This is a genomic window from Streptomyces sp. NPDC045701, assembly GCF_056432045.1.
This window is the reverse complement of sequence record NZ_JBWKJV010000005.1, coordinates 254819-312489: the sequence shown is the minus strand read 5'-3', so window position 1 is coordinate 312489 and position 57671 is coordinate 254819. Positions and strand designations below refer to the sequence as shown.

Annotated in this window: 52 protein-coding genes and 1 pseudogene (1 of these 53 cut by a window edge); 32 read left to right on the top strand and 21 right to left on the bottom strand. The window is 72.9% G+C overall.

Features of this window, described 5'->3' with window-relative positions; translation table 11 throughout:
- From lspA to AC07DW_RS09175, 4 genes are all read left to right on the top strand, one after another.
- Positions 1–25: the 3' portion of a signal peptidase II gene (gene lspA / locus AC07DW_RS09190; protein ID WP_478856985.1), read on the top strand. It extends 536 nt beyond the left edge of the window; 25 of the gene's 561 nt are visible here — the last part of the coding sequence; its start codon lies off the left edge, out of view; its stop codon occupies positions 23–25.
- Between the two features lie 17 nt (positions 26–42).
- Positions 43–984: an RluA family pseudouridine synthase gene (locus tag AC07DW_RS09185; RefSeq protein WP_478856984.1), complete on the top strand. Its 942-nt coding sequence runs from the start codon at positions 43–45 to the stop codon at positions 982–984.
- Positions 981–1448: a GNAT family N-acetyltransferase gene (locus tag AC07DW_RS09180; protein WP_478856983.1), complete on the top strand. Its 468-nt coding sequence runs from the start codon at positions 981–983 to the stop codon at positions 1446–1448. Before AC07DW_RS09185 ends, AC07DW_RS09180 begins: the two co-directional genes overlap by 4 nt.
- Before the next feature lie 61 nt (positions 1449–1509).
- Entirely contained in the window at positions 1510–3096 is a 1587-nt protein-coding gene (locus AC07DW_RS09175; protein ID WP_478856982.1) for a Na+/H+ antiporter, read from the top strand.
- Positions 3097–3111: 15 nt separating this feature from the next.
- Here the strand turns inward: AC07DW_RS09175 and AC07DW_RS09170 are convergent, their stop codons facing one another.
- Positions 3112–4287: a mechanosensitive ion channel family protein gene (locus AC07DW_RS09170; RefSeq protein WP_478856981.1), complete on the bottom strand. Its 1176-nt coding sequence runs from the start codon at positions 4285–4287 to the stop codon at positions 3112–3114.
- Between the two features lie 31 nt (positions 4288–4318).
- Here AC07DW_RS09170 and AC07DW_RS09165 point away from each other — a divergent pair, with 31 nt between their 5' ends.
- Positions 4319–4888, top strand: a complete 570-nt coding sequence (locus tag AC07DW_RS09165) for a dienelactone hydrolase family protein (protein ID WP_478856980.1) — start codon at positions 4319–4321, stop codon at positions 4886–4888.
- 86 nt (positions 4889–4974) lie between these two features.
- Here AC07DW_RS09165 and AC07DW_RS09160 read toward each other — a convergent pair whose 3' ends face one another.
- The 5 genes from AC07DW_RS09160 to AC07DW_RS09140 form a co-directional block, all read right to left on the bottom strand.
- Positions 4975–5910: a zinc metalloprotease gene (locus AC07DW_RS09160; protein ID WP_478856979.1), complete on the bottom strand. Its 936-nt coding sequence runs from the start codon at positions 5908–5910 to the stop codon at positions 4975–4977.
- Between the two features lie 355 nt (positions 5911–6265).
- Positions 6266–7921, bottom strand: a complete 1656-nt coding sequence (locus AC07DW_RS09155) for an alkaline phosphatase D family protein (protein WP_478856978.1) — start codon at positions 7919–7921, stop codon at positions 6266–6268.
- A gap of 96 nt (positions 7922–8017) precedes the next feature.
- Positions 8018–8830, bottom strand: coding sequence for a DsbA family protein (locus tag AC07DW_RS09150; protein ID WP_478856977.1), 813 nt, complete (start codon positions 8828–8830; stop codon positions 8018–8020).
- A gap of 46 nt (positions 8831–8876) precedes the next feature.
- Positions 8877–9563, bottom strand: coding sequence for a hypothetical protein (locus AC07DW_RS09145; RefSeq protein ID WP_478856976.1), 687 nt, complete (start codon positions 9561–9563; stop codon positions 8877–8879).
- Between the two features lie 119 nt (positions 9564–9682).
- Complete coding sequence (locus tag AC07DW_RS09140; RefSeq protein WP_478856975.1) at positions 9683–11008, bottom strand: DUF2252 domain-containing protein; 1326 nt, start codon at positions 11006–11008, stop codon at positions 9683–9685.
- Between the two features lie 182 nt (positions 11009–11190).
- On the opposite strand from AC07DW_RS09140, the gene dnaE reads away from it, so the two are divergent.
- Positions 11191–14730 carry a DNA polymerase III subunit alpha gene (gene dnaE / locus AC07DW_RS09135; protein ID WP_478856974.1) on the top strand — a complete coding sequence of 1180 codons (3540 nt, stop codon included), beginning with the start codon at positions 11191–11193 and terminating at the stop codon, positions 14728–14730.
- Between the two features lie 207 nt (positions 14731–14937).
- Here dnaE and AC07DW_RS09130 read toward each other — a convergent pair whose 3' ends face one another.
- Positions 14938–15156 carry a hypothetical protein gene (locus AC07DW_RS09130; RefSeq protein WP_478857026.1) on the bottom strand — a complete coding sequence of 73 codons (219 nt, stop codon included), beginning with the start codon at positions 15154–15156 and terminating at the stop codon, positions 14938–14940.
- Positions 15157–15331: 175 nt separating this feature from the next.
- Here AC07DW_RS09130 and AC07DW_RS09125 point away from each other — a divergent pair, with 175 nt between their 5' ends.
- Genes AC07DW_RS09125 through AC07DW_RS09110 form a run of 4 tightly spaced genes read left to right on the top strand, consistent with a single transcriptional unit; the run spans position 15332 to position 19261 of the window.
- A complete protein-coding gene (locus tag AC07DW_RS09125) occupies positions 15332–16690 on the top strand; it encodes an NYN domain-containing protein (RefSeq protein ID WP_478856973.1) in 1359 nt (452 codons plus the stop codon).
- A 38-nt stretch (positions 16691–16728) separates the two neighbouring features.
- On the top strand, positions 16729–17700 hold the full coding sequence (locus AC07DW_RS09120; protein ID WP_478857024.1) for an ABC transporter ATP-binding protein: 972 nt from the start codon (positions 16729–16731) through the stop codon (positions 17698–17700).
- Between the two features lie 13 nt (positions 17701–17713).
- Positions 17714–18547 carry an ABC transporter permease gene (locus tag AC07DW_RS09115; RefSeq protein WP_478856972.1) on the top strand — a complete coding sequence of 278 codons (834 nt, stop codon included), beginning with the start codon at positions 17714–17716 and terminating at the stop codon, positions 18545–18547.
- Between the two features lie 42 nt (positions 18548–18589).
- Positions 18590–19261, top strand: a complete 672-nt coding sequence (locus AC07DW_RS09110; RefSeq protein ID WP_478856971.1) for a DUF2567 domain-containing protein — start codon at positions 18590–18592, stop codon at positions 19259–19261.
- Between the two features lie 138 nt (positions 19262–19399).
- On the opposite strand, the gene ybaK is transcribed toward AC07DW_RS09110, so the two are convergent.
- The 4 genes from ybaK to AC07DW_RS09090 all read right to left on the bottom strand — a co-directional run bounded on the left by ybaK (position 19400) and on the right by AC07DW_RS09090 (position 23411).
- Complete coding sequence (gene ybaK, locus AC07DW_RS09105; RefSeq protein WP_478856970.1) at positions 19400–19897, bottom strand: Cys-tRNA(Pro) deacylase; 498 nt, start codon at positions 19895–19897, stop codon at positions 19400–19402.
- 14 nt (positions 19898–19911) lie between these two features.
- Positions 19912–20652, bottom strand: a complete 741-nt coding sequence (locus tag AC07DW_RS09100; protein ID WP_478856969.1) for an LON peptidase substrate-binding domain-containing protein — start codon at positions 20650–20652, stop codon at positions 19912–19914.
- Between the two features lie 5 nt (positions 20653–20657).
- Positions 20658–21686, bottom strand: coding sequence for a hypothetical protein (locus AC07DW_RS09095; protein ID WP_478856968.1), 1029 nt, complete (start codon positions 21684–21686; stop codon positions 20658–20660).
- A gap of 114 nt (positions 21687–21800) precedes the next feature.
- Positions 21801–23411, bottom strand: a complete 1611-nt coding sequence (locus tag AC07DW_RS09090) for an oxidoreductase (RefSeq protein WP_478856967.1) — start codon at positions 23409–23411, stop codon at positions 21801–21803.
- A gap of 160 nt (positions 23412–23571) precedes the next feature.
- On the opposite strand from AC07DW_RS09090, the gene hisD reads away from it, so the two are divergent.
- The 8 genes from hisD to hisF all read left to right on the top strand — a co-directional run bounded on the left by hisD (position 23572) and on the right by hisF (position 29468).
- Positions 23572–24894, top strand: a complete 1323-nt coding sequence (hisD, locus tag AC07DW_RS09085; protein WP_478856966.1) for a histidinol dehydrogenase — start codon at positions 23572–23574, stop codon at positions 24892–24894.
- A complete protein-coding gene (locus AC07DW_RS09080; RefSeq protein WP_478856965.1) occupies positions 24891–26009 on the top strand; it encodes a histidinol-phosphate transaminase in 1119 nt (372 codons plus the stop codon). The genes hisD and AC07DW_RS09080 overlap by 4 nt, the downstream gene beginning before the upstream one ends.
- Positions 26006–26599: an imidazoleglycerol-phosphate dehydratase HisB gene (gene hisB / locus AC07DW_RS09075; protein WP_030492957.1), complete on the top strand. Its 594-nt coding sequence runs from the start codon at positions 26006–26008 to the stop codon at positions 26597–26599. The genes AC07DW_RS09080 and hisB overlap by 4 nt, the downstream gene beginning before the upstream one ends.
- A 118-nt stretch (positions 26600–26717) precedes the next feature.
- Complete coding sequence (locus tag AC07DW_RS09070; RefSeq protein WP_478856964.1) at positions 26718–26885, top strand: hypothetical protein; 168 nt, start codon at positions 26718–26720, stop codon at positions 26883–26885.
- A 5-nt stretch (positions 26886–26890) separates the two neighbouring features.
- A complete protein-coding gene (gene hisH, locus AC07DW_RS09065; protein ID WP_478857023.1) occupies positions 26891–27529 on the top strand; it encodes an imidazole glycerol phosphate synthase subunit HisH in 639 nt (212 codons plus the stop codon).
- Between the two features lie 48 nt (positions 27530–27577).
- The gene (priA, locus tag AC07DW_RS09060; RefSeq protein ID WP_478856963.1) at positions 27578–28303 is read left to right on the top strand and encodes a bifunctional 1-(5-phosphoribosyl)-5-((5-phosphoribosylamino)methylideneamino)imidazole-4-carboxamide isomerase/phosphoribosylanthranilate isomerase PriA; all 726 of its coding nucleotides are present in this window, start codon (positions 27578–27580) and stop codon (positions 28301–28303) included.
- A complete protein-coding gene (locus AC07DW_RS09055; protein WP_478856962.1) occupies positions 28300–28716 on the top strand; it encodes a RidA family protein in 417 nt (138 codons plus the stop codon). Before priA ends, AC07DW_RS09055 begins: the two co-directional genes overlap by 4 nt.
- Entirely contained in the window at positions 28713–29468 is a 756-nt protein-coding gene (gene hisF, locus AC07DW_RS09050) for an imidazole glycerol phosphate synthase subunit HisF (protein ID WP_478856961.1), read from the top strand. Before AC07DW_RS09055 ends, hisF begins: the two co-directional genes overlap by 4 nt.
- A gap of 24 nt (positions 29469–29492) precedes the next feature.
- Here the strand turns inward: hisF and AC07DW_RS09045 are convergent, their stop codons facing one another.
- Both AC07DW_RS09045 and AC07DW_RS09040 read right to left on the bottom strand, forming a co-directional pair.
- Positions 29493–29879 carry a VOC family protein gene (locus AC07DW_RS09045; protein ID WP_478856960.1) on the bottom strand — a complete coding sequence of 129 codons (387 nt, stop codon included), beginning with the start codon at positions 29877–29879 and terminating at the stop codon, positions 29493–29495.
- Positions 29880–30016: 137 nt separating this feature from the next.
- Complete coding sequence (locus AC07DW_RS09040; protein ID WP_478856959.1) at positions 30017–30652, bottom strand: TIGR03085 family metal-binding protein; 636 nt, start codon at positions 30650–30652, stop codon at positions 30017–30019.
- An 84-nt stretch (positions 30653–30736) separates the two neighbouring features.
- On the opposite strand from AC07DW_RS09040, the gene hisI reads away from it, so the two are divergent.
- From hisI to lgt, 11 genes and pseudogenes are all read left to right on the top strand, one after another.
- Complete coding sequence (hisI, locus tag AC07DW_RS09035) at positions 30737–31096, top strand: phosphoribosyl-AMP cyclohydrolase (protein WP_478856958.1); 360 nt, start codon at positions 30737–30739, stop codon at positions 31094–31096.
- Between the two features lie 11 nt (positions 31097–31107).
- Positions 31108–32595: an anthranilate synthase component I gene (locus AC07DW_RS09030; protein ID WP_478856957.1), complete on the top strand. Its 1488-nt coding sequence runs from the start codon at positions 31108–31110 to the stop codon at positions 32593–32595.
- 22 nt (positions 32596–32617) lie between these two features.
- The gene (locus tag AC07DW_RS09025; RefSeq protein ID WP_478856956.1) at positions 32618–33280 is read left to right on the top strand and encodes a TIGR02234 family membrane protein; all 663 of its coding nucleotides are present in this window, start codon (positions 32618–32620) and stop codon (positions 33278–33280) included.
- Between the two features lie 97 nt (positions 33281–33377).
- Entirely contained in the window at positions 33378–33650 is a 273-nt protein-coding gene (locus AC07DW_RS09020; RefSeq protein ID WP_478856955.1) for an HGxxPAAW family protein, read from the top strand.
- An 83-nt stretch (positions 33651–33733) separates the two neighbouring features.
- On the top strand, positions 33734–34396 hold the full coding sequence (locus tag AC07DW_RS09015) for a DUF2752 domain-containing protein (RefSeq protein ID WP_478856954.1): 663 nt from the start codon (positions 33734–33736) through the stop codon (positions 34394–34396).
- Between the two features lie 115 nt (positions 34397–34511).
- Entirely contained in the window at positions 34512–35321 is an 810-nt protein-coding gene (gene trpC / locus AC07DW_RS09010; protein WP_478856953.1) for an indole-3-glycerol phosphate synthase TrpC, read from the top strand.
- Positions 35322–35603: 282 nt separating this feature from the next.
- Complete coding sequence (trpM, locus tag AC07DW_RS09005) at positions 35604–35750, top strand: tryptophan biosynthesis modulator TrpM (RefSeq protein ID WP_478857022.1); 147 nt, start codon at positions 35604–35606, stop codon at positions 35748–35750.
- 146 nt (positions 35751–35896) lie between these two features.
- Positions 35897–37189, top strand: a pseudogene (gene trpB / locus AC07DW_RS09000) (tryptophan synthase subunit beta); the annotation flags it as partial.
- Between the two features lie 71 nt (positions 37190–37260).
- Positions 37261–38076 (top strand): tryptophan synthase subunit alpha, encoded by an 816-nt coding sequence (gene trpA / locus AC07DW_RS08995; RefSeq protein WP_478856952.1) that lies wholly within the window; start codon positions 37261–37263, stop codon positions 38074–38076.
- A gap of 63 nt (positions 38077–38139) precedes the next feature.
- On the top strand, positions 38140–39000 hold the full coding sequence (locus AC07DW_RS08990) for a DsbA family protein (RefSeq protein ID WP_478856951.1): 861 nt from the start codon (positions 38140–38142) through the stop codon (positions 38998–39000).
- A gap of 105 nt (positions 39001–39105) precedes the next feature.
- Positions 39106–40098 (top strand): prolipoprotein diacylglyceryl transferase, encoded by a 993-nt coding sequence (gene lgt / locus AC07DW_RS08985; protein ID WP_478856950.1) that lies wholly within the window; start codon positions 39106–39108, stop codon positions 40096–40098.
- 57 nt (positions 40099–40155) lie between these two features.
- On the opposite strand, the gene AC07DW_RS08980 is transcribed toward lgt, so the two are convergent.
- Genes AC07DW_RS08980 through AC07DW_RS08950 form a run of 7 tightly spaced genes read right to left on the bottom strand, consistent with a single transcriptional unit; the run spans position 40156 to position 48317 of the window.
- Positions 40156–40992: an HpcH/HpaI aldolase/citrate lyase family protein gene (locus AC07DW_RS08980; protein WP_478856949.1), complete on the bottom strand. Its 837-nt coding sequence runs from the start codon at positions 40990–40992 to the stop codon at positions 40156–40158.
- Positions 40989–42194, bottom strand: coding sequence for a CaiB/BaiF CoA transferase family protein (locus AC07DW_RS08975; protein ID WP_478856948.1), 1206 nt, complete (start codon positions 42192–42194; stop codon positions 40989–40991). Before AC07DW_RS08975 ends, AC07DW_RS08980 begins: the two co-directional genes overlap by 4 nt.
- The gene (gene rbsK, locus AC07DW_RS08970; protein WP_478856947.1) at positions 42191–43075 is read right to left on the bottom strand and encodes a ribokinase; all 885 of its coding nucleotides are present in this window, start codon (positions 43073–43075) and stop codon (positions 42191–42193) included. Before rbsK ends, AC07DW_RS08975 begins: the two co-directional genes overlap by 4 nt.
- Positions 43072–44487 carry an ADP-ribosylglycohydrolase family protein gene (locus tag AC07DW_RS08965; RefSeq protein WP_478856946.1) on the bottom strand — a complete coding sequence of 472 codons (1416 nt, stop codon included), beginning with the start codon at positions 44485–44487 and terminating at the stop codon, positions 43072–43074. Before AC07DW_RS08965 ends, rbsK begins: the two co-directional genes overlap by 4 nt.
- On the bottom strand, positions 44484–45650 hold the full coding sequence (locus AC07DW_RS08960) for an ADP-ribosylglycohydrolase family protein (RefSeq protein ID WP_478856945.1): 1167 nt from the start codon (positions 45648–45650) through the stop codon (positions 44484–44486). The genes AC07DW_RS08965 and AC07DW_RS08960 overlap by 4 nt, the downstream gene beginning before the upstream one ends.
- Positions 45628–47289 (bottom strand): ADP-ribosylglycohydrolase family protein, encoded by a 1662-nt coding sequence (locus AC07DW_RS08955; RefSeq protein WP_478856944.1) that lies wholly within the window; start codon positions 47287–47289, stop codon positions 45628–45630. Before AC07DW_RS08955 ends, AC07DW_RS08960 begins: the two co-directional genes overlap by 23 nt.
- Positions 47289–48317, bottom strand: a complete 1029-nt coding sequence (locus tag AC07DW_RS08950) for an ADP-ribosylglycohydrolase family protein (RefSeq protein ID WP_478856943.1) — start codon at positions 48315–48317, stop codon at positions 47289–47291. Before AC07DW_RS08950 ends, AC07DW_RS08955 begins: the two co-directional genes overlap by 1 nt.
- Before the next feature lie 244 nt (positions 48318–48561).
- Here AC07DW_RS08950 and AC07DW_RS08945 point away from each other — a divergent pair, with 244 nt between their 5' ends.
- The 3 genes from AC07DW_RS08945 to AC07DW_RS08935 all read left to right on the top strand — a co-directional run bounded on the left by AC07DW_RS08945 (position 48562) and on the right by AC07DW_RS08935 (position 55791).
- Positions 48562–49290 carry a VIT1/CCC1 transporter family protein gene (locus tag AC07DW_RS08945; protein WP_478856942.1) on the top strand — a complete coding sequence of 243 codons (729 nt, stop codon included), beginning with the start codon at positions 48562–48564 and terminating at the stop codon, positions 49288–49290.
- Positions 49291–49775: 485 nt separating this feature from the next.
- On the top strand, positions 49776–54338 hold the full coding sequence (gene gltB, locus AC07DW_RS08940; protein ID WP_478856941.1) for a glutamate synthase large subunit: 4563 nt from the start codon (positions 49776–49778) through the stop codon (positions 54336–54338).
- Positions 54331–55791: a glutamate synthase subunit beta gene (locus AC07DW_RS08935; RefSeq protein WP_478856940.1), complete on the top strand. Its 1461-nt coding sequence runs from the start codon at positions 54331–54333 to the stop codon at positions 55789–55791. The genes gltB and AC07DW_RS08935 overlap by 8 nt, the downstream gene beginning before the upstream one ends.
- Positions 55792–56304: 513 nt before the next feature.
- On the opposite strand, the gene AC07DW_RS08930 is transcribed toward AC07DW_RS08935, so the two are convergent.
- On the bottom strand, positions 56305–57495 hold the full coding sequence (locus AC07DW_RS08930; protein ID WP_478856939.1) for an SLC13 family permease: 1191 nt from the start codon (positions 57493–57495) through the stop codon (positions 56305–56307).
- Positions 57496–57671: the final 176 nt, after the last annotated feature.

The window sequence follows — 57671 nt, the reverse complement described above, 5'->3', positions numbered from 1 at the left end:
GGACGGGACCGTCCACAAGGACTGACAAGGCATACTCGACGGGTGAGCACGATTCCCGAGATCCGCACCCTGCCCGTTCCCGATGGCCTCGAAGGCGAGCGTGTCGACGCCGCGATCGCCCGTATGTTCGGGTTTTCCCGGACCAAGGCGGCAGAGCTGGCCGCCGCCGGGAAGGTGCTCGTCGACGGCGCCGCCGTCGGCAAGTCCGAGCGGGTGAGCGGGGGCGCGTGGCTCGAGGTCGAGATGCCCGGCGCCCCGGCCCCCGTGCAGATCGTCGCCGAGCCCGTCGAGGGCATGGAGATCGTGCACGACGACGACGACATCGTCGTGATCGTGAAGCCGGTCGGCGTGGCCGCGCACCCCAGCCCCGGCTGGACCGGGACGACCGTGATCGGCGGCCTCGCGGCGGCCGGGTACCGGATCTCGACGTCCGGCGCCGCCGAGCGACAGGGCATCGTGCACCGCCTCGACGTCGGTACGTCCGGGCTCATGGCCGTGGCCAAGTCGGAGCGGGCGTACACGCTGCTCAAGGCGCAGTTCCGGGACCGTACCGTCGACAAGCGCTACCACGCGCTCGTGCAGGGGCACCCGGACCCGCTGAGCGGCACCATCGACGCCCCGATCGGCCGCCACCCGAACCACGACTACAAGTGGGCCGTGACGGCGGACGGCAAGGCGTCGGTGACCCACTACGACCTGATCGAGGCGTACCGGGCGGCCTCCCTGCTCGACATCAAGCTGGAGACCGGCCGCACCCACCAGATCCGCGTGCACATGTCGGCCCACCGCCACCCGTGCGTCGGCGACCTCACCTACGGCGCCGACCCGACGATGGCGAAGCGGCTCGGCCTCACCCGGCAGTGGCTGCACGCCGTGCGCCTCGGCTTCGAGCACCCGGCCGACGGCCGCTGGGTCGAGTTCGAGAGCACCTACCCGGCGGACCTCCAGTCCGCCCTGGACAGGATCGCCGCGGAGAGCGCATGAGCGAGTTCGTCGTCCGGGAGTCCATCAGCGACGCCGACCGGGAGGCGGGCTTCGCCGTCCGCCGTGAGGTATTCGTCGTGGAGCAGGGCGTGCCGGAGGACCTGGAGTACGACGCGTACGACGCCACCGCCGTCCACGTGCTGGCCGTCCGCCGTGCCGACGGGGCCGCCCTGGGGACCGGCCGGCTGCTGTACGGGGCCGACGCGGCCGGGAGGACCGGTGGTGCCGAGGGCGTCGGATCGCTGGGCCGACTCGCGGTGACCAGGCCCGCGCGGGGCCTCGGGGTCGGCGTCGCCCTGGTGCGGGCCATCGAGGAGGCGGCACGCGCGCGTGGCCTGACGGCGGTCGACCTGCACGCCCAGACCCGGGCGACCGGGTTCTACGCGCGGCTCGGGTACGAGGCGTACGGCGAGGAGTTCCTGGACGCGGGGATACCGCACCTGGCGATGCGCCGCCGACTGTGACTCCCGTGGCAGGGTTGAACCCCTGATCATCATCGTGGAGTGAACGGCCGGAGGGCGCACCATGGACCAGCTGGCTCTGCTGCTCGTGCTGCTGCTGGGGGCGGTGCTGACCGTGCCCCTCGGGGAGCGGCTGGGCCTGCCCGCCCCGGTGCTGATGACGCTCGCCGGTATCGTCCTGGCGCTGCTGCCCTTCGTGCCGAACGTGGAGATCCCGCCGGAGTTCATCCTCCCGCTGGTGCTCCCGCCGCTGCTCTACGCGACCGCGCAGCGGACGTCATGGCGGCAGTTCGCGGCCAACAGGCGCCCCATCTTCCTGCTGGCGGTGGCGCTCGTCTTCGTCACCACGGCCGCCGTCGCGGCCGTGGCGAGCGCCGTCGTCCCGGGCCTGCCGATCGCCGCGGCCGTCGCGCTCGGCGCCCTCGTCGCACCCCCCGACCCGGTCGCCGCGACGGCCGTCGCGGGCTCCCTGGGGTTGCCGCGCCGGCTCGTGTCGATCCTCGAGGGCGAGGGGCTGTTCAACGACGTCACGGCGATCGTGCTCTATCACGTGGCGATCGGCGCGGCCGTCGGCGGAACGTTCTCCTGGGGGGAGGCGGCGGGTGAACTGGTGCTGTCCGCCGTCGTCGCCGTCGTGGTCGGGCTCGCGCTCGGATGGCTGTCCGACAAGCTGATGGGGCTGCTGGGCGACGCCACGCTCCAGACCGGCCTCACCCTCCTGGTGCCGTTCGTCGCGTACGTGCTCGCCGAGGAGCTGCACGGATCCGGTGTCCTCGCCGTCCTCGTCACCGCCCTGTTCCTCGCCGAGCACGCCACGGACGCCGACGACGTGATGGGCCGGATCGCCGGGCGCACCTTCTGGGAGATCGTCGACACCCTCGTCACGGGCGTGGCCTTCGGGCTCATCGGCCTGGAGCTGCACAACGTCTTCGGCACGTCCGACGGGCGGGAGCCGCGGATGCTGGGCTGGGGCGCCGCCATCGTCGCGTGCGTCGTCGGCGTACGACTGCTGTGGCTGCTGCCGGCCACGTGGCTCGCCAAACGGCTCCATACGCGGCGGGACTACGACGAGGAGATCCCCATGAGCTGGCGGGAGACCGTCGTCATGTGGTGGGCGGGCATGCGCGGCGTGGCGTCGGTCGCGCTGGCGCTCGCCATCCCGCTGCGTACGGACGACGGGGCGCCGTTCCCGGGGCGGGACGAGATCGTCTTCATCGCGTTCTGCGTCATCCTGGCGACCCTCGTGCTGCAGGGGCTCACACTGCCGTGGCTGGTGCGGAGGCTCGGCGTACGGGCCGACACGGACGCGGAGCGCGACCTGGAGCGGAAGCTCGCCATCCGGGCCGCCGCGGCCGCGAAACGGCGGCTGAAGGAGATCCAGGAGGTCGAGGACCTGCCGGACGAGCTCCAGGAGCGGCTCCACCGGGTCGCGTTCGACGTGGGGGTGCGGATCAGCCCCGACCTGGTCGACGAGGAGCGGCGGTCGGCCTCCGCCAAGCGGGCGGAGCGGTTCAAGGCGATGCAGCGCATTCAGCGGGAGCTGATGTCGGCCGCCCGCCACGAAGTCCTGGCGGCCCGCAGCGAGCCCGGCGCCGACCCGGAGGTCGTCGACCGCGTGCTGCGCCACCTGGACGTGCGCAGCCTGCGGTGACGCCGGCCGGGCGGGTCAGCCGCGGCCCGTGCGGGGGGCGTCCTCGGCCGCGGCGTCGCCGTCGAGGTAGGGGTCCGCGTTGTTGCTGTGGACCTCCGCGGGGCGGGGCTGCCGGGGGACGGTCCTGACGCGCTCCGGCCACTGGCCGTCCGGGGGCGGCGACGCCGCGGATGTGGTGACCCGGGGCAGCGCGTAGGGGTGCTCCTCGTACAGCCAGGCGATCATCTGCTCCCGCACGACGCACCGCACCGTCCAGACGTCGTCCGCGTCCTTCGCCGTGACGACCGCCCGCACCTGGATCGTGCTCGCAGTGGTGTCCGTGACCGCCAGCGACCAGTCGCGCCCGTCCCAGGCGGGGCAGTCGGCGAGAACGCCCTTGAGCTTCTCGCGCATCAGGCCCACCGGCGCGGAGTGGTCCAGGTGGAAGAAGACCGTGCCGGTCATCTGGGCGCCGCCCCGGGACCAGTTCTCGAACGGCTTGCTGGTGAAGTACGACACCGGCATGGTGATCCGCCGCTCGTCCCACGTCCGGACGGCCAGGAACGTCAGCGTGACCTCCTCCACCACGCCCCACTCGCCGTCCACCACCACCGTGTCCCCGATCCGCACCATGTCGCCGAACGCGATCTGGAAGCCGGCGAAGAGGTTGCCGAGCGTGGACTGGGCGGCGACACCGGCCACGATGCCGATGATGCCCGCGGACGCCAGCATCGACGTACCGATGGTCCGGAAGTCCGGGAACGTCAGCAGCATCGCCGCGACCGCCACCACGCCGACCACCGCCGTGACGATCCGCATGATCAGCGTCACCTGGGTGCGGACCCGGCGCACGCGCGCGGTGTCGCGGCTGGACGAGGCGTACCGGGCGTAACTGGACTCCACTATGGCCGCGGCGATCCGCACCACCAGCCACGCGCTCGCCCCGATCAGCACCAGGGACAGGCCCTGGCCGATCCCGGTCTCGTGGTCCTCGATGACCGGCCACTGCGTCTGCCGGTAGGAGCCACGCAGCAGCGCTGTGAGCAACACCACCTGCAAGGGCAGCCGGCAGCGGCGCAACAGTCCCCACAGGGGGGTCTCGTGGTGCCGGGCGTCGACGCGGCGCAGCATGACGTCGGCGAGATAGCCGACGGCCAGCGTGAACACGACCGACCCACCGACGACGGTCAACGGGCGCAGTACGTTCTCCATGGCTCCTGAATCCAGCTGGCAGGATGGCCGGATGAACATCATGCTCTTCCACTCGGCCTACGGTCCGCGCCCGGCCGTGCACGCCGCAGCCGACCGGCTGCGCGCCGCCGGGCACCACGTGCACGTGCCCGACCTGTACGGCGGTCAAACGGCCGGCACGATCGAAGAAGGCATGGCGATCAAGGAGCGGATCGGCAAGGAAGAGCTGCTCAAGAGGGCTGTGCTGGCCGCGGCCCCTTACTCGGAGCAGGGGCTCGTCTACGCCGGGTTCTCCCTGGGGGCGTCCATCGCGCAGACCATGGCGCTGGGTGACGAGAGGGCGCGGGGGCTGCTGCTGATGCACGGCACGTCCGACATCGCGCCGAACGCCTCCGCGGACGGGCTGCCCGTGCAGCTGCACGTCGCCGACCCGGACCCGTTCGAGCCGCACGACTGGCTGAACGCCTGGTACCTGCGGATGGGGCGGGCGGGCGCGGACACCGAGGTGTACCGCTATCCCGGTGCCGGGCACATCTTCACCGACCCGGACCTGCCGGACTACGACGAGGACGCCGCCGAGCGGGCCTGGGCGATCGCGACGGCCTTCCTGGAGAGCGTTTAGCCCCTTGGAGGACCGCCCACGCGGCGGGGCACGGCGTCGCTCGACCGCGACACCGTGCCCGTGGCCGTTCAGGGGGCACAGGGGCGTCAGCCGGCCCGGTACGCCGTCCAGTGGTCCCTCATGCGCTGCACCTGACCGCCGGTGAACTGGTACATGCAGGCGTCGTAGGTGTAGTCCATGAAGTTGTGGATCGGGTCGGCGCCGGTCTTGCTGACGCAGGTGTCGCGCCCGGTCGGGCACTCGTACGCCGGGCTCTTCTCGGCGGGCGTGTCGGTCACGTAGTCGCCGTTGCCGTTACAGCCACCCTGGAAGGTGTGGTAGAGCCCCATCCAGTGGCCGACCTCATGGGTGCCGGTGTCGCCCTCGGCGTAGTTGGCGGCCGAGCCGCCCGGGAGGGAGGCGTCGAGCACGACGACCCCGTCCATGGTCGGGCTGGACTTGTACGAGGACGGGAAGGTCGCCCAGCCGAGGAGGCCGCCCCCGAGGTTGGCGGTGTAGAAGTTGAGCGCCCCGGCGCCGCCCTTGCGGAGGGCGGACTTCATGGCCTTCTCCTCGGCGGATCCCGAGCTCAGGTTGTACCAGGCGGCGTTGTTCGTCCAGTCGGTGCCGGCCAGTGAGAACTGGAAGCCCGAGTCGGTGTTTCCGGTGCCCTGGCCGCCGAAGGCGGAGTTGAGGACGGCCATCTGCGCGTTGATGTCGGTCGTGCTGAGCTTGCCGGTCTCCCCGTCGTGGATGACGTGGAAGTAGACCGGGATGGAGGTGGTGGCGGCGGCGGTCGTGCGGCTGCCGTTCGCCCTGGCCGCCTCCAGTCTCTTCTTCAGGTCCGCGTCCATGGCCTTGGCCTTGGCGTCGGTCACCTCGTTGGGCTCGTGCGCGTCGCCGGCACCCCCGGGGTGGATCTCACGCGCGGTGGCGGCGCCCGAACCGTCGGCGCACTCCTCGGTGACCGCCGGGGCCGGCGACGAGGCGGCGGCGACGCCCGTCGGCGCGGAGAGCGGGAAGAGGGCCAGGGATCCGGCCATGACAGCCGTGCTCAGAACACGGCGGTGCATACGCGGAGATATTCGGGCAAGAGCACGCATGGTGACTCCTCGCGGGGGGTTGTGGAGAGGGCTTTCCTCGCCACCGCGGGGAGATTACGTGGCCATGTCAGATCTTGATGAGCATTGAACAAGCCCAATCAATCGTTGAGTAGATGAAGACATCCGGGGGAAATCCTCCGGCCTGTTCCAGTCTTCGAGACGCCCCCGTAACGGTTGCGGTGCCGAAGGCGGGCGGTGTGTCCCCTTTCGATCTCCGGAACACGCCGCCCGCCATGGTTCTGTGATCTCCCGTTAACAGAAGCGCATTTGGCTGAAAAGCATCGCTGATGGCTCGTCAGCGGACCGGCGCGTTCACCCGCTCGACCTTCTGCGTTCCGCTGAGCGTCCGGTACGAGCGGATCCAGGCCGAGGACGCGTCCGGCCTCGTCCGGTCGGAGACGGTGTAGTAGTCCATCTGCGAGCGCTCGGCGGTCACGTCGAGGACGCCGTATCCGTGGTTGTCCATGTCGACCCACTTCACGTGCCGGTTGGCGCCCCGGAGTGCCGCCGCCGCGACCAGCGAGACCGTCCCGGGGGCGACGTGGAGGATGTCGTCCAGGTTGTCGGAGGTCACCGACGTCACCACGAACTCGGTCGCCGCCGACCGCGACACCGGATAGGTGGCGGCCGTCACGGGTACGTCGTTGGCCCAGGCCATGTGGATGTCACCGGTCAGGAACACCGTGTTGGTGATGGACCGGTCCGTCAGGTGGGCGAGCAGCTCCTTGCGATCGTCCGTGTAGCCGTCCCACTGGTCCACGTTGACCGCCAGGCCGCCCTTGGGCAGTCCCAGCAGCTCCGCGACCGGCCCCAGCAGATGGGCGGGCAGGGAGCCGAAGGCGACCGGGGAGATCATCACCGAGGTGCCCACCAGCTTCCAGGCGGCGTCGGAGGACGCCAGCCCCGCCTTCAGCCAGTCCAGCTGGGCGCGCCCGGTGATCGTGCGGTCGGGGTCGTCGACCCGGCCGCTGCCCGTCGACGCCTGCTGCGAGCGGAACGAGCGGAGGTCCAGCAGGTGCAGGTCGGCCAGCTTGCCGAAGCGCAGCCGGCGGTAGACCGTGCCCTCGGTGGAGGCGCGGACCGGCATCCACTCGAAGTACGCCTGCTTCGCGGCCGCCGCGCGGGCCGCCCAGTCGCCCTCGGCGCCCGGCGTGTGGTTTTCCGCGCCGCCGGACCAGGTGTCGTTGGAGAACTCGTGGTCGTCCCAGATGGCGATGACGGGGTGCGCGGCGTGCAGTGCCTGGAGGTCGGCGTCCGTCTTGTAGGTGGCGTGCCGCAGGCGGTAGTCGGCGAGGGTCACGATCTCGTGCTGCGGCTCATGCCGCCGTACGACGCGGTTTGGCTCGGGGTAGGCGCCCGTCCCGTACTCGTAGATGTAGTCACCGAGGTGGAGTATCGCGTCCAGGTCGGCGCGGGCCGCGAGGTGGCGGTACGCGGAGAAGTGGCCGGCCTCCCAGTTGGCGCAGGAGACCACGCCGAAGCGGACACCGGGCGTGGTGGCGTCGGTGGCCGGGGTGGTGCGGGTCCGGCCCACCGGGGAGACGGCCGCCGAGGGGTCCGTACCGGCCGTGAAGCGGAAGTAATGGACGGTCTCCTGGCGAAGGCCCCTCACATCCACCTTCACGGTGTGGTCGGAGGCGGCCGTCGCCGTGACAGCGCCGCGCGCCACGATCCGGGTGAAGGCCCGGTCCTCGGCGACCTCCCATCTCACCTCGGTGTCGGCGCCCTTGCCCGATCCGGGCAGGGCGTCGGGGGACGGGGTCACGCGCGTCCACAGCAGGACGCCGTCGGGCAGCGGGTCGCCCGAGGCGACGCCGTGGAGGAAGACGGGCGCCCGGACGTCCGCCGCGGCGGACGTCGCGGCGGCGAGTACGGGGGCGGCGACAGCGGTGGCGGCAGCGGCCTTGACGACCGTGCGGCGGCTGGGAGCGGGAAGGAAGCGACTGGTCACGGCCGATCAGATTACTGATCGGTAGAGCGGCTGGGCGGGCGAACTCCCCAATGTTCGCCCGCCCGTTGGCCGAAAGCCGCGCTCCGCTCGCCGGAGCTATCCCTTGAGCGCCTTGTCGATCGCCGCCGTGAAGTCGGGGACCGTCATGGGGGCGTTGCCCCGCGCGTCGGTGACGGGCTTGCCGTCCATCTTCAGGGTGGGCGTGCCCTTCACGCCGCTGTCGTCGAAGGCCGCAGACATCTTGAGCGCCCAGGCGTCGAAGGTGCCCTCCTCCACGTCCTTCCTGAACGCGGCGTTGCTCTTCAGGGCCGGGACGGTGTCGGCTATCTCCAGGAGGTAGGAGTCCTTGGCGAACTTGTCCTGGCTCTCCTCCGGGTGGTACTTCGCGGAGTAGAGCGCGGCCTTGTAGTCCAGGAACGCCTCCGGGCCGACGTTCAGGGCGGCACCCAGTGCGGACAGCGCGTTCTTGGAGCCCTCGCCCTGGTCGCTGTTGTCGATGAACGTGGCGCCGACGTACCGGAGCTTGTACTTGCCGGCGGCGACGTCCTTCTCGATCGTCTCGCCCACACCCTGCTCGAACGTGGCGCAGATCGGGCAGCGGGAGTCCTCGTAAATCTCCAGCGTCTTCTTCGCGGTCGGCTTGCCGATGACGAGGGTGGTGCCGTCGTCGCCCGAGGTGTTCCTGGGGGCGGTGACGTTCTCGCGGTCCTTCATCGCCTCCCAGTGGGAGGGCTTGTTCGCCTGCATCACGGCGTAGCCGACGCCGCCGGCCACCGCCAGGACGGCGATCGCCGAGACACCGACGGTGACCTGCCGGCGGACCTTGTCCTTCTTGGCCTGGCGCTCGCGCTCCTGGCGCAGCCGCTCGCGGGCCGCCGCCTTGTTCGCCTGGCTGTTGCGTGCACTCATGGTGGTGTTCTCCGTGGAATGTCGTACGAAAGGGGGACTGCCGCGCTCAGGCGGCCAGGGCCGCCCGGCACGGCGGTCCGCGCCGCCCCACGGAGTGCACGAGAAGGCGGGTACGGGACGCGCCCGGCCGGCTCGCGAGCCGGCCGCCCCGGCGCACGGCCGGGCCCACCGCTCCGGCCGCGGCGGTGACGAGCCGCAGGGGCCGGAACGCGAACGCGGCCACCGACCGCACCAGCCCGGCCAGCGCGCTCTCGCCCCGCCGCAGCCAGGCCGAGGCGAGCAGCCCGACCGTGACGTGCGCGGCCAGCAGCAACCAGGGCAGGGCCGGGTCGGGCGAGCGGAGCAGGGCGGCGGCGCCGCCCTCCGGGGCCACGACCCCGGGCAGCGGAGCGCCCACGGCGCCCCCGCACAGCACATCGACACCCACCGACCGCAGCGATCCCGCCACGGGGCCGCCGGCCGGTCCGTAACAGACGTGCTGACCGCTGGTGAACACCGTGTCGGCAGCCAGCTCCAGCGGGACGAGGATCCCCGCGATGTTCCAGAAGCCGCGCTCGGCGCCCGCCGAGGCGTACGCGACGCCGAAGACCCCGGCCGTGACGCCCGCGACGGTCACGACCGGCAGCGGGACCCCGGACAGCAGCACGTGGGAGGCCGCCGACAGCGTCACGACCAGTGCCGTGAAGAACGCTGCCCGCAGCCACCTGAGCCGGGTCCCGGATATGCCGTCCATCGCCGAGAGTGTGCCACGCCTGCCGGTAAGCGGTCGCTAAAGGATCCGGCCTTCGGGGCCGCTCCCTGGCCGGCTTCCCGCCAGGGTCCGGCGGGTCCGGCCGGGTGCCCACCCGGTCGCTAGAGGCCCGGGATGCGGCCGTTGCGGAACAGGTCGACGAAGATCTGGTGGTCCGCGCGCGCCCGGGAGCCGTAGGCGTGCGCGAAGTCCACCAACAGCTCCCCGAACCCCTCCTCGTCGGCGGCGATCGCCGCGTCGATGGCGCGCTCGGTGGAGAACGGCACCAGGGAGTGCCCGCTCTCGTCGTCGGCCGCCGCGTGCATGGTGGCCGTCGCCCGGCCGAGGTCGGCGACGGTCGCGGCGATCTCCGCCGGGTCGTCGATGTCCGACCAGTCCAGGTCCACCGCGTACGGCGAGACCTCCGCCACCAGCTGCCCGGCCCCGTCGAGCTCCGTCCAGCCCAGCCACGGGTCGGCGTGCGCCTGGAGCGCCCGCTGCGAGATCACCGTGCGGTGCCCCTCGTGCTGGAAGTACTCCCTGACCGCCGGGTCGGTCACATGGCGTGACACGGCGGGGGTCTGCGCCTGCTTCATGTAGATGACGACATCGTTCTCCAGGGCGTCGCTGGTGCCCTCGAGGAGGATGTTGTACGAGGGCAGCCCGGCCGACCCTATGCCGATGCCGCGCCGCCCCACGACGTCCTTCACGCGGTACGAGTCGGGCCGGGTGAGGCTCGACTCGGGCAGCGTCTCCAGGTACCCGTCGAAGGCCGCCAGCACCTTGTAGCGGGCCGCCGCGTCGAGCTCGACGGCTCCGCCCCCGGCCGCGAACCGGCGCTCGAAGTCGCGGATCTCCGTCATCGACTCCAGCAGCCCGAAACGGGTCAGCGAGCGGGCGTCGCGCAGGGCGTCCAGCAGCGGGCCCTCGGCCGTGTCCAGGGTGAAGGGCGGGACCTCGTCGTTCCTGGCGCCGGTCGCCAGGGCGCGGATCCGCTCCCGGTAGGCGGCGGCGCAGATCCGCACCAGCTGGGTGATCTGCTCGTCACTGAGCGCCTTCGCGTAGCCGATCAGGGCCAGGGATGCCGACAGCCGCTTCAGGTCCCAGGTGAAGGGCCCGACGTACGCCTCGTCGAAGTCGTTGACGTTGAAGACCAGCCGTCCGTTGGCGTCCATGTACGTGCCGAAGTTCTCGGCGTGCAGGTCGCCGTGGATCCACACCCGGGCGGTCCGCTCGTCCAGGTACGGGCCGCCGTGCTGCTCCTGGTCGAGGTCGGCGTAGAACAAGCAAGCCGTGCCCCGGTAGAAGGCGAATGCCGAGCCGGCCATCTTCCGGAACTTGACACGGAAGGCGGCGGGGTCGGCGGCCAGGAGCGCGCCGAAGGCGGTGCCGAAGACGGAGAGGATCTGCTCCCCGCGTTCCTCGGCGGTGGGCTGCGGGACCGACATCGCGGGGTGCCTCCAGGTGCTGACGTACACGGGGTGCACGCTTGAGTGCGCGCATGACAAAAGGGACAGGCCCTCCGTCCCCCTCCAACGCGTGACCGTACTCGCGAGTGCCCGGTCGCTGTCAGTGGGGCGACGTAGACTTCCGAGCTGTCCCCCATCCCCGACCGCCGGAGGCAGCAACCGTGTCGAAGCCGCCGTTCACGCACCTTCACGTGCACACCCAGTACTCCCTGCTGGACGGTGCCGCGCGGCTCAAGGACATGTTCAACGCCTGCAACGAGATGGGCATGACGCACATCGCCATGTCCGACCACGGCAACCTCCACGGGGCGTACGACTTCTTCCACACGGCGAAGAAGGCGGGGGTCACCCCCATCATCGGCATCGAGGCGTACGTCGCCCCCGAGTCGCGGCGCAACAAGCGCAAGATCCAGTGGGGCCAGCCGCACCAGAAGCGGGACGACGTCTCCGGCTCGGGCGGTTACACCCACAAGACGATCTGGGCGGCGAACGCCACCGGCCTGCACAACCTCTTCCGGCTCTCCTCCGACGCGTACAAGGAGGGATGGCTGCAGAAGTGGCCGCGCATGGACAAGGAGACCATCGCCAAGTGGTCGGAAGGCCTGATCGCCTCCACCGGCTGCCCCTCGGGCGAGCTCCAGACCCGGCTGCGCCTCGGCCAGTTCGACGAGGCCCTGAAGGCGGCCTCCGAGTACCAGGACATCTTCGGCAAGGACCGGTACTTCCTGGAGCTGATGGACCACGGCATCGAGATCGAGCGCCGCGTCCGCGACGGGCTGCTGGAGATCGGCAGGAAGCTCGGCATCCCGCCCCTGGTCACCAACGACTCGCACTACACGTACGCGCACGAGGCCTCCGCCCACGACGCGCTGCTGTGCATCCAGACCGGCAAGAACCTCTCCGACCCCGACCGCTTCAAGTTCGACGGCACCGGCTACTACCTCAAGTCCACGGACGAGATGTACGCCATCGACTCCTCGGACGCCTGGCAGGAGGGGTGCGCCAACACGCTCCTGGTCGCCGAGCAGATCGACACCTCCGGCATGTTCGAGAAGCGCGACCTCATGCCGAAGTTCGACATCCCCGAGGGGCACACCGAGGTCAGCTGGTTCAAGGAGGAAGTGCAGCGCGGCATGCACCGCCGCTTCCCCGACGGCATCCCGGAGGACCGCCGGCAGCAGGTCGAGTACGAGATGGACGTCATCATCCAGATGGGGTTCCCGGGGTACTTCCTCGTCGTCGCCGACTTCATCATGTGGGCCAAGAACCAGGGCATCGCGGTGGGCCCCGGCCGAGGCTCCGCGGCCGGCTCGATCGTGGCGTACGCGCTGGGCATCACCGACCTCGACCCCATCCCGCACGGCCTGATCTTCGAGCGCTTCCTCAACCCCGAGCGCGTCTCCATGCCCGATGTCGACATCGACTTCGACGAGCGCAGGCGCGTCGAGGTGATCAGGTACGTGACCGAGAAGTACGGCGAGGACAAGGTCGCCATGATCGGCACGTACGGCACCATCAAGGCCAAGAACGCGATCAAGGACTCCGCGCGCGTACTGGGCTACCCGTACGCGATGGGCGACCGCATCACCAAGGCGATGCCCGCCGACGTCCTCGGCAAGGGCATCCCGCTCTCCGGAATCACCGACCCCTCGCACCCCCGGTACTCCGAGGCGGGCGAGGTCCGCGGGATGTACGAGAACGAGCCGGACGTGAAGAAGGTCATCGACACCGCGCGCGGCGTGGAGGGCCTGGTCCGGCAGATGGGCGTGCACGCCGCCGGCGTGATCATGTCCAGCGAGCCGATCGTCGACCACGTCCCCGTCTGGGTCCGGCCCTCCGACGGCGTCACCATCACGCAGTGGGACTACCCGAGCTGCGAGTCGCTCGGCCTGCTGAAGATGGACTTCCTGGGCCTGCGCAACCTGACGATCATGGACGACGCCGTCAAGATGGTGAAGGCCAACAAGGGGATCGATCTCGATCTCCTCGCCCTCCCGCTCGACGACCCGACGACCTTCGAGCTGCTCCAGCGGGGCGACACCCTCGGCGTCTTCCAGTTCGACGGCGGCCCCATGCGGTCCCTGCTGCGGCTGATGAAGCCCGACAACTTCGAGGACATCTCCGCCGTCTCGGCCCTGTACCGGCCGGGCCCGATGGGCATGAACTCGCACACGAACTACGCGCTGCGCAAGAACGGCCAGCAGGAGATCACCCCGATCCACCCGGAGCTGGAGGAGCCGCTCAAGGAGGTCCTGGGCGTCACCTACGGCCTGATCGTCTACCAGGAGCAGGTCCAGAAGGCCGCCCAGATCATCGCCGGGTACTCGCTCGGCGAGGCCGACATCCTCCGCCGCGTCATGGGCAAGAAGAAGCCCGAGGAACTGGCGAAGAACTTCACCATCTTCCAGGCCGGCGCCAAGAAGAACGGCTACAGCGACGAGGCGATCCAGGCGCTCTGGGACGTGCTGGTCCCCTTCGCCGGCTACGCCTTCAACAAGGCGCACTCCGCCGCGTACGGACTGGTCTCCTACTGGACGGCGTACCTCAAGGCGAACCACCCCGCCGAGTACATGGCGGCGCTGCTCACCTCGGTCAAGGACGACAAGGACAAGTCGGCCGTCTACCTGAACGAGTGCCGCCGCATGGGCATCAAGGTGCTCCCGCCCAACGTCAACGAGTCCGAGTCGAACTTCGCCGCCCAGGGCGACGACGTCATCCTCTTCGGCCTGTCCGCCGTGCGGAACGTCGGCACCAACGTCGTGGAGTCGATCATCCGGTGCCGCAAGGCGAAGGGGAAGTACAGCTCCTTCCCCGACTTCCTCGACAAGGTCGAGGCGGTCGTCTGCAACAAGCGCACCATCGAGTCGCTCATCAAGGCCGGCGCGTTCGACGAGATGGGCCACACCCGCAAGGGCCTGGTCGCCCACCACGAACCGATGATCGACAACGTGGTCGCGGTCAAGCGCAAGGAGGCCGAGGGACAGTTCGACCTCTTCGGCGGGATGGGGGAGGAGACGAGCGACGAGCCGGGCTTCGGACTGGACGTCGAGTTCTCCGACGTCGAGTGGGAGAAGTCCTACCTCCTCGCGCAGGAGCGCGAGATGCTCGGCCTGTACGTCTCCGACCACCCGCTCTTCGGCATCGAGCACGTCCTGACGGACAAGGCCGACGCGGCGATCGCCCAGCTGACGGGCGGGGAGCACTCCGACGGCGCGGTCGTCACCATCGGCGGCATCATCTCGGGCCTCCAGCGGAAGATGACCAAGCAGGGCAATGCCTGGGCGATCGCCACCGTCGAGGACCTCGCCGGCTCCATCGAGTGCATGTTCTTCCCGGCGACGTACCAGCTGGTGTCCACCCAGCTCGTCGAGGACACCGTCGTCTTCGTCAAGGGCCGCCTCGACAAGCGGGAGGACGTGCCCCGGCTGGTCGCCATGGAGCTGATGGTGCCCGACCTGTCGTCCGCCGGCACCAACGCCCCGGTGGTGCTCACCATCCCCACGGTGAAGGTGACCCCGCCGATGGTCAGCCGCCTGGGCGAGATCCTCAGCCACCACAAGGGCAACACCGAGGTGCGGATCAAGCTCCAGGGGCCGCGCTCCACCACCGTGCTCCGGCTCGACCGGCACCGCGTCCAGCCCGACCCGGCGCTCTTCGGCGACCTCAAGGTCCTGCTCGGCCCGTCCTGCCTGGCCGGCTGACCGACCGGTCCGGCTCCCGCCGGAACCGGACGGGGCCGCCGCTGACCGGCCGGTCCCGCGGGCCCGCCGCGACTCGGACCGGGCCGGCGGCGCGGCCGGCCGGGTGCCGGGGCGGGGCGGGCGGCTCGTCGGAGCCGGGTGCGCGGAAGGGGCGCGCCCGTCGTCACGGGTGCGCCCCTTCCGTCACGCGCGGGGTCCGGCGTGGCCTCAGTTGTGGCCGAACCTCTTCTGCCGGCCCTTGCCGGCCACGTCCGCGGGCGTGACCTGCGAGATGCGGTGCTCGGCCTGCGCCTCCATCGAGGAGCTCCTCGCCTGCTGCGCGCCGCGCTCCGCGGGCGACGCCTTCTGACCGCGGTCCGACTTCTTGTTCTTGGCCATGGTGGTGCCTCCGTGGGGTGTGGGGACCAGGACCGCTGCCAGACTCACATACGCCCATACTGGGCGCATTTTGGATCATTGCGGACGGTAGTCGACTGCCATCACACGGGCTGGGGGCGATCCGCCACGCCGATGATCCAGTTCCGGCCGTTAACCCCGCGGCAGTCGGGCAGACTCGAAGGAAACCCGAAGCAACTTCCGATCCCGAGGTTCCCGAAAGAGGGTGGAACACGTGGACCGCTGCGTCGTTCTGGTGGACGCCGGCTACCTGCTGGGAGCCGCCGCCAGCCTTCTCGCCGGAGAACCGGCCCGCTCCCGGATCACCGTCGACCACACCGCCCTCATCCAAGGCCTCCGCGAACGCGCCGAGGCCGACACCGAGCAGCCCCTGCTGCGGATCTACTGGTTCGACGGCGCCCCCGACCGCGTACCCCAGCCGGAACACCGCAGGCTGCGCGTCATGCCCCGCGTCACGGTCCGGCTGGGTGCCCTGACGCGCAGCGACGGGCGCTGGGCCCAGAAGGGCGTCGACGCCGCGATGCACGCCGAACTCACCGAGCTGGCCCGCAACCGCGCCTGCTCCGACATCGTGCTCGTCACCGGCGACGGGGACCTGCTGCCCGGCCTGATGTCCGCCAAGGAACACGGGGTCGCCGTCCACCTGTGGGCCGTCCAGGCCGCCGACGGCGACTACAACCAGTCCGAGGACCTGGTCGCCGAGGCCGACGAACGCCGGGTGCTCGACCGCGAATGGATCACCCGGGCCGTCCGCGCCAAGGAGCTCACCGGGCCCTGCTCGCCGCCGCCGGTGCCGCGCCCCGAGATCGCCGCGATCCTCTCCGCCCCGCTGCCCGAGTCGGCGCTCGCCGCCTCCGCCGAGCGCGCCGCCGAAGCCTCCGCCGCGGCCTCCGCCGGGGTCAACGGCACGGCGCCGTCCGCCAACGGCACGCCCGCCGTCAACGGGACGCCCCTCAACGGCCGGACCGTCCACGCGCCGCCCCGCGAGGACGGAGCGGCCGGCGCGGGCGGGACCGGCGCGCCCTCCCCGGGCGGCGGCGCCAAGGGCGGCGGTGTCCCCACGCCCAAGGACCTGGCCGCCCTGCACGCCCCCGGCCCCCAGGCCGCCACCGGCCCGGCGGGCGCCGCCCAGCCGGCGAACGCCACGCTCCGCTGGTCCTCCGACCGGGGCTGGGTCGACCGCCCCGGCGGCACGGTCGGCGAACCGCCCGAGACCGCCTCGCTGCCCACCCTCGCCCAGCTGACCAGTGCCGAGCAGCGCTGGGCCGACCGCGAGGAGGACATCACCACGGTCGGCGGCGACCCCTTCGAAGTGGGCCAGGTCTTCGCGCGGCGCTGGATGGAACGGCTGCCGGACCCCGCCCACGTACAGAAGCTCTCGACGATGTACCCGCGCATCCCGCACCGCATCGACGGCGAACTGCTGCGCTACGCCGCCCGGTTCGGCCTGCTCGCCCACAAGGACGACCAGATCGACGAGCACGACCGGTACGCGATCAGGGCCGGGTTCTGGCGCGAGATCGACGTACGGGCGGCGGCCGAGCACGCCCCCGTGGGCGAATAGGGCACGGCGACCCTTTAGGCTCATCCCTCGTGAGTACGGTGTGCGCGGTGCGGGAGCTGGTCAAGACGTACCCCGCCACGCGCGGCAGGCGCGGGCGGCCCGCCACACCCGAGGTGCGCGCCACCGACGGGGTGTCCCTGGACGTGCGCGGCGGTGAGATCTTCGGCCTGCTCGGCCCGAACGGCGCGGGCAAGTCCACCCTCGTGCGGCAGCTGACCGGCCTGATGCGTCCCGATTCCGGCACCGTCCAGATGCTCGGCCACGATCTCGTACGCCACCCCGAGCGCGCCGCGCGCCTGATCGGCTACCTCGGGCAGGAATCCACCGCCCTCGACGAGCTGACCGTGGCGCTCGCCGCCGAGACCACCGGGCGGCTGCGCGGCCTCACGGCCCGGGACGCCCGGGCCGAGCGGGACGCCGTACTGGAGGAGCTGGGGCTCACCGAGCTGGCCGGGCGCCCCCTGAAGAAGCTGTCCGGAGGCCAGCGGCGGCTCGCCTGTTTCGCGACCGCGCTGGTCGGGGAGCGGCCGTTGCTGATCCTCGACGAGCCGACCACCGGTATGGACCCGGTCGCCCGGCGCGCCGTGTGGGCCGCCGTCGACCGGAGGCGGGCCCGGCACGGCACGACCGTGCTGCTCGTCACCCACAACGTCATCGAGGCCGAGACCGTGCTGGACCGGGTCGCCGTGCTGGAGCGCGGGCGGGTCATCGCCTGCGACACCCCGGCGGGCCTGAAGGAACGGGTGGCCGGCGAGGTGCGTGTGGAGCTGGTGTGGCGCGAGCGGGCTCCGCTGGACGTCCCCGAGGTCGCGGCGCTGCGGGCTTCGGCCCAGGAGTCGGGGCGCACCTGGGTGCTGCGCCTGGCGCCGGACGAGGCGCGGGCGGCGGTCGCGGCGGTGACCGGCGGCGCCGCGTTCGCCGCGCTCGACGACTTCACGCTGGCGACGCCGAGCCTGGAGGACGTGTACCTCGCCCTCGGTGGCGAGACGAAGGGCCTGGTCAAGGCATGAACAGGAGCATCCGTTGAGCATCGTGCCCGCACAGGCCGTGGCATCCGGCGCGGTCCGGACCGCGCAGGCCGGTGACCCCGCCGCGCGCGACGCCGCGCCGCTCGCGCCGCGCGCCCGGCTGCTGCCGGCGCTCGCCGCGGTGTACCGGGCCCAGCTCTCGCGGGCCCGGGTGGCCCGCATCCCGCTGCTGTTCGTGGCGACCTTCCAGTCCGTCGGGATCATGGTTCTGATGCGCGGGGTCGTCGACGGGGGCGCGGAGGCGCGGGCCGTGGTGGCCGGGTCCTCGGTGCTGGTGGTCGCGTTCGTGGCGCTGAACCTGCTCGCGCAGTACTTTGGGCAGCTGCGGGCGAGCGGCGGGCTGGACCACTACGCCACGCTGCCGGTGCCGCCCGCCGCGGTGGTGCTCGGCGCGGCCGGGGCGTACGCCTCCTTCACGGTGCCGGGGACGGTCGCGACGGCGGTGGCCGGCTCGGTCCTCTTCCAGCTGCCGCTGACTCACCTGTGGATCCTGGCGGCGGTCGTCCCGCTCGCGGGCGCCGCCCTCGCCGGGCTCGGCGCGGCCCTCGGGCTGCTCGCCCCGCGCCAGGAGCTCGCCACCCTGCTGGGCCAGCTCGGTATGTCGGCCGCCCTGCTGCTGGGCGTGCTGCCCGCCGACCGGCTGCCCGGCCCCATCGGGTGGGCCCGGGACCTGCTGCCGTCGACGTACGGGGTGGAGGCGCTCGCCCGCACGTTCGACGCCCGCCCCGACTGGGCGGCGGTCGGGCTGGACCTCGCGGTCTGCGCGGCGGTCGGCGTGGTCTCGCTGGCCGTCGCGACGTGGGCGTACCGGCGGGCGGCGGTCCGGTGATCCGGTGAGGCACCGCCCGGACGCGCCTGGCACGATGGCAGGGTGACCGCACCGCTGACTCCGCCGCACCGGCCGTCCCCGCAGGACTCCGCATGGCCGCCGCCGTACCCCGCCGTCCCGAAGGACACGGACGCCATGGACGACATGGATGACACGGACGACACGCCGGACATGGCCACGGAGGTGCGCCAGGGTGTGGTGGTGCTGCTCGCGGTGACCCTCGCGGGGGTAGCTCTCGGGCTGCTGTGGCTGTGGCTGGCCCCGCGCATCCCGCTGATCTCGGACGGCAAGGCCGTGTTCCTCAAGGACACCGAGGGCGAGAACGCGGTCGGCGCCGACGGTACGTTCGTGCTGCTGGCGCTCGGTCTCGGGGCGCTCAGCGCCGCGGTCGTCTTCTGGTTCCACCGGCACGGCGGCATCGCGATCGTCGTCGGCCTCGCCGTGGGCGGGGTCCTCGCCTCGCTCCTCGGCTGGGGGCTCGGCACCCTGCTCGGCCCGGCGCACGACGTGGCGGAGCACGCCCGGGCGGTCGGCGCGGGCGTCACGTTCGAAGCGCCGCTGGAGCTGAAGGCGCACGGGGCGATCCTGGCGTGGCCGGTGGCCGCGATGCTCGTCCACCTGGCGCTCACCGCCCTGTTCGGCCCCCGCGACCCGGAACCCGACTGGGACGACGCCGTCCTGCCCCCGCCGCCCCCGCACGACGCCCGCCCCTGACGACGGGCGCCACGCGCGTGGGCCGGGCGCCGGCGAGGGCCGGGCGCGTGGTCGGGGCCACAGGCGCCGGGAGCCAGGCGCCGGCGGGGCTCAGGCGCAGCTACCCGCGCGGGCCGGCCGGGCCCCCGCCGGCGAGGCTCAGGCGCGGCCGATCGGTGCCAGCACCGCGTCCGTGAGGGCCGCCAGGTCGGCCGGGGCCAGCTCGACCTCCAGGCCCCGCCGCCCCGCCGAGACGCAGATGGTGGCGTGCCCCGACGCGGAGGCGTCCAGGACGGTACGCAGCCGCTTGCGCTGGCCCAGCGGGGAGATGCCGCCCCGGACGTACCCCGTGGTGCGCTCCGCCGCGGCCGGGTCGGCCATCGTCGCGCGCTTGCCGCCCACCGCCGCCGCGAGGGCCTTCAGGTCCAGCTGGCCGGCGACCGGGACGACCGCGACGGTCAGGTCGCCGTCGACGTCGGCGACCAGGGTCTTGAAGACCCGGTCGGGGGAGACCCCGAGGGCTTCCGCGGCCTCCTCGCCGTACGAGGGGGAGGCGGGGTCATGATCGTAGGCGTGCAGGGTGAAGGGCGTGCCGGCGGCCGTGAGGGCCACCGTCGCCGGGGTGCCACCCGCTTGCTTCCTGGGCTTCTTCGCCACGCTGGTCCCTCGTGTCAGTTGGGGCTCGTCGGCGCCCGGGTCAGGTCCACCGCCGGCAACGACGGCAGGTGCCGCAGCACGGCGGTCTCCGCCCGCAGCAGGTGCAGTTCCTCGCGCAGCCGCGTCGCCGTGTCCGGCGCCTGGAGGAGCCGCTGCTTGGCCGGGGTGTCGAGCACCGCCGCCGCGGCCACCAGGTACGAGACGACGGAGGGCTCGTCCGGCAGTTCCTGACTGGTCGTCAGGGACCGCTCCCGGGCCCCGGCCAGCCGCTTCTGGTAGGCGCGGAACGCCCGCAGGACGCCCTCGGCGAGCGCTCCCGCCCCGTCGCCGCGCTCCTCCTCCAACTCCTCCAGCTCCGCGGTCAGGAACGGTCCGGTCGCGTCGACCGACAGCAGCTTCACCCGGGTGGTGCCGGTCGCCAGCACCTCGAAGCTGCCGTCCTCCCGCTCCCGGATCGTCGCCGCGTCGGCGATGCAGCCCACCCGGTGGAACGCCTGGATGGGGTCCGGTCCGAAGCCCGCCGCGGGCCCCTTCTCGGGCAGCGCCGTCTGGTCGGGCAGCCCGGGCGCGGTGGGCGCGACCTCGCGCCCGTCGCGGATCGCCACGACGGCGAAGCGGCGCGGCTCCGACTCATCGGTCTTGAGCAGCTCGCGCATCATGGCGCGATAACGCTCCTCGAAGACGTTCAGGGGCAGCACGAGGCCCGGGAACAGCACCGCGTTCAGCGGAAAGAGTGGCAGGCGAGCGGTGGTCACAGCGGTCAAGCGTAATGGCCGCCCGGACGGCCGCGTCCGGCCCGTCCGCGCAAGCCGGCCGCGGAGGCCACCTCCAGGCGTACGCCGTCCCGTGCGTCGAGGAACCGGCCCAGCGGGTCCTCGCTCACCGACGACCACGGGAACGACGTCGCGTACGGGCCGATCAGCCGGAACTGGTCCAGTGCCGCCGCCCACCGCTCCCGGCCCGTCAGCACGTACGCCAGGACGTTGCGCACCTCGGCCGGCCACGGGTCGGCCACCGGGTACCGCCCGGACAGCTCGATCGCGAGGTCCGCCGCCGCGTCGATCCGCTCCTCCCGTACCGAGGCGGTGTCACCCGCTCTCAGCCGGGTGAACGCGGCCCGCACCGGCAGCGCCCTGATCAGCGACCCGGGCAGCGCGTCGGCGGCGGCCTGCTCGGCGAAGTCGAAGCACTCGCGGTGCGCGCCGCGCCGCTGCGTCGACAGGTACGCGAGCGCGGCCACATGGCACCCGTAGTGGTGCGCGGAGCGGCGTACGGCCTGCTCCCACAGCGTCTCGAAGGCGGTGTGCGTGGCGTGCGTCCCGCGCGCGTGGTCCAGCGCCAGGCGCCAGGGCACCGGGTCGAGCGGCGCCGCCCCGGCCGCCGCGTCGATCAGCGGCCCCAGCTCCTGGAGCCGCTCGGCCCGCGCCGGGGACTCCCACGCCCTGCGGACCGCCACCTCCGCCTTGACCAGCAGGGCGTCCGGGTCGTGGGGCGTGGCCGCCAGCCACCCCGCCAGCCACGCGTCGCGGCCGCGCGCGAAGGCGGCCAGCCGCGTGACGTACCGGTCGCGGCTCTCCCACTCGGCGGCGCCGCGCGTGGTGGCCAGCAGCTTCGCGGCCGGTTCGTGGTCCCCGAGCGCGGCGGCGACCAGCGCGGGGGCGAGCCGCTCGTCCGGCGCGTCGAGCAGCACCGCGTGGTCCGGCGGCAGCCCGTCCGCGAGGTGCGGCGCGTGCCGGACCCCGCGGGCGGTGCTGAGCAGGGCACGGAGCAAAGACATGGTGCGGACCATTGAAAACCGCAGGTCGGAGCCGCGCCAGAGGCCCCGCTGTGAAGCTTTGGTAGGGGCGGAATGGTTGCACGGACGAATGCCAAGAGAACGTAAAGAAAGAGGGGTGCGGGTGTGTCAGCTGCGCCGGAGGAGACGTGAGGCACCGGCTGCGACGGTGGTGGCGAGGATCCACCCGAGCAGGATGAGGACGGTCGACGCCCACTGCCAGGTACCTCCCAGCCGCCAGTACCCGTCCTGGCCGAGATTGATCACCGGCAGCAGCAGGTCCAGCGCGTACAGGGCCGCGTTCCAGTTCGGGTGCTCACCCGGCTTGATCGCCGGCGGATCGCACCGGGAGAAGGCGAACGTCCCCGCGGCCCACAGCACCGCCATCCACAGCGCCGCCCGGCCCGGCCGGTACCCGTAGGCCACCGTCCAGTCCTGGAGGTAGCCCCACATCTTCGCCGCCAGCGGCAGCGTCTCGCGCCTGCGGCGCTGCTTGGCGAGCAGGACCTCCCGCGCGTCGGCGTCCTCACCGCTGTTGCGCAGCACCATGGCCAGCCGCTCGTACGGCTCCGGGGCGAACTCCGGGGTCGCCGCGGCCACCCACTCCAGCCGGCGGGCGAGCGGGAAGTGGCCGTACGGCACGAGGTTCTCGTAGACGAAACCGCCCATCGCCAGCCCGCCGGGCCCCGGCCAGCTGGTCGACAGGTCGATCAGCGTCACCACCTTGGCGCCGTTGAGCACCACCCGCCCCTCCTCCGGGCGCTCGCCGTTGAAACGCAGCTCCGGGGTGACGATCCGGCGCAGCGACAGCTCCTCGCGCCGCTCCGACGACAGCAGGAAGCGGGCGTGGTGGAAGTCCACCGCGTCCCCGAACCGGCCGTCGTCCAGCCGCACCCCGCCCCGGCACTCGAACGGCTGGACGCGCGTGCCGCGCATCGGCGTGTTGAAGTTGGCGAGCCCGCCGGGCGGTGTCGCCCCCGTCGCGTTCCCCGTCCGGTCGCTGACCCAGGCGTACGTCATGTACAGCGTCCGCTCGACGGTCAGCTGCGGCGCGTTGAGCGCCCGCCGGCCCTCCGCGCCCCGCAGCCTGCTGCCGCGCAGGCTCAGCGAGACGCCGACCTTCGCACCCCGCAGCGAGAACTCCCCGTGCGTCTCGATGAGCTCCGCCGTCAGGTCCTGCGCCACCGACATCCCGTCGGCCACGATCGCCCGGCCGCGCCGGTCGGGCCCCACGTGGATCTGGCTGATCAGCAGGTCCGTGCCGATCTGGGCGTCGGTCAGCCGCATGCCGCGGTCCACCCGGCAGCGCGGCAGGTGCAGGTCGCCCTCGGTGTGCAGCCGCGCCGCCTCCAGCCGCGGTATCGCGCACTTGACCATGCGCAGCGTGGTGAACCGCGACTCCGGCAGCACCACCTCGTTCTCGAACCGGCAGCCGTGCAGTTCCACGTACGGCCCGATGGTGCCGCCCGCCAGGTCGAGCGTCCCGGTGATGTGCACCCCGCGCAGCTTCAGCGCCGACACCCGCCCCGCCAGCGCGGGCGGCCCGTCCAGCAGCAGCAGCGCCACCTTGTCGGCCCGCACGCTCCGCTCCGGCGGCCACACGCGCGGCGAGAACGGGTCGTCCAGCACCGCGTTACCGGTGCTCAGGTCGTACGTGGCGCCGATCCGGAACGCCTGCCACATCCCCACCTCGGACGGGGTGAGGTCGGCCGGCACATCGTCGTCGTGCGGCTCGGTCACTGCCGCCCCCTCCGCTTCCCCTGATTCGTACGGTTGTTCTTCCCTCTGTGTGACGGACCGAACGCTAACGGTCAGGTGTGACAACAAGACGCCACTGCGGCGTGTATCAGCCAGTGATACGGGCGCTCTGCCGCGCGACGCCGTCTGCGAGAATTGACCTGTGATCTCACGAATCGATCTGCGCGGCGACGCCCTCCCGGAGGGTGGCGCTCTGCGCGACCTGCTGCCCCGTGCCGAGTTCGACGTGGAAGCCGCCCTGGAGAAGGTGCGGCCGATCTGCGAGGCCGTGCATCATCGGGGAGACGCGGCGCTGATCGACTACGCGGAGAAGTTCGACGGGGTCGTCCTGGACCGGGTGCGCGTTCCGGCCACCGCGCTCACGCGCGCGCTGGAGGAGCTCGACCCGGCCGTCCGCGCCGCCTTGGAGGAGTCGATCCGGCGCGCCAGGATCGTCCACCGCGCGCAGCGCCGCGAGGAGCACACCACCCAGGTGGTGCCCGGCGGCACGGTCACCGAGAAGTGGGTCCCGGTCCAGCGAGTCGGTCTGTACGCGCCCGGCGGCCGCTCCGTCTACCCCTCGTCCGTGATCATGAACGCGGTGCCGGCACAGGAGGCGGGCGTCGAGTCGATCGCCCTCGCCTCCCCGCCGCAGAAGGAGCACGGCGGCCTCCCGCACCCGACGATCCTCGCCGCCTGCGCCCTCCTCGGCCTCGACGAGGTGTACGCGGCCGGAGGCGCCCAGGCCGTCGCCATGTTCGCGTACGGCACCGAGTCCTGCGCCCCCGCCAACATGGTCACCGGCCCCGGCAACATCTGGGTCGCCGCCGCCAAGCGGTACTTCACCGGCCGGATCGGCATCGACACCGAGGCCGGCCCGACCGAGATCGCGGTCCTCGCCGACGACACCGCCGACCCGGCGCACGTCGCCGCCGACCTGATCAGCCAGGCCGAGCACGACCCGCTCGCCGCCGCCGTCCTGGTCACCCACTCCACCGACCTCGCCGAGGCCGTGGAGAAGGAGCTGGAGCCCCAGGTCGCCGCCACCCGGCACGTCGACGACCGGATCGGGCCGGCCCTGCGCGGCAGGCAGTCCGCGATCGTGCTGGTCGACGGTCTGGAGGAGGGCCTGCGCGTCGTCGACGCGTACGGCGCCGAACACCTGGAGATCCAGACCGCCGACGCGGCGGCCGTCGCCCGGCGCGTCCGCAACGCCGGCGCGATCTTCGTCGGGCCGTGGGCGCCGGTCTCGCTCGGCGACTACTGCGCCGGGTCCAACCACGTCCTGCCCACCGGCGGCTGCGCCTGCCACTCCTCCGGCCTGTCCGTGCAGTCGTTCCTGCGCGGCATCCACATCGTGGACTACACGCGCGACGCGCTCGCCGAGGTGGCCCACCACGTGGTGACCCTCGCGGAGGCGGAGGACCTGCCGGCGCACGGCGCGGCGATCAAGGCCAGGTTCGGATGGAAGGTGCCCCAGCGGTGACCATCGGCATCGACGACCTGCCCATCCGCGACGAGCTGCGCGGCAAGTCCCCCTACGGCGCCCCGCAGCTCGACGTACCCGTACGCCTCAACACCAACGAGAACCCGTACCCGCTGCCCGAGCCGCTCGTCGAGCGGATCGCCGAGCGGGTCCGGGAGGCGGCACGCTCGCTCAACCGCTACCCCGACCGGGACGCCGTCGAACTGCGCACGGAACTGGCCGCCTACCTCACCCGGACCACCGGGTACGAGGTCGGCACCGCCAACGTCTGGGCCGCCAACGGGTCCAACGAGGTCATCCAGCAGCTGCTCCAGACGTTCGCCGGACCGGGCCGCCTCGCGATCGGCTTCGAGCCCTCGTACTCGATGCACGGCCTCATCTCGCGCGGGACCGGGACGGGCTGGATCTCCGGGCCGCGCAACGACGACTTCACCATCGACGTCGCCTCCGCGACGGCGGCCATCGCCGCGCACCGCCCCGACGTCGTCTTCATCACCTCGCCCAACAACCCCACGGGCACCGCCGTCGAGGCGGAGACCGTGCTGGCGCTGTACGAGGCCGCGCAGGCGGCCAAGCCGTCCCTGGTGGTGGTCGACGAGGCGTACGTGGAATTCAGCCACCGCCCCTCGCTGCTGTCCCTCATCGACGGCCGCCCCCACCTGGTGGTCTCCCGCACCATGTCCAAGGCGTTCGGCGCGGCGGGCCTGCGCCTGGGGTACCTGGCGGCCCACCCGGCCGTGGTCGACGCCGTCCAACTGGTGCGGCTGCCCTACCACCTGTCGGCCGTCACCCAGGCCACCGCGCTCGCGGCCCTGGAGCACACCGATACGCTGCTGGGGTACGTCGAACAGCTGAAGACCGAGCGGGACCGGCTGGTCACCGAGCTGCGCGCCATCGGCTACGAGGTGACCGAATCCGACGCCAACTTCGTACAATTCGGGCGGTTCACCGGCGAGGGTGCCGCACACGCGGTGTGGCAGAAGATCCTCGACCGGGGCGTCCTGGTCCGTGACAACGGCGTACCGGGCTGGCTGAGGGTCACCGCCGGCACCCCGCAAGAGAACGACGCGTTCCTGGATGCGGTTCGCGCACTGAAGAAGGAGCAGAGCTCATGAGCCGCGTAGGACGGGTCGAGCGCACCACCAAGGAGACGTCCGTCGTCGTCGAGATAGACCTCGACGGCACCGGAAAGGTCGACGTGTCGACCGGCGTCGGCTTCTACGACCACATGCTGGACCAGCTCGGCCGCCACGGACTGTTCGACCTGACCGTCAAGACCGACGGCGACCTGCACATCGACTCCCACCACACCATCGAGGACACCGCCCTCGCCCTCGGCGCCGCCTTCAAGCAGGCGCTCGGCGACAAGGTCGGCATCTACCGGTTCGGCAACTGCACCGTGCCGCTGGACGAGTCCCTCGCCCAGGTCACGGTCGACCTCTCCGGCCGCCCCTACCTCGTGCACACCGAGCCCGAGAACATGGCGCCGATGATCGGCTCCTACGACACGACGATGACCCGGCACATCCTGGAGTCCTTCGTCGCCCAGGCCCAGATCGCGCTGCACGTCCACGTGCCGTACGGGCGCAACGCCCACCACATCGTGGAGTGCCAGTTCAAGGCCCTCGCCCGCGCCCTCCGGTACGCCTCGGAGCGCGACCCGCGCGCGGCCGGGATCCTGCCCTCCACGAAGGGCGCGCTGTGAGCGACGCACACGCGGCCGCCGGGCCGGGGACGACTGCGATGCCCGCACCTCCGCGCCGCGCGGGCGGGGACGGGGGCACCTCCCGGGTGTCGGCCCCGGGGGAGAACGGAAGAGCACTGTGACCGGTCTTTCGACCATCCTGATCGTCGTCGGCCTCTTCCTCGCGGGAGGCGTCTACTCCTTCAGCAAGCAGCAGATGCCCAAGGGCGTCGTCGTCCTGCTGGCCATCGCCTCCCTGATGTGCCTCGTGGCGGGCGTCATGCGGATCCAGGGAATCTGGGAATGAGCGCAATGAACTCCAAGAAGGTCGTCGTCTTCGACTACGGGTTCGGCAACGTCCGCTCCGCCGAGCGGGCCCTCGCCCACGTCGGAGCCGACGTCGAGATCACCCGCGACTACGACAGGGCCATGAACGCCGACGGGCTCCTCGTCCCCGGTGTCGGTGCCTTCTCCGCCTGCATGACCGGGCTCAAGGAGGCGCGCGGCGACTGGATCGTGGAGCGCCGCCTCTCCGGAGGGCGGCCCGTCATGGGCATCTGCGTCGGCATGCAGATCCTCTTCGGACGCGGCATCGAGCACGGCGTGGAGACCGAGGGCCTGGACGAGTGGCCCGGCACAGTCGGTCCCCTGAAGGCCCCCGTCGTCCCCCACATGGGCTGGAACACCGTCGAGGCCCCCGAGGACAGCCGGCTGTTCGCCGGCCTGGACGCCGACACCCGGTTCTACTTCGTGCACTCCTACGCCGTCCACGACTGGAGCCTGGAGATCACCAACCCCGCGATGCGCGCGCCCAGGGTCACCTGGTCCACGCACGGTGAGCGGTTCGTGGCGGCCGTCGAGAACGGCGCGCTCTCGGCGACCCAGTTCCACCCCGAGAAGTCCGGGGACGCCGGCGCCCAGCTGCTGACCAACTGGCTCGACACCCTCTGACCCGCCCCACCCCCCCCGACCCGCCAAAAGGATCTAGGACCCGCTGAGATGAGCAAGCTCGAACTCCTTCCCGCCGTCGACGTCCGGGACGGCCAGGCCGTCCGGCTCGTCCATGGCGAGTCCGGCACGGAGACCTCCTACGGCTCTCCGCTGGAGGCTGCCCTCGCCTGGCAGCGCGCGGGCGCCGAGTGGCTGCATCTGGTGGACCTCGACGCCGCCTTCGGCACCGGTGACAACCGGGAACTCATCGCCCAGGTCACGAAGGCCATGGACATCAAGGTGGAGCTGTCCGGCGGCATCCGCGACGACGCGTCGCTCGCCGCCGCGCTCGCCACCGGCTGCACCCGCGTCAACCTGGGCACCGCCGCGCTGGAGACCCCCGAGTGGGTCGCCAAGGTCATCGCCGAGCAGGGCGAGAAGATCGCGGTCGGCCTGGACGTCCGCGGCACCACCCTGCGCGGCCGCGGCTGGACCCGCGACGGCGGCGACCTCTACGAGACGCTGGCCCGCCTCGACTCCGAGGGCTGCGCCCGCTACGTGGTCACCGACATCGCCAAGGACGGCACGCTCCAGGGCCCCAACCTGGAGCTGCTGCGCAACGTCTGCGCGGCCACCGACAAGCCGGTCGTCGCCTCCGGAGGCGTCTCGTCGCTGGACGACCTGCGCGCCCTGTCGGAGCTCGTCCCGCTGGGCGTCGAGGGCGCCATCGTCGGCAAGGCGCTGTACGCCGAGGCGTTCACCCTGGAGGAAGCGCTCGCGGCGGTGGCCGGATGAGCGACTCCCCGCGCCGTGTGGTGACCGGTGCGCCGTGGGAGGAGCAGTTCGGCTACTCCCGCGCCGTAGAGCTTCCCAACGGCCTGGTCCTGGTCTCCGGCTGCACCTCGATCGTCGACGGCCAGATCGCCGGCGGCGGGCCCTACGACCAGACGGTCAACTCCTTCAACGTGGCCTTCGCCGCGCTCGCCCGGCTCGGCCTCGGCCCGGCCGACGTGGTGCGCACCCGGATGTACCTCACCCACGCCCGGGACGTGGAGGAGGTAGGCCGCGCCCACAAGGAGCTGTTCGACGACGTCCGCCCCGCCGCTTCAATGATCATCGTCTCCGGCCTCGTCGACCCCAGCCTGGTCGTCGAGGTCGAGGTCGAGGCGTACCGGGCCGACACCACCCGAGGAGGTACCGCCTCATGACCCTCGCGGTACGCGTCATCCCCTGCCTGGACGTGGACAACGGCCGGGTCGTCAAGGGCGTCAACTTCCAGAACCTCCGCGACGCCGGCGACCCCGTCGAGATGGCCAAGCTGTACGACGCCGAGGGCGCCGACGAGCTGACCTTCCTCGACATCACCGCCTCGTCCGGCAACCGGGAGACCACCTACGACGTGGTGCGCCGCACCGCCGAGCAGGTCTTCATCCCGCTGACCGTCGGTGGCGGCGTACGCAGCGCCGACGACGTGGACAAGCTGCTGCGCGCCGGCGCGGACAAGGTCGGCGTCAACACGGCGGCCATCGCCCGGCCCGAGCTGATCCAGGAGATCGCCGAGCGCTTCGGCCGCCAGGTGCTGGTGCTGTCGGTGGACGCGCGGCGGACCCCGGAAGGCACCTTCGAGGTCACCACGCACGGCGGACGCCGCGGGACCGGCATCGACGCCGTCGAGTGGGCCCACCGGGCCGCCGAGCTGGGCGCGGGCGAGATCCTGCTCAACTCGATGGACGCGGACGGCACCAAGGACGGCTACGACACCGAGATGATCGCCGCCGTCCGCAAGCACGTCACGGTGCCGGTGATCGCCTCCGGTGGCGCGGGCGCGCTCGCCCACTTCCCGCCCGCGATCGACGCGGGCGCCGACGCGGTGCTGGCCGCGTCCGTCTTCCACTTCGGCGACCTGCGGATCTCCGAGGTGAAAGCCGCCCTGCGCGAGGCCGGCCACCCGGTCCGCTAGGTCATCCCTGGCGGCTGCAGGGCCTCAGACGAGCGGCTGGGCGAGCTGGACGAGGTTGCCGACGGTGTCGTCCAGCACCGCCGTCAGCACCGGGCCGTGCTCGGTGGGCGGCTGGGTGAACCGCACACCCAGCCCGCTCAGCCGCTCGTGCTCCGCCCGCAGGTCGTCGACCCCGAGGACGATGCACGGCAGCCCCGCCTCCCGCAGCCCCCGGCGGTACCGCTCCGCCACGGGGCTGTCCCCGGGCTCCAGCAGCAGCTCCACATCCTGACCGGGCGCGGCCACCGTGATGAAGCGCGCGCCGCCGAGGTCGAGGTTCGTCCGGGTCTCGAAGCCGAGCACGTCGGCGTAGAAGGCGTGGGCCTTCTCCTCGTCGTCGACGTACACACTGGTCATCGCGATCCTGATCATGCTGGTCCTCCTCCCGCGCCCGTACGTCCGATGATGCCCGCCGCCACCGACGGCGGCCGGTCGGACGCCGGACGCGCGTGCGGCGCCCACGGCGGGGCGCGGGCGCCACACGGAGCCCTCGCGGGCGGATCCTCCGGTCAGATCCCCAGCTGCTTCGTCCCGTGCAGCCGCTCCACGGCGTCCTTGTCGCCCTCCACCTCGACGTCCGCCGCGTCCTGCCGGCCGAAGACGAACATCGTGAGCTCGCCCGGCTCACCCGTCACGGTGACCACCGGCGTGCCCCGGTGGGCGACCGTCGTCTGGCCGTTGGGCCGGCGCAGCACCAGACCCACCGGAACCTTGCGGCACAGCATGCGCGCCGCCTTCTCCAGGCGCACCCACAGGGCCTCCGCGAAGACCGGGTCCAGCTCGCGGGCCGTCCAGTCCTGCTGTGCCCGGCGGACGTCCTCGGCGTGCACGAAGAACTCGACGGTGTTGGCGCCCTCGTCGAGCTGCTTGATCGCGTACGGGGACATCCGGGGCGGGCCCGTCCGGATCAGCTGGATCAGTTCGTCGTACGGCTTCGACGCGTACTCCGCCTGCACCTGCTCCAGGCGCCCCCGCAGGGCCCCCAGCAGTATCCCGGCGGCCGCGTCCGGACGGCGCTCGCGCACCACCACATGGGCCGCCAGATCACGGGTCTTCCACCCCTCGCACAGGGTCAGGGCATCGGGGCCCGCCGCCTCCAAAAGGTCGGCGAGCAGGAGCCGTTCACGCTTGGCATGGGTCGACATGGGGGCCAGGGTACGGCCGCGGGGTGCGGTCCGCCCAGTGGACGCACCACCTGAAGGACCCCGCCGTCACGGCACAATGGCCCTATGACCAGCAACCTTGACCCGGCCATCGCCGCCCGTCTCAAGCGCAGCCCCGACGGGCTGGTCCCGGCCATCGCCCAGCAGTACGACACCGGCGAGGTGCTCATGCTGGGCTGGATGGACGACGAGGCCCTGCACCGCACCCTCACCACCGGCCGCTGCACCTACTGGTCCCGCAGTCGCCGGGAGTACTGGGTCAAGGGCGACACCTCCGGTCATGTGCAGCACGTCAGGTCCGTCGCCCTCGACTGCGACGCCGACACCGTCCTGGTCAAGGTCGACCAGGTCGGGGCCGCCTGCCACACCGGCGCCCGGACCTGCTTCGACGCCGATGTCCTGCCGCTCGGAAAGCCCGGAAAGTAGGGTCGGACGCCATGGACCTCGAGACCTTCCGCAAGCTGGCGGCCGACCGCCGCGTGATCCCCGTCAGCCGCCGTCTCCTCGCCGACGGCGACACCCCGGTCGGCCTCTACCGCAAGCTCGCGGCCGAACGCCCCGGCACCTTCCTCCTGGAGTCCGCCGAGAACGGCCGCTCCTGGTCCCGGTACTCCTTCATCGGCGTACGCAGCTCCGCGACGCTGACCGCCCGCGACGGCCGGGCCCACTGGATCGGCTCCCCGCCCGTGGGGGTCCCCGTGGACGGCGACCCCCTCCAGGCGCTGCGCGCCACCGTGGAGGCCCTCCACACCCCGCGGGACCTGGCCTCCGGGATGCCGCCCTTCACCGGCGGAATGGTCGGCTACCTCGGCTACGACATCGTGCGCCGCCTGGAGCGCATCGCCGACCACGGCGACGACGACCTCCGGCTGCCCGAGCTGACGATGCTGCTCACCTCCGACCTCGCCGTGCTCGACCACTGGGACGGCACGGTGATGCTCATCGCCAACGCCATCAACCACAACGACCTCGACACCGGCGTCGACGAGGCGTACGCGGACGCCGTCGCCCGCCTCGACGCCATGGCCGCCGACCTCGCCGAGCCGCTCCGCACCGAACCCGCCGCCCTCCCGCCCTCCGAGCTGCCGCCGTACACCGCCCTGTGGGGCGGCGCGGCCTACCAGGACGCCGTCGAGGACATCAAGGAGCGCATCAGGGCCGGCGAAGCCTTCCAGGTGGTGCCCTCCCAGCGCTTCGAGACCCCCTGCACGGCGAGCGCCCTGGACGTCTACCGGGTCCTGCGGGCGACCAATCCGTCGCCGTACATGTACCTCTTCCGCTTCCACGGCTTCGACGTCGTGGGCTCCAGCCCCGAAGCGCTCGTCAAGGTCGAGGACGGGCACGCGATGCTCCACCCGATCGCCGGCACCCGCCCGCGCGGGGCCACGCCGCAGGAGGACCAGGCCCTCGCCGACGAGCTCATCGCCGACCCCAAGGAGCGGGCCGAGCACCTGATGCTCGTCGACCTCGGCCGCAACGACCTCGGCCGGGTCTGCCAACCCGGTTCCGTCGAGGTCGTCGACTTCATGTCCATCGAGCGGTACTCGCACGTCATGCACATCGTCTCGACCGTCACCGGCCGTGTCGCCGAGGGCCGTACCGCCTTCGACGTCCTCACCGCCTGCTTCCCCGCCGGCACGCTGTCCGGCGCGCCCAAGCCGCGCGCCATGCAGATCATCGAGGACCTGGAGCCCACCAGGCGCGGCCTGTACGGCGGCTGTGTCGGCTACCTGGACTTCGCGGGCGACTCCGACACGGCGATCGCCATCCGCACCGCGCTCCTGCGCGACGGCACGGCGTACGTCCAGGCGGGCGCCGGCGTCGTCGCCGACTCCGACCCGGTCGCCGAGGACACCGAGTGCCGCAACAAGGCGGCCGCCGTCCTCCGCGCCGTGCACACCGCCAACCGGATGAAGGGCGCATGACGGCATAAGGGATAGTGGAGACGTGAGTGCCGCATCCGTACCCCAGCCCCGTGCCACCCGCGCGGACCGGACGGCGGCCGCTTCGGGCGGCCGCCGCAGCCTGGCCGCCGCCCTGCTCCTCGGCGCCGTGGGGGCAGCCGTCGTGCTGCTCGCCTCGGGCCAGACCTGGGCCGAGGGCACCGTCGCCGTCGGCGGCGGCACCGTGCCGCTCGACGTCGCGGGCGGTGACGTCACCGGTGTACCGACCGCCCTCGCCGTCGTGGGCCTGGCGGCCCTCGTCGCCGTCTTCGCCGTACGCCGCGCCGGCCGGTTCCTCGTGTCGCTGCTGCTCACCCTGAGCGGGGCGGGCGCGGCCGTCGCCGCGTACCTGGGGGCCTCCGACCGCTCCGCGCTCGACGAGAAGGCCGCCTCGACCACCGGGGACGCCGCCGCCCGCATAGGCGCCCTCACGCACACCGCCTGGCCCTACGCGACGGCCGTCGCCGCGCTGCTGATCCTCGCCGCCGGGCTGCTGGCCCTCCGCTACGGCCGCGCCTGGCCCGCCATGTCCGGGCGGTACGAGCGCGACGCGGCCCCCCGCACGGCCAGGAGCGGCCGCGCGGCCGCCCCCACCGACCCGGAACGGCCCGAGGAGCTGTGGAAGGCCCTGGACCGCGGCGAGGATCCGACCGACCCGCGAGGGTGACCCCCGGATCACTTCCCACGCGCGTGTGCGGGACAATGTCGCGGAGCGTCCGCACCCGGCGGGGCCCTAAGAGAGCAACATCAACGAGGAGCAATTCATGGCCAGCGACCATGGACACACCCCGGCCGCCTGGACCGGTGTCATCATCTCCTTCATCGGCTTCTGCGTCGCCGGTGCCTTCATGGTGGCGGACAACCCGTTCGGCTTCTGGGCGGGCATCGCCGTCATCCTGCTCGGTGGTGTCGTCGGAGGCGCGATGAAGCTCGCCGGCCTCGGGCAGAAGCCGTCGCCGGAGCTCGACCGGGCCCGCGCGGAGGCGGCCCGCAAGGACCACACCCCCGAGACCGGCCGCGCGGACGTCCACGCCTGAGCCGTCCGGGCGCATCCCGGCACGAGGCGCGGTCCGGCACCAGCCGGGCTGCGCCTTTTCGCGTCACCGGGGACAATCAGCCGGTGGACCCCAACCCGCCGCTCGCAGCTCCCGCCCCGCCGGCCGCCCGCCCCGTGCCGGCCGCCCCCGCCGTGCCGGCCGCCCCCGCCGTGCCGGCCGCCCCCGCCGTGCCGGCCGCCGCCCCTGTGCCCGCCGCCGGCCCCGCGTCCCCGGCGCCCCCGGTGCCCGCTCTGGGCGCGGCCGCCGGGCCCGGAGCCGGGCACGGCCCGCCGCAAGCGCCCGCAGCGGCCGCTTTCCCGCCGCCGGGGCCGTACCGGACGGGGCCGCGCTCGCTCCGGCAGCGGGTCGCGCCGCCGCTCGGCGTCCTCGCCGGCGTCGCGGCGGCCTTCGCGTACGTCGGGGCCATCGACCCCAACGAACCCGGCCACTACCCCGTCTGCCCGCTGTTCCGCCTCACCGGGATCCTCTGCCCCGGCTGCGGCGGCCTGCGCAGCGCCCACGCGTTCGTCCACGGCGACCTGGCGACCGCCCTGGGCGCCAACGCGATCGCCGTCGGCGGGTACGTCGTCTTCGCCGTGGCGATGGTGTTCTGGCTGGTGAGGGCCGTGCGCGGACGGCCCGCGGGGATCACTCTCCGGCCGGTCTGGTGGTGGGCGGCCGGCGCGGTGCTGGTGCTTTTCTCGATCGTCCGGAACCTTCCGTTCGGTTCGGCGCTCGCTCCGTGAAACCGCAGCTCACAGCGGTGCGGTCGGCCGGATGAGGACTCTTGGCCCCGGTGCGGATACCATCGAGGTGACTGATCCTGATCCAACATCACCGTCCCGGAAGGGGGCCGCTCGCGTGAGTGTGCTCGACGAGATCATCGAAGGCGTTCGCGCCGACCTCGCAGAGCGACAGGCGCGGGTCTCCCTGGACGAGCTCAAGGAGCGTGCGGCCAAGGCGCCGCAGGCCAAGGACGGGGCCGCCGCGCTGCGCGGCGACGGCGTCAAGGTCATCTGCGAGGTGAAGCGCTCCAGCCCCTCCAAGGGCGCGCTCGCCGCGATCGCCGACCCCGCGGGGCTCGCCGCGGACTACGAGGCGGGCGGCGCGTCCGTCATCTCCGTACTGACCGAGCAGCGGCGCTTCGGCGGCTCCCTCGCCGACCTGGAAGCCGTCCGCGCCAAGGTCGACATCCCGGTCCTGCGCAAGGACTTCATCGTCACCGCCTACCAGCTCTGGGAGGCCAGGGCCTACGGCGCCGACCTCGCCCTGCTGATCGTCGCCGCCCTGGAGCAGCCCGCTCTGGAGTCGCTGATCGAGCGGGCCGAGTCCATCGGCCTCACTCCGCTGGTCGAGGTGCACGACGAGGACGAGGTCGAGCGGGCCGTCGACGCGGGCGCCCGCGTCATCGGCGTCAACGCGCGCAACCTGAAGACCCTCAAGGTGGACCGCACCACCTTCGAGCGGGTCGGCCCCGAGATCCCCGCCCACATCGTGAAGGTCGCCGAGTCCGGCATCCGCGGACCGCACGACCTGATCGCGTACGCCAACGCGGGCGCGGACGCCGTGCTCGTCGGCGAGTCCCTGGTCACCGGGCGCGACCCGAAGTCCGCGGTGGCCGACCTGGTCGCCGCGGGCGCCCACCCGGCCCTCCGGCACGGACGGGGCTGAGCCCTCCCCATGACCGCCGCCGCCCGCCCCGTCGCCGCCGCGACGCCGCACCGGACGCACCCGCGCCCGTCGCAGGCGTCGCCCGCGGCCACGCGCGCGTGCCGGGCGGACGGCCCCACCCGCGCGTACCGGGGCCCCGGTACGGACCGCTCCACGCGCGCGTGCCCCGCTTCCGCGCCGGACCTCGGCGCGCGGACCCCCGACCGGCCGGGCACGGGCACCTCACCCGCGTACCTCACCGTCCCGGCGGCCGACGCGGCCTCGCGCGACCCCTACGCCCGGCTGGCCAGGGGCTGCCGCCCGCGCGGCTGCCGGGCCCCGGCGCGCCGCGTGCACGGGCGTCGCGTCCGCTACGTCATCGGTGACGAGCCCGGCCAGGTCAACGGCATGCGATGGCGTGCGCGCACCGCGCGCCGCCTCGACCGCTGACCGACCGCCCTCACCCTCCGCGTCCCGCACGGAGCGGACCCGACGGCGGGCGGGCGGCGGCCGACCGGTGGTGCCGGCGCACACCGTGACACCGTCAAGCCGAGACATCCGGGGGCCTCGGTCGCCCCCGTAGAGGAGCATGTCGCATGCCCAGCGAGTTCTTCCTTCCCGACCCCGAGGGTCAGGTCCCCAGCGCCGATGGCTACTTCGGCGCCTACGGCGGCAAGTTCATCCCCGAGGCCCTCGTCGCCGCGGTCGACGAGGTCGCCGTCGAGTACGACAAGGCCAAGAGCGACCCCGAGTTCGCCGCCGAGCTCGACGACCTGCTGGTCAACTACACCGGCCGGCCGAGCGCCCTCACCGAGGTGCCCCGGTTCGCGCGGCACGCGGGCGGGGCGCGGGTCTTCCTCAAGCGGGAGGACCTGAACCACACCGGCTCGCACAAGATCAACAACGTGCTGGGCCAGGCCCTGCTCACCAAGCGCATGGGCAAGACCCGGGTCATCGCCGAGACCGGCGCCGGCCAGCACGGTGTCGCCACCGCCACCGCCTGCGCCCTGTTCGGCCTCGAATGCACCATCTACATGGGCGAGATCGACACCCAGCGCCAGGCGCTGAACGTCGCCCGGATGCGGATGCTGGGCGTCGAGGTCATCCCCGTCAAGTCCGGCAGCCGCACCCTCAAGGACGCCATCAACGAGGCGTTCCGCGACTGGGTCGCCAACGTCGACCGCACGCACTACCTCTTCGGGACGGTCGCCGGACCGCACCCGTTCCCCGCCATGGTGCGCGACTTCCACCGCGTCATCGGCGTCGAGGCCCGCCGCCAGATCCTGGAACGGGCCGGCCGGCTGCCCGACGCGGCCGTCGCCTGCGTCGGCGGCGGCTCCAACGCCATCGGCCTGTTCCACGCGTTCATCCGGGACACCGGCGTGCGCCTGGTGGGCTGCGAGCCCGCCGGACACGGCGTCGAGACGGGCGAGCACGCGGCCACCCTCACCGCCGGCGAGCCCGGCATCCTGCACGGCTCCCGGTCGTACGTCCTCCAGGACGACGAGGGCCAGATCACCGAGCCCTACTCGATCTCCGCCGGTCTCGACTACCCGGGCATCGGCCCGGAGCACTCGTACCTCAAGGACAGTGGCCGCGGCGAGTACCGCGCGGTGACGGACGACGCGGCCATGCAGGCGCTGCGCCTGCTGTCCCGCACCGAGGGCATCATCCCGGCCATCGAGTCCGCCCACGCGCTCGCCGGTGCCCTGGAGATCGGCCGGGAGCTCGGCGAGGACGGTCTCATCGTGGTCAACCTCTCCGGCCGCGGCGACAAGGACATGGACACCGCCGCGCGCTACTTCGGCCTGTACGGCACCGACGCCGCCCCGGTCGAGGCCGACGCCTCCGCCGACGACGGCGCGGCCGAGATCCAGACGGACACCGAGATCCGTACCGGCACCGGGATCCGGGTGGGCACCACGGACCAGGCGGGCACCACGAACCAGGGGGGCACCAAGTGAGCGGGAACATCGAGCTGCTGAGCGACACCCTGCGGCGGGCCAGGTCCGAGAACCGGGCCGCCCTCATCGCGTACCTCCCGGCCGGCTTCCCCACCGTCGACGGCGGGATCGAAGCCGTCAAGGCGGTCTTCGACGGCGGCGCCGACGTCGTCGAGGTCGGCCTGCCGCACAGCGACCCGGTCCTGGACGGCCCGGTCATCCAGACCGCCGACGACATCGCGCTGCGCGGCGGCGTCAGGATCGCCGACGTCATGCGCACGGTGCGCGAGGCGCACCAGGCCACCGGCAAGCCGGTCCTGGTCATGACGTACTGGAACCCCGTCGACCGGTACGGCGTCGAGCGCTTCACCGCCGAACTCGCCGAGGCGGGCGGCGCCGGCTGCATCCTGCCCGACCTGCCGGTCCAGGAGTCCGCCGTCTGGCGCGAGCACGCCGACAAGCACGGTCTGGCGACCGTCTTCGTCGTCGCGCCCAGCAGCAGGGACGAGCGGCTGGCCACCATCACCGAGGCCGGCTCCGGCTTCGTCTACGCAGCGTCCCTGATGGGCGTCACCGGCACCCGCGAGTCCGTCGGCGAACAGGCGGCCGACCTGGTGCGCCGCACCCGCGCCACCTCCGACCTGCCGGTCTGCGTGGGTCTCGGTGTCTCCAACGCCGAGCAGGCAGCGGAAGTCGCCGGTTTCGCCGACGGCGTCATCGTCGGCTCCGCGTTCGTCAAGCGGATGCTCGACGCCGACGACCACGCGGCCGGCGTCGCCGCCGTACGGGAACTGGCGGGCGAACTCGCCAAGGGGGTACGGCGAGTTTCGTAGCTCGTACGGGTGGAAGTGGACCGGGGAGGCGCGCGGGCGCCTCCCCGGTTCGTTGCTGTGGGCGTGAGCGAGAAGAACAGTGCAGGCAAGCGGAGCGCGCGGATGCGCCTCCAGGAGGAACGCGAGCGCCAGAAGGCCCGCGACAAGCGCAGGCGTACCCTGATCGTCGCGACCGCCGTCGTCGGCGTGCTCGGGCTGGCCGCGGTCGTCGGGCTCATCGCCGCGAACACCGGCGACAAGGGCGACAGCTCCGGCTCGGGCCCCGTCGCCGCCCCCACCGGCGCGGCCGGCGAGGACCGGCTGGCCATCCCGGTCGGCGCCACCGACGCCCCTTCCACGCTCACGATCTGGGAGGACTTCCGCTGCCCGGCCTGCGCCCAGTTCGAGAACGCCGCCCGCGACACGATCCACGAGCTGACCGACTCCGGCCAGATCAGGGTCGAGTACCACCTGGCCACGATCATCGACGGCAACATGGGCGGCAGCGGATCGCTCAACGCGGCGAACGCCGCGGCGTGCGCCCAGGACGCCGGCACGTTCGTCCCGTTCCACGACACGCTCTACCAGAACCAGCCCCCGGAGCAGGACGACGCGTTCGCCCGGGACGCCAAGATCTTCGAACTGGCCGCCAAGGTGCCCGGCCTGGACACCCCCGCCTTCCGCTCCTGCGTAGCGGAGGGCACGCACGACAAGTGGGTGAACAAGTCCAACGAGGCGTTCCGCGACGGCGATTTCCGGGGCACGCCGACGGTGCTGCTCAACGGTGAGTCGATCTTCCCGAGCAAGGGCAAGGAACAGATCTCCATCGAGAACCTGAAGAAGTGGGTCGCCGAGGCGAACAAGGGCAAGAAGCCGGGCACGGCGTTCCCGTCGCCCGCCGCTCCCGCCTCGCCCCCGGCCCCCGCGTCCTCCCCCTCCGGCTGAGCGAGGCGTCCGCCTCCGGCCGAGCGCGGCGGCCCTGGCTGTTATCCAGTCTTTGCCGGGCGGGTTGCCCCGTCTCCCGCCCGGCAGGGTAGCGTCGGACCTGCCATGGACCTTGCCTACATTCCCAGCCCGTCGACCGGTGTGCTCCATCTCGGACCGGTCCCGCTGCGCGGCTATGCCTTCTGCATCATCATCGGTGTCTTCGTCGCCGTCTGGTTCGGCAACAAGCGCTGGCTCGCCCGGGGCGGCAAAGCCGGCACCGTGGCCGACATCGCCGTGTGGGCCGTGCCCTTCGGCCTCGTCGGCGGCCGGCTGTACCACGTGATCACCGACTACCAGCTGTACTTCAGCGAGGGTGAGAACTGGGTCGACGCGTTCAAGATCTGGGAGGGCGGCCTCGGCATCTGGGGCGCCATCGCGCTCGGCGCCGTCGGTGCCTGGATCGGCTGCCGCCGCCGGGGCATCCCGCTGCCCGCGTACGCGGACGCCATCGCGCCCGGGATCGCCCTCGCCCAGGCGATCGGACGCTGGGGCAACTGGTTCAACCAGGAGTTGTACGGCCGGCGCACCGACCTGCCGTGGGCGCTGGAGATCAGCGAGGGTCCCAACCGCGAGGCCGGGCTCTACCACCCGACCTTCCTGTACGAATCGCTGTGGTGCGTCGGCGTCGCGCTGCTGGTCGTCTGGGCGGACCGCCGGTTCCGGCTGGGTCACGGCCGGGCGTTCGCGCTGTACGTCGCGGCGTACTGCGCCGGACGCGGCTGGATCGAGTACATGCGTGTCGACGAGGCGCACCACGTTCTCGGTCTCCGGCTGAACGTATGGACCGCGATCGTGGTCTTCCTGCTGGCCGTGACGTACATCGTGCTCTCGTCGCGGATGCGGCCGGGCCGCGAGGAGGTCGTGGAACCGGCGGCGCTCGCGGAGCTGGCCAAGGCCGACGCGGCGAAGGCGGACGCGGCGAAGGCGGACGCGGCGAAGGCCGACCCGGAGGGGCCCGCCGGCACGGTCGGGGACGGGGGCGCGTCCGGGGCGGGTGCGAAGACCGGGGACGGCGAAGGAACCGGTGTGCGGCCGGAGTCGGCCGAGAAGAGCTGACCTGTTCGTGGTGCGGGGCGGCCGCCGGGACCTCAGGGTTCCGGCGGCCGCCCCGTTTCATGTGCGGCGGGCCCTGGCCAGGGACAGGGTGCGCCGGGCGGCCGCGACGACCGCCGCGTCGACGAAACGGCCGTCGGGCAGGGCCCGTGCGCCGGTCCCGGCGGCGGCCGCCTCGACGACCTCCTCCGCCGCCGCGACCTCCTCGGGGGCCGGGAGGTACGCCCGCCGGATGACCGGCAGCTGGCGGGGGTGGATCGCCGCACGGCCCAGGAAGCCCAGTGCGCGGCCGTGGGCGCACGACGCGGCGAGGCCGTCCAGGTCGCGGATGTCCGGGTGGACGGACTGGGCGGGCGGGGGCAGGTTCGCGGCACGGGCGGCCACCACGACCCGGCTGCGCGGCCAGTCCAGGCCCCTGTCGTCGCGTACGCCGAGGTCGGCGCGGAGGTCGGCCTCGCCGAGGGCGATGCCCCGGACGGCCGGGTGGGCGGTGGCGATGGCGTGGGCGTGCTCGACGGCCAGGGCGGATTCGAGCAGCGCGTGGAGCGGTACGCCGGGGGCCAGCTCCGCGATCCGCCCGATGTCAGTGCCGTGTGTCACCTTGGGGATACGCAGTGCGGCGAGGCCGGGCAGGGGGGCCAGAGCCGCGATGGCCGTGGTGTCGTGCGCGCTGGGGAGGCGGACATGGACCGGTACGGGGTGGGGCGAGGACAGCAGGTCGGTGGTGGCACCGAGGGCGTATGCCCTGCGGTCCGGGGGCACCGCGTCCTCCAGGTCGACGATCACGACGTCGGCGCCGGAGACGAGGGCCTTGGCGACGACGTCGGGCCGGTCGCCCGGGGCGTACAACCAGGTCAGGGGCGGGGCCTCCGTGGTCGCGGCGGCCGGGGAGGTCACAGGGTGCCCTCCGTGCGGAGGGCGGCGATCTCGGCTGCCGTCAGACCGAGCTCGGTGAGGACGTCCTCGGTGTCGGCGCCGTGGGGGCGGCCGGTCCAGCGGATGGAGCCGGGCGTCTCGGAGAGGCGGAAGAGGACGTTCTGCATACGGACGGGGCCGAGTTCGGGGTCGGGCACTTCGGTGACCGTGTCCAGCGCCTGGTACTGGGGGTCGGCCATGACGTCGCGGACGTCGTAGACGGGGGCGATGGCCGCCTCCGCCTTCTCGAACGCCGCCATGGCCTCGTCGCGGGTGTGCCGGGCGATCCAGCCGCCGACCGCTTCGTCGAGGACGTCCGCGTGCCGGGCGCGGGTGGTGCCTTCGGCGAACCAGGGTTCGGCGATCAGTTCGGGCCGGCCGACCAGTCGCATCACGCGTTCCGCGACGGACTGGGCGGAGGTGGACACGGCCAGCCACGAGCCGTCGGCGGTGCGGTAGGTGTTGCGCGGGGCGTTGTTGCGGGAGCGGTTGCCGGTGCGGGGCTGGACGTAGCCGAGCTGGTCGTACCAGAGCGGTTGCGGGCCGAGGACCATGAGGATCGGCTCGATGATCGCCATGTCGACGACCTGGCCGCGGCCGGTGGTCGCGCGGGCGTGGAGGGCGGTCATCACGGCGTAGGCGGTGGCCAGGGCGGCGACGGAGTCGGCGAGGCCGAAGGGAGGGAGCGTGGGCGGGCCGTCGGGTTCGCCGGTGATGGCCGCGAAGCCGCTCATGGCCTCGGCGAGTGTGCCGAAACCGGGTCGGCGGGCGTACGGGCCGTACTGGCCGAAGCCGGTGACGCGGGCCAGCACCAGCCGGTCGTTGGCGGCGGAGAGCTCGGGCCAGCCGAGGCCCCACTTCTCCAGGGTGCCGGGGCGGAAGTTCTCGACGACCACGTCGGCGGTGGCGGCGAGACGGAGCAGGGTGGCGCGGCCGCCGGGGGTGGACAGGTCGAGGGTGATGGCGCGCTTGTTGCGGCCGAGCAGCTTCCACCAGAGCCCGACGCCGTTCTTGGCGGGGCCGTGGCCCCGGGACGGGTCGGGTCTGCGGGGGTGTTCGACCTTGATGACGTCGGCGCCGAAGTCGCCGAGCATGGTCGCCGCCAGCGGGCCGGCGAAGAGGGTGGCGAGATCCAGGACGCGCAGGCCCTGGAGCGGGGGCGCGGTCGGGGAGGAGGTGGTCATACGGCGTCGATCTCCGTGCGGTACGGCATCGAGGACGTGGCGCCGGGGCGCTGCACGGACAGGGCGGCGGCGGACGACGCCCAGGCGAGGGCCTCGGGTACGGGGGCGCCCTCGCCGAGGGCGACGGCCAGGGCGCCGACGAACGTGTCGCCGGCGGCGGTGGTGTCCACGGCCCGGACCCGGGGGGCGGGGACGGTGACCGGGTCGGCGCCGCGGGCCGCGTACAGGCTGCCGGCCGAGCCGAGGGTGATGACGACCTCCGGGACGTGGCGGAGCAGGGCCTCGGCGGCCGTGCGCGGGTCGGCGTGGCCGGTGAGGGCCGCCGCCTCGTGCTCGTTGGGCACCAGCAGGTCGGTGGCGGCGAGCAGCTCCGGGGGCAGTGGCTGGGCGGGGGCGGGGGTGAGGATCGTGCGGACGCCGTGGCGGCGGGCCGCCCGGGCGCCGGCGGTGACGGCGGAGAGGGGGAGTTCCAGCTGGAGCAGCAGGGCGGATCCGGTGGCGATGAGCGTCTCGTCGCCGGGGGCCAGGGAGGTGACGGTGCCGTTGGCGCCGGGGATGACGACGATCGCGTTGCCGCCCTCGTCGTCGACGACGATGTGGGCGGTGCCAGACGGGCCGTCGACGGTGCGGAGGAGATCGGTGTCGACTCCGGAGCCGGTGAGACCGGCCCGGAGCAGGGTGCCGAACTCGTCGGAGCCGACGGCGCCGATCATCGACACCTCCGCCCCGGCGCGCGCCGCGGCGACCGCCTGGTTGGCTCCCTTGCCGCCCGGGACCGAGCGGAATTCGCGGCCCGTGACGGTCTCGCCGAGTTTCGGGGCGCGGCTCACATAGGCGACGAGGTCCATGTTGGTGCTGCCGAGCACCACGATGTGGGTCATGGGCGGGGTGCCTCCTGGTGTGCGAGCCGGTGGGTGAGCGCGGCGAGGGTGTCGAAGCCGACGCCGTCGAAGGTGGGGACGGAGGTGGCGAGGCGGTTCTTGAGCGGGGAGGTCCAGCGGTCGGGGATCCTTTCGGGCCGGCCGGCCAGGAGACCGGCGACGGAGCCTGCGGTGGCACCGTTGGAGTCGGTGTCCCAGCCGCCGGAGACGGCACGGCAGATGGAGAGGGTGAAGTCGCCGTCGGCGTGGGTGAGCGCGGCGGCGAGCAGGGCGGCGTTCGGCACGACGTGTACCCAGTGGTAGGAGCCGTAGGCGGCGTGCAGCCGGTCGGCGACGGTGTCGAATCCGGTGTGGGCGCGGGCGGTCGCGATGCCGAAGCGGACCGCGCGGGCCAGGCGTGAGTCGGGCGGGACGACGGTCAGCCCGGTGGCGAGCGACCGGTGGACGTCGGCGGTGCCGGAGGCGGCGGTGGCGATGACGGCCGCGGTGAACATGGCGCCGTACACGCCGTTGGCGGTGTGGGTGAGGGTGGCCTCCCGGTGGGCCTGCTCGGCGGCGGCCGCCGGGTCGCCGGGGTGGGTCCAGCCGTGGACGTCCGCGCGGATCAGCGCGCCGATCCACTCCCGGAACGGGTTGCGGTGGGAGGCGGTGAGCGGCGGTTCGAGGCCGGAGAGGAGGTTGCGGTAGGCGACGCGTTCGGCGGTGAAGGTACGCCCGGCCGGAAGCTCGTCCAGCCACAGGCGCGCGACGTCGGCGGTGCGGAAGCCGGGACCGTACCGCTGGAGGAGGAGCAGGTTGAGCAGCGGGTAGTCGAGGTCGTCGTCCTCCGGCATGCCGTCGATGTTCTCGGCGAGGGACGTGGCGGCGGAGCGGCGGTTCCAGGGGTGGGCGGCGGCGAGTGCCGGGGGTACGCCCCTGGCGGTGAACCAGGAGGTGAGCGGCCAGTTACCGGTGGCGCGGGCGAGGGCCCGGATCGCGGCGAGCGGCAGCTTCTCGACGGGCTTGCCGAGCAGGCACCCGGCGGCCCGCCCCAGCCACGCCGCGTGCAGCCGCGCGCCCAGCCCCGGCGCGACCGCGCTCGCCCCCGCGCCGCCCGCGTCCGGTGGGGCGTCCGGGCCGGTGGGGCGGGGCCAGTGGGGGCAGAGCCGGCGGATGTGGGCGAGGGCGGTGGGTTCGGCGGCGGACAGGGGGACGGGCAGAGCGGCCAGTTCGTCGAGGAGACGCTCGGCGAGGGCCCGCAGGTGCGGGGGAGCCGGGGCGGGGGAGGCGCCGGCCGCCACGGGGGCGGGTGTGCCGCCGGCGGCCCGCCAGCGGGCCTCGACGGCCGAGGCGTCACGGCCGTCCTCCACGGCCTGGCGCAGCTCGTGGCCGATCAGGTCCTCGGGCTGCACCCAGGTGAGGCGCACGTTCACCGGAGCACCCCGGGGACGGGGGAGAGGGCCACGAACGCCCGCTCGTGGGCGCGGCGGCGGGCCGTGTCGCGCACGAAGATTTCGTGGGCGACGTCCGCCAGCACCGCGGCCGGGGCGTGCAGGTCGAGGCGGCTGGCCTCGGCGACCTGCTTCGCCCAGCCCGCGGGGACGGCCGCCTCCCCGTGCAGCGCGCCCGCGACGGCGCCCGCCATGGTGGCGATCGAGTCGCAGTCGCGGCCGTAGTTGACGGCGCCCAGCACCGTGCGGCGGTAGTCGCCCTCACCGACCAGCAGCATGCCGAGCGCGATCGGCAGTTCCTCGATGGCGTGCAGCCGGGACGGGCGGCGGGCGCCGAGGGAGGGGGAGCGGTAGTCGGGGCCCACCGTGTCGAAGGGGGCGACCGCCTCGCGGAGGGGACGGAGGGCCTCCTCGAAGTCGGTGTACCCGGCGGCGGCTTCCGCCACCGCCTCGATCGCCGAGCGGGTGCCGTCCTTGGCGAGGTCCAGGGCCGTGTCGACGACCGAGACGGGCGTCGCTCCCGGCACGCAGGCCGCGGCGACCGCCGCCGCGAACACCCCGGCCGCCTCACGGCCGTACGAGGACTGGTGGGCACCGGCGACGTCGAGGGCCTCGGCGTACGCGCCGGCCGGGTTCGCGGCGTTGACCAGGCCGACCGGCGCCATGTACATCGCGGCGCCGCAGTTGACGATGTTCCCGGTACCCGCCTCGCGCGGGTCGACGTGCCCGTAGTGGAGGCGGGCCACCAGCCACTTCTCGGCGAGGAAGATCCGCTGGAGGGGCAGTGCCTCGGCTTCCAGTTCCGGGATCCAGCGGGGGGTGGACATCAGGTCGGGTACCAGGTGGTCGGCCACGGCGTAGGCGTCGAGGTGGTCGCGGACCGCGTCGTACACGCGTACCAGCGCGTGGGTCATGAGGGTGTCGTCGGTGACGTGTCCGTCGCCCTTGTGGTACGGGGCGATGGGGCGGGCGGTGCGCCACTCGTCGCCGTTCCAGGGGCCGACGATGCCGGTGACGCGGCCTCCGTGGCGTTCGGCGATCCGGTCGGGGGCGTAGCCCTCGACCGCACCGCCCAGCGCGTCACCTACGGCTGCTCCGACGAGGCTGCCGGTGATCCGGTCCTCAAGTGTGGGTTTCGGCGTCATGTCGGAATTGTCCACCCGGGGTGGCGAGTTCCGTGTGCGCGAGCTGCCCGGCGAGTTCCACCAGGTCCGTACCCCTGAGCCGGGGCAGGGCGCAGCCGGCGAGGGTGCGGCAGGCGTCGCGCCAGGTGGCGGGCACCTCGGCACCGCCACTGAGCGCTCCGGTCAGCGCGCCCGCCAGGGCCGGGGCGGAGTCGGCGACCCGGGACAGGCAGGCCGCGGCCGGCACCGCCTCGGTGACCCTGCCGTGTGCCGCGGTGGTCAGCGCGAGGGCGACCGGGACGGTCTCGGCGGCGGCGATCCCGTAGCTGTAGACGTGGTCGACGATCTGGTGCTCCAGGAGCGGGACGAGGCCGAAGGCGCTGTCGGCGGTGCGGGCGAGGCCGGTGGCGTGCCGGGCGTTGCGGCCGATCTCGGTGGCGGGCGGGAGCTGGGCGAGCGCGGCGTCCACGGCGTCGTCGGCGGTCGCCCCGCCGAGGGCGGCGGCGACGGCGGCGGCCATGGCGCGGGCGCCGTGCACGCCGTCGCCGTCCTGGGTGTACCGGGCGTCGAACTCGGCGAGTTCGGCCGCGGCGCGGGGGTCGCCCGGGTGGGCGATGGCGAGGACGGCGGCGCGGACGCAGGCCGCGTCGTCGAAGTAGTGCGGGTTGTCGTGGCCGGTCGCGGGCGGGCGCAGGCCGGTGGCGAGGTTGCCGAGGCCCGCGCGTACGGAGATGCGGGCGCGCAGGGGCAGGACCGCGGACTCGACCTCGGGGGCACGGTCGGCGGCCGCGGCGATCTCGGCGGCCAGGGAGTTCCAGGCCAGGTCGACCGCCGCGCACAGGCGGCGGGTGCGCGGGAGGGAGCGGAAGAGGTCACCGGCCGCGGCGAGCAGGGTCTCGGCGGTGAACACCGCCCACTCGGCGTCGTCGGAGGGGCCGAGGCGGAGCGGTTCGGGGGGCTGGTTGAGGGCGATGGGGACGGGGAGGGTGGTGGTGGCGTTCTGCTCGGCGAAGGTGTCGAGTTCGCGGGTGAGGCGCCGGGTCCACTCGGGCATGCGGGCGGCGCGGTGCCGGGCGGCTGGCCAGCCGGCGGCGTCACCGGCGGCGAGGCCGAGGAGGAGACCCTCGATGCGGCGCGGCTCGCCCGCGGGGCCGGTGGGCGCCGCGCCCCTCTCGCCGGGCCCGGCGCGGCGGCCCTCCCGGAGCCGGTCGCCACCGGACGCCGGGCCGGGGCCGGTGGGCCGGGCGGGCGCGCGGCCGGCGCCGCGCTCGCGGGGCGTGGCGGTGCGCGTGGGTGTCGGGCCGGCGGTGGGCGGGGTGGTGGGCGTCGGCCCGCGGGTGGGTGCGGCGGTGCGCGTGGGTGTCGGGCTGTGCGCGCACCCGGCCGTGGGCCCCGGCGGGGGCTCCGACGGGGGCGTCGGGCTGTGCGGGGCGGGCCCGGGGGCGGGCGCGGTGCTGGTCGTGGGTCCCGGCGCGGGCGTCGGACCGGGCGTCGGTGCGGCCCCGGACGCCGGGGCCTTCGCCCCCCGGGGCCCGGTCGCCCCGGTCGTCGGCGCCCCGGTCGTGGGCGCCCCGGTCGGCGGTGGCGCCGCGTCCGCGGTGACCGGCTCGGGGAGCCCGGTCCGGCGGCCCGGCGGGGCGTGCGATGGCGTGGGCGGCATCAGGGGGCCTCCGTGTCGTCGTACGGGGTGAGCAGCTCCGCGACGTCCAGCACGTGGTAGCCGCGCATCGAGGGCAGGCAGCTGCCGCGTACGGGGCCGATGGCGGCCGCCCAGTCCGCCGGGATCGCCGTCGCGCCGGACATCGCACCGGCCAGGGCACCCGCCACCGCGGCGGTCGTGTCGGCGTCCCGCCCCATGTTGACGGCGGTGAGCACCGACGTACGGAAGTCGCCGCGGGCCGCCGCGAACGCGCCGAAGGCGAGCCCCACCGCCTCGGGGGCCAGGTCCGTCCAGGGGTAGCCGCCGACGACCACGGCCGAGCGGACGGCCCGCTCCCGGGCCAGCGCGTCGGGCTGGACGCGCTGGGCAGCGACGACCGCGCGGCGTATCGAGCGGGCCGTCCAGGAGTCCATCGGCACCACCGACAGCGCGGCCGCGATCACCGAGGCGGGCCCGGCGCCCGACATCGCCGCCGCGACGCCCGCCGCGACCGCCCGGCCCCCGTAGATGCCCTCGCCCTCGTGGCTCACCGTGCCGTCGATCGCCACCAGCCGCGCCGCCTCCGCCGGGCGCCCCGCCGCGAAGACGCCGAACGGGGCCGCGCGCATGGCCAGCCCGTCGCTCCAGGCGTGCCGGTGCTGGGCCGAGATGGGGGCCGCGAGGCCCCGCCGGAGGTTCTCCAGGGTGCCGCGCTCGCTGAAGCCCGCACCGCGGAACGGGCCCTCGTCGAGGTCGGCGATCCAGCGGTGCCAGGCCCGCTCGACATGGGAGACGGTCAGCGCCGAGCCGTGCCGGGCCAGCAGCAGCCCGGAGAAGATCGCGTACTCGGTGTCGTCGGTACCGGCCGGGTCCTCGCTGACGAACCCCTCGATCCGGCCCCAGCGGCGGCGGATCTCCGAGGGCCGCATGTTCTCGGCGGGGGCCCCGAGCGCGTCGCCGACGGCCAGTCCCAGCAGCGCGCCCCGCGCGCGGTCGAGCAGCGTCGCCGCGTCGGCGGGAGAAGCGGGACCGCGGGTGACCGGCTCCATCGGCGTGGCCCTTCCGTGCGCACCGATCCGATTCCTGGATGTGTGCCACGCCGAGGGCGTGCGCTGTCGGTCCGGACGGTGCTGTCACCCGCCTGCCGGAGCCGTCCGGAACGCCGCGCGGAGCGCCTGGTAAGTAAAGCCTGCCTTGCTGGCGGGCCCCTTACATAGCGCGTATTTTCGAGGGTGTCGGGGGGAGCGGGGTCAACGGGACCCGCTGCTGCACGCAAGGCGTAAGGGGAGAGCTGTGTCCATCATCGAGACCGAGGCGACGCTTCACGAGGCGCACCGCGACAACCACACCCACCGGGATGTGAACGGCGGCTGGCTCCGCCCCGCCGTTTTCGGCGCGATGGACGGTCTCGTCTCCAACCTCGCCCTGATGACCGGTGTCGCGGGCGGTGCGGTGTCCCAGCAGACCATCGTCATCACGGGTCTGGCCGGGCTCGCGGCCGGCGCGTTCTCCATGGCCGCCGGCGAGTACACCTCCGTGGCCTCGCAGCGCGAGCTGGTCCAGGCCGAACTGGACGTGGAGCGTCACCAGTTGCGCAAGCACCCGGTGGACGAGATGGAGGAGCTCGCCGCGCTGTACGTGGCGCGTGGCGTCGAGCCCGCGCTCGCCCGCGAGGTCGCCATGCAGCTGTCGAAGGACCCGGAGCAGGCGCTGGAGATCCACGCCCGCGAGGAGCTGGGCATCGACCCGGACGACCTGCCCTCGCCCGCGGTCGCCGCCGTGTCCTCCTTCGGGTCGTTCGCGCTGGGCGCCCTGCTGCCCGTCCTGCCCTATCTGCTGGGCGCCACCGCCCTGTGGCCGGCGGTGCTGCTGGCCCTGCTGGGGCTGTTCGCCTGCGGCGCACTGGTGGCCCGGGTGACGGCCCGCAGCTGGTGGTACAGCGGCCTGCGTCAGCTCGCCCTCGGCGGCGCGGCGGCGGCCGTCACCTACGGGCTGGGTGCCCTGTTCGGCGCGGTGGTCTGACATCGCCGCAGGTCCGGCCCCCTCGACGAGCGGTCGAGGGGGCTTCGCCGTACCGTTGCGGTACCTGGTGAAGAACGCCGTGATCGTCACCGAGACGCTCCCGGCCGTTGTGACGAACGTCCAATAGCCCTTTCCGCTCCTCCGATGAGACACTATGCAACGCGGCACATAAGTAGCCGTAACGCGGCGGTTTCGAAGCCCTCGGCAGGGGGCATGAGCCGTGAGCGCTGCGGGCAACGAAGCCCGCTCACCCCACAGGCCAGCAGGATTCGATCTCTCGACGGTCTGTCCGCTTGCCAGGCTTCCGAGACCCCGCCGCCATCAGTGGTGTCCGCATGTTGGAACGAGCTTTCCGCTTTCCGAGAAGCACTCCATCATGTAACCTGCACGAAATTTTGCGGAGGGCCAACGTCGTCCCTCTGGTACTCGCTCCCCCGGACTCCGTCCGGGAGATGCCCCCAGCCACGACGACGACGGGAGAGCCGATGCGTTCCGACGCCTGGTCGCCCATGGACGGTCGCCCCGCCCCGCAGGGTATGTACGACCCCCGCAACGAGCACGATGCCTGTGGTGTCGGCTTCGTTGCCACCCTCACCGGTGTCGCCAGCCACGCGCTGGTGGAGCAGGCGCTGACCGTTCTGCGCAACCTGGAGCACCGGGGCGCCACCGGCTCCGAGCCCGACTCCGGCGACGGCGCGGGCATCCTGCTCCAGGTGCCGGACGCGTTCCTCCGCGAGGTCACCGACTTCGCCCTCCCGACAGCCGGTGAGTACGCCGTCGGCATCGCCTTCCTCCCCGCCGACGGCTCCGCACAGGCCGTCTCGCGGATCGAGACGATCGCCGCCGAGGAGAACCTCACCGTCCTCGGCTGGCGCGACGTCCCCGTCGCCCCCGAGCTGCTCGGCGCGACCGCCCGCTCGACCATGCCGGCCTTCCGCCAGCTGTTCGTGAGCGACGGCGGCACCAGCAGGGGCATCGACCTGGACCGCAAGGCGTTCGTGCTGCGCAAGCGCGCCGAGCGCGAGGCCGGGGTCTACTTCCCCTCGCTCTCCGCCCGCACCATCGTCTACAAGGGCATGCTCACCACCGGGCAGCTGGAGCCCTTCTTCCCGGACCTGTCGGACCGCCGCTGCGCCACCGCCGTCGCGCTCGTCCACTCCCGGTTCTCCACGAACACCTTCCCGAGCTGGCCGCTGGCCCACCCGTACCGCTTCGTCGCCCACAACGGCGAGATCAACACGGTCAAGGGCAACCGCAACTGGATGCGGGCCCGCGAGTCGCAGCTCGTCTCCGACCTCTTCGGCGCGGAGAAGCTGGACCGGATCTTCCCGGTGTGCACGCCGGACGCCTCCGACTCCGCCTCCTTCGACGAGGTGCTGGAGCTGCTCCACCTCGGCGGCCGCTCACTGCCGCACAGCGTCCTGATGATGGTCCCCGAGGCGTGGGAGAACCACGACTCCATGGACCCGGCCCGGCGCGCCTTCTACCAGTACCACTCCACGATGATGGAGCCCTGGGACGGCCCGGCCTGCGTCACCTTCACCGACGGCGTCCAGGTCGGCGCCGTTCTCGACCGCAACGGCCTGCGCCCCGGCCGCTACTGGGTCACCGACGAGGGTCTGGTCGTGCTGTCCTCCGAGGTCGGCGTCCTCGACATCGACCCGGCCAAGGTCGTCCGCAAGGGCCGCCTCCAGCCCGGCAAGATGTTCCTCGTCGACACCGCCGAGCACCGCATCATCGAGGACGACGAGATCAAGGCCGCCCTCGCCGCCGAGCACCCCTACCAGGAGTGGCTGGAGAGCGGGATCATCGAGCTCGAGGACCTCCCCGAGCGCGAGCACATCGTCCACACCCACGCCTCGGTCACCCGCCGCCAGCAGACCTTCGGCTACACCGAGGAAGAGCTCCGCGTCATCCTCGCGCCGATGGCCCGCACCGGCGGCGAGCCCCTCGGCTCGATGGGCACGGACTCGCCGATCGCCGCGCTCTCCGAGCGCCCGCGCCTGCTGTTCGACTACTTCACCCAGCTGTTCGCGCAGGTCACGAACCCGCCGCTGGACGCCATCCGCGAGGAGCTCGTCACCTCGCTGCACTCCTCGCTCGGCCCCCAGGGCAATCTGCTGGAGCCGACCGCCGCGTCCTGCCGCAGCGTCACCCTGCCGTTCCCGGTGATCGACAACGACGAGCTGGCGAAGCTCATCCACATCAACGCCGACGGCGACATGCCCGGTATGACGGCCGCCACGCTCTCCGGCCTCTACCGGGTCTCCGGCGGCGGCGACGCCCTGGCCGCCCGCATCGAGGAGATCTGCGCCGAGGCCGACGCCGCCATCGAGGGCGGCGCCCGCCTGATCGTGCTGTCCGACCGGCACTCCGACGCCGAGCACGCGCCGATCCCGTCGCTGCTGCTCACCTCCGCCGTCCACCACCACCTCATCCGCACCAAGCAGCGCACACAGGTGGGCCTGCTGGTCGAGGCCGGTGACGTCCGCGAGGTCCACCACGTCGCGCTGCTGATCGGCTACGGCGCCGCCGCCGTCAACCCGTACCTCGCCATGGAGTCCGTCGAGGACCTGGTCCGCGCCGGCACCTTCGTCGAGGGCCTGGAGCCCGAGCAGGCCATCCGCAACCTGATCTACGCGCTCGGCAAGGGCGTCCTGAAGGTCATGTCGAAGATGGGCATCTCGACCGTCGCCTCCTACCGCGGCGCGCAGGTCTTCGAGGCCGTCGGTCTCGACGAGGCCTTCGTCGAGAAGTACTTCAACGGCACCGCCACCAAGATCGGCGGCGCCGGCCTGGACGTCGTCGCCAAGGAGGTCGCCGCCCGCCACGCCAAGGCGTACCCGGCCTCCGGGATCTCCGCCACCCACCGCGCCCTGGAGATCGGCGGCGAGTACCAGTGGCGCCGCGAGGGCGAGCCGCACCTGTTCGACCCGGAGACGGTCTTCCGCCTCCAGCACGCCACGCGCTCCGGCCGCTACGACATCTTCAAGAAGTACACGGACCGGGTGAACGAGCAGTCCGAGCGCCTGATGACGCTCCGCGGCCTGTTCGGCTTCAAGTCCGACCGCCCCTCGATCCCCCTCGAAGAGGTCGAGCCGGCGTCCGAGATCGTGAAGCGGTTCTCCACCGGCGCCATGTCGTACGGCTCCATCTCCCAGGAGGCGCACGAGACCCTCGCCATCGCCATGAACCAGCTGGGGGCCAAGTCCAACACCGGTGAGGGCGGCGAGGACCCGGAGCGCCTGTACGACCCGGCGCGCCGGTCGAGCATCAAGCAGGTCGCCTCCGGCCGCTTCGGCGTGACGAGCGAGTACCTGGTCAACGCGGACGACATCCAGATCAAGATGGCCCAGGGAGCCAAGCCCGGCGAGGGCGGCCAGCTGCCCGGTCACAAGGTCTACCCGTGGGTCGCCAGGACCCGGCACTCCACCCCGGGCGTCGGCCTGATCTCCCCGCCGCCGCACCACGACATCTACTCCATCGAGGACCTGGCTCAGCTGATCCACGACCTCAAGAACGCCAACCCGGCCGCCCGCATCCACGTGAAGCTGGTGTCCGAGGTCGGGGTCGGCACCGTCGCCGCCGGTGTGTCCAAGGCCCACGCGGACGTCGTGCTCATCTCCGGCCACGACGGCGGTACGGGCGCGTCCCCGCTCACGTCGCTCAAGCACGCGGGCGGCCCCTGGGAGCTCGGCCTCGCCGAGACCCAGCAGACCCTGCTGCTCAACGGCCTGCGCGACCGGATCGTCGTCCAGACCGACGGCCAGCTCAAGACCGGCCGCGACGTCGTCATCGCCGCGCTGCTCGGCGCCGAGGAGTTCGGTTTCGCGACCGCGCCGCTGGTCGTCTCGGGCTGCGTCATGATGCGCGTCTGCCACCTGGACACCTGCCCGGTCGGCATCGCCACCCAGAACCCGGTGCTGCGCGACCGGTTCACCGGCAAGGCCGAGTACGTCGTCAACTTCTTCCGGTTCATCGCGGAGGAGGTCCGCGAGCTCCTCGCCGAGCTGGGCTTCCGCACGATCGAGGAGGCCGTCGGCCACGCCGAGCTGCTCGACACCGAGCGGGCCGTCACGCACTGGAAGGCACAGGGCCTGGACCTGGAGCCGCTGTTCTACGTGCCCGAGCTGCCCGAGGGCGCGGTGCGCCACGCGCTGATCGAGCAGGACCACGGCCTGGAGAAGGCGCTCGACAACCAGCTCATCCAGCTGGCCGCCGAAGCGCTCGGCGCGTCCTCCGCCGAGGAGGCGCGGCCGGTCCGCGCCCAGGTCGCGATCCGCAACATCAACCGGACGGTCGGCACCATGCTCGGCCACGAGGTGACGAAGAAGTTCGGTGGCGCGGGCCTGCCCGACGACACCATCGACATCACCTTCACCGGCTCGGCCGGCCAGTCCTTCGGCGCCTTCGTGCCGCGCGGCATCACGCTGCGCCTGGAGGGCGACGCCAACGACTACGTGGGCAAGGGCCTGTCCGGCGGCCGGGTGATCGTCCGTCCCGACCGGGGCGCCGACCACCTGGCCGAGTACTCCACCATCGCGGGCAACACCATCGCGTACGGCGCGACCGGTGGCGAGATCTTCCTGCGCGGACGCACCGGCGAGCGCTTCTGCGTCCGCAACTCCGGCGCGCTGGTGGTCTCCGAGGGCGTGGGCGACCACGGCTGCGAGTACATGACCGGCGGTCACGCGGTCGTCCTCGGCGAGACGGGCCGCAACTTCGCGGCCGGCATGTCGGGCGGTGTCGCGTACGTCATCGACCTCGACCGGGACAACGTCAACTCCGGCAACCTCGGCGCGGTCGAGGCCCTGGACGAGACGGACAAGGTGTGGCTGCACGACGTCGTGCGCCGCCACCACGAGGAGACGGGCTCGACCGTAGCCGAGAAGCTCCTTGCCGACTGGACCACCGCCGTGGACCGATTCAGCAAGATCATCCCGACCACGTACAAGGCAGTGCTCGCCGCCAAGGACGCCGCTGAGCTCGCCGGTCTCTCCGAGCAGGAGACCACCGAGAAGATGATGGAGGCGGCGACCAATGGCTGACCCCAAGGGCTTCCTGACCACCGGGCGCGAGGTCGCCAAGACCCGCCCCGTGGCCGAGCGCGTCAAGGACTGGAACGAGGTCTACGTCCCCGGCTCCCTGCTGCCGATCATCAGCAAGCAGGCCGGCCGGTGCATGGACTGCGGCATCCCGTTCTGCCACAACGGCTGTCCGCTCGGGAACCTGATCCCCGAGTGGAACGACTACGCCTACCGCGAGGACTGGTCCGCCGCGTCCGAGCGGCTGCACGCCACGAACAACTTCCCGGAGTTCACCGGGCGGCTGTGCCCGGCGCCCTGCGAGTCGGCGTGCGTGCTGGGCATCAACCAGCCGCCGGTGACCATCAAGAACGTCGAGGTCTCGATCATCGACAAGGCGTGGGACTCCGGTGACGTCACGCCCCAGCCGCCGGAGCGGCTGTCCGGCAAGACCGTCGCCGTCATCGGCTCCGGCCCGGCGGGCCTGGCCGCCGCGCAGCAGCTGACCCGGGCCGGCCACACGGTCGCCGTGTACGAGCGGGCCGACCGCATCGGCGGCCTGCTGCGGTACGGCATCCCCGAGTTCAAGATGGAGAAGGTGCACATCAACCGGCGCATCGAGCAGATGCGCGCGGAGGGCACCAAGTTCCGTACGGAGGTCGAGATCGGCCGCGACATCGACGCCGCGAAGCTGCGGCGCCGGTACGACGCGGTCGTCATCGCCGCCGGTGCCACCGTCTCCCGCGACCTGCCGGTCCCGGGGCGGGAGCTCAAGGGCATCCACTTCGCGATGGAGTACCTGCCGCTCGCCAACAAGGTGCAGGAGGGCGACTTCGTGGCGCCCCCCATCACCGCCGAGGGCAAGCACGTGGTGGTCATCGGCGGTGGCGACACCGGCGCCGACTGCGTGGGCACCGCCCACCGCCAGGGCGCGGCCTCCGTCACCCAGCTGGAGATCATGCCCCGCCCGGGCGAGGAGCGGAACGCCGGCCAGCCGTGGCCGACCTTCCCGATGCTCTACAAGGTCACCTCGGCCCACGAGGAGGGCGGCGAGCGGATCTACTCCGTCTCCACCACCCACTTCGAGGGCGACGAGGACGGCAACGTCCAGTTCCTCCACCTGGTGGAGGTGGAGTTCACGGGCGGCAAGCTGGAGCAGAAGCCGGGCACCGAGCGGAAGATCCCTGCCCAGCTGGTCACCCTCGCGATGGGCTTCACCGGCACCGACCAGTCCAACGGCCTGGTCCAGCAGTTCGGCCTGGAGCTCGACGAGCGCGGCAACATCGCGCGCGACGAGAACTACGCGACCAACGTCGACGGCGTCTTCGTCGCCGGTGACGCGGGCCGTGGTCAGTCGCTGATCGTCTGGGCCATCGCCGAGGGCCGCTCGGCGGCGCGTGGCGTGGACCGCTACCTGACGGGCACGAGCGAGCTCCCGGCCCCCATCCGCCCGACGGACCGGGCGCTCACGGTCTGACCCCCCGGCCGGGCGTCCCGCACACCGCTGTACGGGACGCCCCGGCCGAGGCCGCCCCACGCGCCGCACCCGCGACGCCGGAGGGCCGAAGCCCCCGACGGCGCCCTCCGGGCAGCCGTACGCGCCCCGCCCCTCCGGTCGGCGGCCGGCCCACCGACGCATCCCGGCCGACGCCTCCGCCGACGCCATCCCGGCCGTGGCATCCGCCGGCCCACGCGCACACCGCCCGCCCGGGCCGCACCCGCCGCCCGCCGGACCACCGCCCGCCGGGTCTCACCACGCACCCGCCCACCACCAGGTGCGGCGGCGCCGATCCGGACGGGTGTGGCGTTCGGGGGGATGCCGCGCGGGGTACAGTCAGGGGCAGTCGGCCGTGCCGGCCCGCCCGCTCCGGCGTGGCCCGGGCACCCCTCAGACGTCCCGTACAACGGCGTGCGGAACACAGCAGCGCCTGCCGTGTCCCCGACCGGACCTTCGGCAGGCGCTGCGCCTTTTCCGGCGCGCGTGGCACCCTCACGCCGTCGCGGCCAGCGCCACCGTCGCCGCCACCGTGCCCGTGACCGCCAGCACCAGACTCGTACCCATGAAACGGCCCAGCGCGATCCGCGTGCCGTGCCACCGGCACCGCTCGAACCACAACAGCGTCGCCAGCGACGCCCACGGCGTGACCAGCGGGCCCACGTTGACGCCGATCAGCAGCGCGAGGAGCTGCTCGTGGTTGGCCGGCGGCACCACGGCCTCTCCGGCCACGTACGCAGGGAGGTTGTTGAGCGCGTTGGAGAACCCCGCCCCCACCGCCGCCGTGCGCAGTACCCCCAGCGGGCCGTCCTGCGCCCCGATCGCCGACGCCAGGAGCTCGTCCATGCCCAGCGCCCCGGCCGTCTCCACCACCAGGAACATCCCCGGCACCAGCACCAGCAGCCGCCACGGCACCAGCGACCACCGCAGCTCCTCGCGGCGCCGCCGGGCGAACACCGCGACCACCACCAGCGCCGCCGTCGCCGACGCCGCCCACAGCGGGACCAGGTCGGCCAGCAGCACCAGCAGGAACCCCCCGCACGCCACCGCGCACACCCGCAGCAGCACCGGGTCGGCCGGACGCGGCGGCTCCGGCGGCACGTACCGGTCCTCGCCCCGGGCGCCGCGCCGCCAGTAGAACACCCACAGGCACACCATCGTCGCCGCGATCGCCGCCACCTGCGGCGGCCACATCACGGCCGCCATCCCGGACGGCGACAGCGCCACCCGGTCGGCGGCCAGCAGGTTCGTCAGGTTCGACACCGGCAGCAGCAGGCTGGCCGTGTTCGCCAGCCACACCGTCGTCATCGCCAGCGGCACCGCCGCGATGCCCACGCGAGTCGCCAGCGCCAGCATCACGGGCGTCAACAACACGGCCGTGGTGTCCAGATTGAGGGTGATCGTGGTGACCGACGCGAACGCCACGCACAACCCGAACAGAAGGGCGTAACTGCCCTTCCCGGCCCTCGCCACCCACGTGGCGACCACGTCGAAGACCTCGGCCCTCCCCGTCAGCTCCGCCAGGACGATCACCGTCGCCAGGAACACCAGCAACGGCCCCACCCGGACCGACACGTCCGCGGCCGGACCGGCCGGCAGCAGACCCGTCGCGACCGCGAGCAGTCCCAGGGCGAGGAGCGCCGCGGCCAGCCAGTCCAGCGGGTGCAGACGTCTGAGGAAGATCACGCGCAGCAGCATAGGTTCCCCCCGGTCGGCCCCCGCCCGCGTCGCCCTCGCCGGCGTACCGGCCGGCCGGCCCCGGCACCGTCCGGTGGCTGCGGGTCCGAGGGCGACCTGGCGGGAGAGTTCGGGACGTCGTGGGCATCCACCGGCTCCGGACGGCGGAGTGGACGAGATCCTGC

Coding starts and splice junctions, on each gene's coding strand:
- AC07DW_RS09180 (WP_478856983.1), top strand. CDS start 981: ATGAGCGAGTTCGTCGTCCGGGAGTCCATCAGCGACGCCGACCGGGAG.
- AC07DW_RS09175 (WP_478856982.1), top strand. CDS start 1,510: ATGGACCAGCTGGCTCTGCTGCTCGTGCTGCTGCTGGGGGCGGTGCTG.
- AC07DW_RS09170 (WP_478856981.1), bottom strand. CDS start 4,287: ATGGAGAACGTACTGCGCCCGTTGACCGTCGTCGGTGGGTCGGTCGTG.
- AC07DW_RS09165 (WP_478856980.1), top strand. CDS start 4,319: ATGAACATCATGCTCTTCCACTCGGCCTACGGTCCGCGCCCGGCCGTG.
- AC07DW_RS09160 (WP_478856979.1), bottom strand. CDS start 5,910: ATGGCCGGATCCCTGGCCCTCTTCCCGCTCTCCGCGCCGACGGGCGTC.
- AC07DW_RS09150 (WP_478856977.1), bottom strand. CDS start 8,830: ATGAGTGCACGCAACAGCCAGGCGAACAAGGCGGCGGCCCGCGAGCGG.
- AC07DW_RS09145 (WP_478856976.1), bottom strand. CDS start 9,563: ATGGACGGCATATCCGGGACCCGGCTCAGGTGGCTGCGGGCAGCGTTC.
- AC07DW_RS09140 (WP_478856975.1), bottom strand. CDS start 11,008: ATGTCGGTCCCGCAGCCCACCGCCGAGGAACGCGGGGAGCAGATCCTC.
- AC07DW_RS09095 (WP_478856968.1), bottom strand. CDS start 21,686: ATGGTCCGCACCATGTCTTTGCTCCGTGCCCTGCTCAGCACCGCCCGC.
- hisB (WP_030492957.1), top strand. CDS start 26,006: ATGAGCCGCGTAGGACGGGTCGAGCGCACCACCAAGGAGACGTCCGTC.
- hisH (WP_478857023.1), top strand. CDS start 26,891: ATGAACTCCAAGAAGGTCGTCGTCTTCGACTACGGGTTCGGCAACGTC.
- priA (WP_478856963.1), top strand. CDS start 27,578: ATGAGCAAGCTCGAACTCCTTCCCGCCGTCGACGTCCGGGACGGCCAG.
- AC07DW_RS09055 (WP_478856962.1), top strand. CDS start 28,300: ATGAGCGACTCCCCGCGCCGTGTGGTGACCGGTGCGCCGTGGGAGGAG.
- hisF (WP_478856961.1), top strand. CDS start 28,713: ATGACCCTCGCGGTACGCGTCATCCCCTGCCTGGACGTGGACAACGGC.
- AC07DW_RS09045 (WP_478856960.1), bottom strand. CDS start 29,879: ATGATCAGGATCGCGATGACCAGTGTGTACGTCGACGACGAGGAGAAG.
- AC07DW_RS09040 (WP_478856959.1), bottom strand. CDS start 30,652: ATGTCGACCCATGCCAAGCGTGAACGGCTCCTGCTCGCCGACCTTTTG.
- hisI (WP_478856958.1), top strand. CDS start 30,737: ATGACCAGCAACCTTGACCCGGCCATCGCCGCCCGTCTCAAGCGCAGC.
- AC07DW_RS09030 (WP_478856957.1), top strand. CDS start 31,108: ATGGACCTCGAGACCTTCCGCAAGCTGGCGGCCGACCGCCGCGTGATC.
- AC07DW_RS09020 (WP_478856955.1), top strand. CDS start 33,378: ATGGCCAGCGACCATGGACACACCCCGGCCGCCTGGACCGGTGTCATC.
- lgt (WP_478856950.1), top strand. CDS start 39,106: ATGGACCTTGCCTACATTCCCAGCCCGTCGACCGGTGTGCTCCATCTC.
- AC07DW_RS08975 (WP_478856948.1), bottom strand. CDS start 42,194: ATGACCACCTCCTCCCCGACCGCGCCCCCGCTCCAGGGCCTGCGCGTC.
- rbsK (WP_478856947.1), bottom strand. CDS start 43,075: ATGACCCACATCGTGGTGCTCGGCAGCACCAACATGGACCTCGTCGCC.
- AC07DW_RS08960 (WP_478856945.1), bottom strand. CDS start 45,650: ATGACGCCGAAACCCACACTTGAGGACCGGATCACCGGCAGCCTCGTC.
- AC07DW_RS08955 (WP_478856944.1), bottom strand. CDS start 47,289: ATGCCGCCCACGCCATCGCACGCCCCGCCGGGCCGCCGGACCGGGCTC.
- AC07DW_RS08950 (WP_478856943.1), bottom strand. CDS start 48,317: ATGGAGCCGGTCACCCGCGGTCCCGCTTCTCCCGCCGACGCGGCGACG.
- gltB (WP_478856941.1), top strand. CDS start 49,776: ATGCGTTCCGACGCCTGGTCGCCCATGGACGGTCGCCCCGCCCCGCAG.
- AC07DW_RS08935 (WP_478856940.1), top strand. CDS start 54,331: ATGGCTGACCCCAAGGGCTTCCTGACCACCGGGCGCGAGGTCGCCAAG.